Origin of the sequence: Variovorax sp. 278MFTsu5.1 (assembly GCF_048305045.1) — a bacterium.
Taxonomy (GTDB): domain Bacteria; phylum Pseudomonadota; class Gammaproteobacteria; order Burkholderiales; family Burkholderiaceae_C; genus Variovorax; species Variovorax guangxiensis.
Genome location: NZ_CP157622.1, coordinates 959,612 through 1,015,965, shown reverse-complemented (window position 1 = coordinate 1,015,965; position 56,354 = coordinate 959,612). Strand labels below are relative to the sequence as shown.

The window sequence follows — 56,354 nt, the reverse complement described above, 5'->3', positions numbered from 1 at the left end:
GGCGTCGTAGCGGCCGGCCTCGAAGTCCTCGTTGTTGAAGTACTTGACGGTCTCGTAGTTCAGGAGCGAATCGACCGCGCGGCTCTGCGCCACCGAGTCGAGCTCGTTCATGGTCTTGCGGAACTTCGTGCGCCACTCGGTCACGGTGACGGTGAAGACGATGTACAGCACCAGCGCCGCCACCGTGATCCACACGAAGAAGGCATCGAACTTCACGCCCAGGATGGTGAGCACCAGGACCAGCTCGATGATGGTGGGCACGATGCTGTAGAGCGACATCGAGATCAGCGAATGCACGCCGCGCGTGCCGCGCTCGATATCGCGCGTCATGCCGCCGGTCTGGCGCTCCAGATGGAAACGCAGGCTCAGCGAATGCAGGTGGCGGAACACCTCCAGCGCGATCTGCCGGGCCGTGCCCTCGGTGGCCTTGGCGAAGATCAGCTCGCGCAGTTCGCTGAACAGCGAGGTCGAGAAGCGCAGCAGCCCGTAGGCCAGCAGCAGCCCGATGGGCACGATGAGCAGCGCCTGGGCCAAGTCCGGAGCACCGGGCTTGGGCGTCATCGTGTCGACCAGGTTCTTCAGCAGCACCGGCACGCCGACGTTGGCCACCTTGGCGCCGACCATGAAGGCCAGCGCGGCGAGCACGCGCCACTTGTACTGCCAGAGATAGGGGAACAGCCGGCGCAGGGTCGCCCAGTCGGAGCGATCGCCTGCGGGTGCCGGCGCCTGGCCGCCGGCGGCGTGGGAGGAAGGAAGGGCTTCGCCGCTGCGGCGCATGGGGGACAATCGTGGTTGCTTGTTTGTTCCAGATTGTGCCCATGTCAGATACTTCCAGTGCCGCCTCCACGGCCGCCGCCACCCTCAAGAGCCTGCCCACGGACATGGAGCTGGTGCTCAAGGTCATTCCGATGCCGGCGGACTGCAACGCCAACGGCGACATCTTCGGCGGCTGGGTCATGGCCCAGTGCGACCTGGCCGGCTCCGTCATCCCCGCGCGCTACGCCAAGGGCCGGCAGGCCACGGTGGCGGTCAACGAGTTCATCTTCAAGCAGCCGGTGCGCCTGGGCGACATCCTGTCGTTCTATTCGAAGCTGGTGCGCATCGGCCGCACGTCGGTCACGGTCATGGTCGAAGTCTTCGCCGAGCGCTTCCGCGCCCAGGGCGAGTACATCAAGGTGACGCAGGCCACCTTCACCTACGTGGCCATCGACGACAACGGCCGTCCGAGGCCGATCGAGAAACCGGACGCCTGATTCGCGGCTGAAGGAGCCGGACAGCCGAACGCAAAGGGCGCGAAGGTTTCGCGAAGGACGCGAAAGAAAAACCAGATTTCTTTGGATTTCTTCTGCGATCTCTGCGGAACCTTCGCGCCCTCTGCGTTCGGCTGTCCGCTCCCCCGAAACCTCAAACCCCAGGGTCGCGCACTCGCTCGAAGCGTTCGAACTCGCGGTTGACCCACCGCCCGTCGCGCCGCTCCACACGGCGGATGTACACCGTCTGCACGATGTCGCGCGTGTGGGCGTCAATCTCGACCGGGCCGCGCGGGCTCTCCAGCTTCAGCCCGCGGAACGCATCCACCAGCCGCTCTCCGCCCGCGTTGCCGCGTGCGGCCGGCGAGGTCATCGCGGCGTCGATGGCCTCCAGCGCGTCGTGCGCCGCGACCGCGAAATAGCCGGGCCGCAGATGGCTGCCGTATTCGGTCTCGAAGACGCCGGTGAAGCGCCGGTTGGCCGGCGAGTCGTGGGCGAAGGAATAGTGGTGGCTGGTGACAAGGCCGTCGGCCAGCTCGCCGATGCCTTCCAGGTAGTGGTCGTCGGTGGCGTCGCCCGTGGCCAGCAGGCGGATGCCGGTGTCGGCCATGCCCCGGTCGCGCCAGAACTTGAGGAAGGTGGCCGGCATCTGCCCCGAAGGCAGGAAGAAGAACACCGCCTGCGGCTTCAGTTCGCGCAGCCGCAGCATGTAGGCCGAGTAGTCCAGCGTGGCCAGCGGCACCCGCAGCATCGCGCCGATGCGGCCGCCGCCCGCGGTGAAGCCCGAGACGAAGGCGCTCTCGGCATCGACGCCCGAGGCGTAGTCGGCCACCACGGTGCAGACGTCGCGCAGCCCCTGCTGCAGCGCCCATCGGGCCAAAGGCATCGTGACCTGCCCGATGGTGAATGACACGCGTACCGCATACGGGCAGCGCGCCGTGATGCCCGAGGACGCCGCGTTCATCACGATCAGCGGCAGCCTGGCCTGCGTGGCGACGTTGCCGACGGCATAGGCGTTGGAACTGAAGTCCAGGCCCGCGAGCAGTTCGACGCGCTCGCTTTCCACGAGGTCGAGCGCCTGGCGGCGGGCCTGGTCGGGCGCACTGCCCGGCACGTCGCGCCGCAGCAGTTCGACCGGCCTTCCGGCGATGTGCTGGTTGTGCGCCGCGAGCCACACGGACATGCCGGCATCGAACTGCCGGCCGCCGCCCGCGTAAGGGCCGGACCATGAACCGATGACGCCGATGCGCAGCGGCCGGATGCGCGCCAAGGCCAGCGAGGGGGCGGCCAGGGTGCCGGCCAGCAAACCTAAAGTACGCCTGCGCGAGATGCCGAATGCTACTTTTTCAGTAGCATCATTTGCCCGGTGGACGGGCGTCTTGAGCGTTCTTGTCTCCGAGGCTTGCACGCAGGACAGTGTAAGCGTGCAAGCCCCGGAAGGCGCTTCCGACCCTTGTCAGACCTTGGAGAAATCCGGCTTGCGTTTCTCCATGAAGGCGCTGAACGCCTCCCGCGCAGCCGGTTCGCGCAGCATGCGCCCGAAGCTCGCGCCCTCCTCGCCCATGCGCTCCAGCACGGCGGGCATCTGGCCCTTCTTCAGCAGGCGCTTGGTTTCCACCAGCGCGCTCAGCGGCTTGGCCGCCAGCTTGCGGGCCTGCGCCTGGGCGATGGCGTTCGCCTCGGTCGGCGGCACCACGCGGTTGACCAGGCCCACTTCGAGCGCAGCCTCGGCCATGAAGGGTTCGCCCAGCAGCAGCGCCTCGGCGGCGCGGTGGTAGCCCAGCATCTGCGGCACCAGCAGGCTCGAAGCCGCCTCGGGGCACAGGCCGAGGTTCACGAAGGGCATCGAGAAGGCGGCGTTGTCGCCCGCGTAGACGAGGTCGCAGTGGAACAGCATCGTGGTGCCGATGCCGACGGCCGGACCGCACACCGAAGCGACGAGCGGCTTGGGAAAGGTCGCGATGCCCCGAAGGAAGCGGAACACCGGCGATTCCTGCGTGGCCGGCGGTGCATTGAGGAAGTCGCCGATGTCGTTGCCCGCGCTGAAGATCGTCGGGTCGCCCTGGATCAGCACGCAGCGCACGGCCGCATCGGTTTCCGCCGTGGCCAGCGCGTCGGCCAGTTCGGCGTACATGCCGCTGGTGATCGAGTTCTTCTTGTCGACGCGGTTGAAGGTGATGGTCATCACACCGGCTTCGGTGTGGACGAGGATGTCGCTCATAAAAAGATCCTTGAATGAAACGGGTGGTGCCGCCCTCAGGCGGCGTCGAGTGCTTCGCGTACGAAATCCAGCCGGTCCTGGCCCCAGAACATTTCGTCGCCGACGAACATGGTGGGCGCGCCGAACACGCCTCGCTCCACGGCTTCCTGGGTGACGGCCTTGAGCCGGTCCTTGGTTTCCTGCGCACCGGCCAGCGCGAGCAGCGCGGGCGCGTCGAAGCCCGCATTCTGCAAGACGGCGCCGACGATCGCCGGGTCGTTCATGTTCCGGGGCTCCACCCACATCGCGTGGTAGACCGCGTCCACATACGCGCCGAAGCGCTCGGGCTCCTTCATCTGGATGCCGGTGGCGCCGCGCATCAGCAGCAGCGTGTTGATCGGGAAGTGCGGGTTGTGCGCGAAGGGCACGCCGTAGCGCCTTGCAAAGCGCTGGAGGTCCGTCGTCATGTACGGTCCCTTGGGCTTGATCTCGGCCGGCGAATGGTTGCCGGTGGCCTGGAACACGCCGCCGAGCAGCATGGGCTTCCACACCAGCTGCGCGCCGGTGTCGGCGCACACGTGTGGGAGCTGCGTCGCGGCCAGGTAGGCGGCAGGGCTGCCGAAGTCGAAATAGAAGTCGACGGATTTCGTCATTGCTCTTGTCTCCTTCCTGGAATACTTCAGAACTTCTCGGACCACGGGCGCAGGTCGAGCTCGTGCGTCCAGGCGTCGCGCGGCTGCGAATGCAGCATCCAGTAGCTGTCGGCGATGTGGTCGGGGTTCAGGATGCCGTCGCTTTCCTTCAGCGCGTAGCGCTCGGGGAAGTTGCTGCGGATGAATTCGGTGTCGATGGCCCCGTCGACCACCACGTGCGCGACGTGAATGCCCTGCGGTCCGAGCTCGCGCGCCATCGATTGGGCCAACGCGCGCAGCGCCATCTTGGCGCCGGAGAAGGCGCCGAAGTTGGCGCCGCCGCGCAGCGAGGCCGTGGCGCCGGTGAAGATGATCGTGCCGCGATGGCCGCTCCTGGGCATCTCGCGCGCCACCATGCGTTTGGCCACCTCGCGCCCGTTGAGGAAGCCCGAGAAGCAGGCCATCTCCCACACCTTGAAGTACTTGCGCGCTGTTTCGGTGAGGATGCTCTCGGGCACGTTGGCGCCGATGTTGAACACCATCACCTCGATGGGCCCGATGGTCGATTCGATCTGCTCGACGAGCGCGACCACTTCCTCTTCCTTGCGCGCGTCGCATGCGAAGGCGTGCGCGCGGCCGCCGTCGGCCTCGATCTGCGCGACCAGCGGCTGCAGCTTGTCGAGGCTGCGCCGCGTGACGCAGGTGGCGAAACCTTCGCGCGCGAAGCGGCGGGCGATGGCGCCGCCGGTGGCGTCGCCGGCGCCGACGATGAGTGCGGCTTTCTGCAGGGCGGCCATGTCGCTATTCCTTGTAGTAGACGATCTGGTTCGAGGTGGCGAGCAGCACGCCCTTCTCGCTCCACAGATGCGCCGTCTGGTCGAAGAAGCCGTTGAAGAACTGCTGGCCCGCGGCGCGGCCCAGCAGGTAGCCGGTGCCGACTTCCGCGAACTGCTGCGGCCCGGCATGGAAGTAGGTGGTGATCGACACCGTGCCCGCCGGCACGTGCTTCGCGCGGCGCAGCCACACGCGCGGATAGAACATGTCGCTCATCGCGGCCAGCGATGCGAAGTCCAGCGGCCTGGGCTCGGCGTCGCGCAGCCAGATGCGGGTTTCGCTGTGGCTCAGGCTCTCGTCCCACTTCGCGGGAATGCCGCCGCTGAAGGGGCGCATCTCGTACTGCTTGATCCACGCCACGCCCGAGGGGCCGATGCTCATGCGCTCGACCGTCTCGGGCCTGGGCGATTCGGGCATCGGCATGTCGCTCTCGCCCCATGTCTCGCGGCGCGCGGCGGTCACCACGGTGGCGGTGGTCGTCATGTTGGGCGCCCCGCTGGCGCCGGCCTGCGTGATCTGCACCGTCCAGTGCTGCGTGGAGCGGTTGGTGCGCACGGCCGTGGCCTGGATGTCGAAGGCGCCGGCTTCGAGCGCCGCCGCGTAGTTGACCGTGATCGCGATGGGCGTGCCCAGCACGTCGGGGTGCTGCATCACCGACTGCAGCGCGAGCGCCGCGGTGGTGCCGCCGAAGGGCCCGACCATGTTCCAGTAGTCGGGGCTGGTCATGCCGGTGAAGTGTCCCACGCGGATGTCGCTGTGGTGGATCTTCAGGGCCTTGTCGAAGGGGTGCGTGCTCGTCGTCATGGCGGCAGTGTGCCTCCGGTGGCCGGCGTCACGCAGTCGTGTGCGGGACGTTGGCGTGCTGCACCGCAGTACGGTCCGTCAATGCGGCGAGCCGGTTCAGCTTGTCCACCGTGCTCGGCCAGAGGCTCTGGCTGAACTGCTCGCGGAAGAAGCCGAAATGGCCGATGCGGCGCGCCTGCACGTCGGCCGGCGCGATGCGTTCGATGGCGCTCGGCGCCCCGGCATAGAGGCTCACGAGGCTGTTGGTGCCGGCGAGCGTCATGAGCTCGTCGTCGGTCATCGACAGCGCGAGCACCGGAAAGCGCACGCGGTTGTAGCTGCGCGCGGCGAGTTCGCCCTCGGCGCCGACGCTGTAGCGCGGGTTGAGGCACCAGCGCCGCCACTGCAGGATCACGCCGCGCGGCAGATCGCCCACCTTCCTGAGCTTGCGGCCCGGGAAGTAGCCGAACAGCCGCGTGACCAGCGGCACCAGCACGAACCAGAAGTAGAGGATGGTGCGCTTGAGCTTGGGCGCGTTCTCGCGCCAGTAGCCGCTGCCGGCCGCGATGCTCACGAGGCCGTCGACCTGCTCGGGCCGCTGCAGGAAGCCCGGCAGCTGCGCGCCGAGGCTGTGTCCCAGCAGGTAGAGCGGCGCACCGGGCGCCGCGGCCTTGGCGGCATCGATCACCGCTTCGTAGTCGCGCGCCCAGTCGAACAGGTCGGCATCGACCTCGCGCAGCGGAAGGTTGCCGCGCGAGTCGCCCGAGCCCCGGTAGTCGAAGGTCCAGACGCGCAGGCCCTGCTGCGAGAGCCATTGCGCGAAGGGTTCGTAGAAGGACTGGCGCACGCCCATCGCGCCGCCGATCACCACGCTCGCGCGCGGCGTGCCGGCGGGTTCGTAGCGGCGCACCGCCAGTTGCTGGGCGCCGCCGTCGACCGGAAGCTGCTGCGTAAGCATGAAGCTGTCTCCTTCGTTGTGCCGGCACTCGTCGCGGTGCCTTGCGCGTCGTCTATCAGACGCGTTCAAAGATCCCTGCGGCGCCCTGGCCCATGCCCACGCACATCGTGACCATGCCGTACTTCAGGTTCTCGCGGCGCAGCGCGTGCACCACGGTGGCCGAGCGGATGGCGCCGGTGGCGCCCAGCGGATGGCCCAGCGCGATCGCGCCGCCCATCGGGTTGACCTTCGACGCGTCGAGCCCCAGCGTGTTGATGACGGCCAGCGACTGCGCCGCGAAGGCTTCGTTGAGCTCGTACCAGTCGATGTCCTCGTGCTTCAGGCCGGCATAGCGCAGCGCGGCGGGAATGGCCTCGATCGGGCCGATGCCCATGATGTGCGGCGGCACGCCCTTGCTGGCGAAGCTCACGAAGCGCGCGAGCGGCGTCAGGCCGAACTGCTTCACCGCCTTCTCGCTGGCCAGGATGAGCGCACCGGCGCCGTCCGAGGTCTGCGAACTGTTGCCGGCCGTCACGGTGCCGCGCGCGGCGAACACGGTGCGCAGCTTGGCCAGGCCTTCGAGGCTGGTGTCGGGGCGCGCACCTTCGTCGAGATTGACCGTGCGGGTCCTGGCGATGGATTCGCCGGTCTCCAGGTTCGGCGTGCGATCGGTCACCTCGATGGGCGTGATCTCGTCGGCGAACTTGCCGGCCTGCTGCGCGGCCAGCGCCTTCTGGTGCGAGGCGAGAGCGAACTCGTCCTGCGCCTCGCGGCTCACCTTCCACTGCTGCGCAACCTTCTCGGCCGTGAGGCCCATGCCGTAGGCTATGCCCACGTCGCCTTCGCGTTCGAAGATGGCCGGCGACAGCGAGGGCGAGTTGCCCATCATCGGCACCATGCTCATGCTCTCGACGCCGGCCGCGATCATCACGTCGGCCTCGCCCACGCGGATGCGGTCGGCGGCCATCTGCACGGCCGACAGGCCCGAGGCGCAGAAGCGGTTGACGGTGATGCCGCCCACGCTGGTCGGCAAGCCGGCCAGCACCACGCCGATGCGCGCGACGTTCAGGCCCTGCTGCGATTCGGGAATCGCGCAGCCGCAGATGATGTCTTCGATGGCCTTCGGGTCGAGGCTCGGCACCGCCGCCAGCGCGGCGCGCAGCGTGGTGGCCAGCAGGTCGTCGGGACGGTAGTTGCGGAAGTAGCCCCGGTGCGATTTGCCGATGGGGGTGCGGGTGGCGGAGACGATGTAGGCGTCTTGTACTTGCTTGCTCATGAAATCTGTCCTTAGTTGCGCACTGGCTTGCCGGTGCTGAGCATCCCCATGATCCGCTCCTGCGTCTTGGGATGCACGATGAGCGAGCAGAACGCCTTGCGCTCCAGCGTCATCAGGTATTCCTCGGTCACGAGCGAGCCCGCATCCACGTCTCCACCGGTGACCACGTTGGCGATCAGGCTGGCGATGTGGAAGTCGTGCGCGCTGATGAAGCCGCCGTCGCGCATGTTCACGAGCTGGCCCTTGATGGTGGCGGCGCCGCTGCGGCCGGCCACGCGGAAAGTACGGCGCAGCGGCGGGCGGTAGCCGGCGTCGGCCATGGCCTTGGCCTGCTGCAGGGCCACATACAGCAGCTCGTCCTTGTTCGGCACGATCACGTCGCTGTCGAGCAGGTAGCCCAGCTTCTTCGAGTCGAGCGCGCCGGTGCCCACCTTCGCCATCGCGGCGGCGGTGAAGCCTTCGGTGAGGAAGGGCAGCAGGTCGGTGCCGGTGGAGGCCGAGGCGTTCTCGGCCGCGCGGCGAGCGATGTAGGTCAGGCCGCCCGCGCCGGGGATCAGGCCCACGCCCACTTCGACCAGGCCGATGTAGCTTTCCATCGCGGCAACGCGTTTGGCCGAGTGGATGGCCAGTTCGCAGCCGCCGCCCAGCGCCATGCCGCGCACGGCCGAGATCACCGGCACGTTGGCGTAGCGGATCTTGAGCATCACGTTCTGCAGCTCTTCTTCCGCGCCCTCGACCGCGCCGATGCCAGCGACCACGAAGGCCGGCAGCATCGCCTGCAGGTCGGCGCCGACCGAGAACACCTCGTCGGGCGACCAGATCACCAGGCCCTTGTACTCGGCCTCGGCCAGGTCGACCGCGGCGCCCAGCGCCTCGGCCACGTCGGGGCTGATGGCGTGCATCTTCGAATGGATGCTGGCGATGAGCACCTCGCCGTCGATCGTCCACACGCGCACGTCGCCTTCGTCGCTGATAGTGGTGCCGGCGGTGTTGGCGTCGGCTGCATTCGCGCCGAGCACGCTCTCGGAGAAGAGCTGACGGTCATGCACCGGCAGGCGGCGCTGCGGCACGAACTTGTTCTGCGACGCGCTCCAGGAGCCCTCGGGCGTGTGCACGCCGCCGGCCTCGGCCACCGGGCCTTCGAACACCCACTTGGGCAGCGGTGCGCTGCTCAGCGCCTTGCCGGCGTCGATGTCTTCCTGCACCCACTTGGCGACCTGCGCCCAGCCGGCCTCCTGCCAGAGCTCGAAGGGGCCCTGCTTCATGCCGAAGCCCCAGCGCATCGCGAAGTCGATGTCGCGCGCGCTCTCGGCGATGTCGCCCAGGTGCACGGCCGCGTAGTGGAAGCCGTCGCGCAGGATGGCCCAGAGGAACTGGCCCTGCGGTCCTTCGCTCTCGCGCAGCAGCTTCAGGCGCTCGCCTGCGGGCTTCTTGAGCATGCGGCCGTACACCTCGTCGGCCTTGGCACCGGCGGGCACGTACTCGCCGCTCTTCAGGTCGAAGCGCAGGATGTCGCGGCCGGCTTTCTTGAAGAAGCCGGCCTTGGTCTTCTGGCCAAGGTTGCCCAGCTCCAGCAGCTTGGCGAGCACGGGCGGCGTCGCGAAGTTGGCGTAGAACGGGTCGGTCTCGGCATTGAGGTTGTCCTGCAGCGTCTTCACGACGTGGGCCATGGTGTCCAGCCCCACCACGTCGGCGGTGCGGAAGGTGCCCGAGCTCGCGCGGCCCAGCTTCTTGCCGGTCAGGTCGTCCACCACGTCGGGCGTGAGGCCGAACTTCTCGACTTCCTTCAGCGTTGCCAGCATGCCGGCGATGCCGACGCGGTTGGCGATGAAGTTGGGCGTGTCGTGCGCGCGCACCACGCCCTTGCCCAGCGTGCTGGTGACGAAGGCTTCGAGGTCGTCGAGCACCTGCGGCTCGGTGGTGGGCGTGTTGATCAGCTCCACCAGGAACATGTAGCGCGGCGGGTTGAAGAAGTGGATGCCGCAGAAGCGCGGCTTCAGCGCCTCGGGCAGCGCCTCGCTGAGCCTGGTGATCGACAGGCCCGAGGTGTTGGAGGCCAGGATCGCGTGCCTGGCGACGTGCGGCGCGATCTTCTTGTACAGATCGAGCTTCCAGTCCATGCGCTCGGCGATGGCCTCGATGACGAGGTCGCACTCGGCGAGCTTGTCGAGGTTGTCGTCGTAGTTGGCCTGCTCGATCAGGCCGGCGTCGGCCACGTCGCCGAGCGGCGCGGGCTTGAGCTTCTTGAGGTTGTCGACGGCGCGCGTGACGATGCCGTTCTTCGGGCCTTCCTTGGCCGCCAGGTCGAACAGCACGACAGGCACGCGCACGTTGACGAGGTGGGCCGCGATCTGCGCGCCCATCACGCCGGCGCCGAGCACGGCGACCTTCTTCACTTGAAATCGGGACATGTTGATTGCTATGTGTTGTGGGAAACCGTGCGCCGCTTACTGCACGCGGTTCCAGGTTTGGGTGCGCCAGAAGGGGCCGAGATAGCCGCGCACTTCCAGCTTCTTGCCGCCGTCTACAGGCGTGAAGCTCGCGCGGTATTCCTTGCCGTTCTCGGGGTCGAGGATCTTTCCGCCTTCCCAGACGTCCTTGCCCTCGGCCTTCTTGCCGCCGCGGATGATCTCCAGGCCCGCGATGGGCTTGCCCTTGCGGTCGTCGCTGCATTCCTCGCAGACCGCGTCGGGCTTGGTGTCCTTCTTCAGCGACTTCTCGATGCGCCCGAGCAGGGCACCGTTGGCTTCTGCGATGCGGATCTCGGCCTTGACCTCGCCGGTCTTGTCGTCGACGTTGCGCCACAGGCCCACCGGCGTGACGCCCGCGCCTTGCGCCATGGCGGAGGCGGCGGTGACGGTGAACAGGACGGCTGCAAGCGTTGCTTTCATGAGCGGCTCCAGGTTGGGTGTCGGTTGAGGAAGGACTCTCGGCTTCAGGCCAGTGCGGCTTCGGTGTCCATCAGCACCTTGCTGCCGGCGCGCGCGGTGCGCATCAGCGTCGCGGTCTCGGGGAACAGCTTGGCGAAGTAGAAACGCGCGGTCTGCAGCTTGCCGACGTAGAAGGGGTCGGTGTTGCCGGCGGCGATCTCGCGCAGCGCGACCTGCGCCATGCGGGCGAACAGGTAGCCGAACACGAAGTGGCCGGCCACGCGCAGGTAGTCGACGGCGGCGGCGCCCACTTCGTCGGGGTTCTGGAAACCCTTGAAGCCGATCTCGGTCGTGAACTTGGTGAGCTGGTCGCCCAGGCCGGCGATCGGGTTGATGAACTCGGCCATCTTCTCGTTCACGCCCTCTTCCTCCACCAGCTTCGCGACGAGCTTGCCGAACTTCTTGAGCGACGCGCCGTTGTTGCCCAGCACCTTGCGGCCCAGCAGGTCCAGCGACTGGATGGTGTTGGTGCCTTCATAGATCATGTTGATGCGGTTGTCGCGCACGAACTGCTCCATGCCCCATTCCTTGATGAAGCCGTGGCCGCCGAACACCTGCATGCAGGCGTTGGTGGAGATGTGGCCGTTGTCGGTGATGAAGGCCTTGACGATGGGGGTCAGCAGCGCGACCAGTTCGCCGGAGTCCTTGCGCACCTTCTCGTCGGGGTGGTTGTGTTCCTTGTCGAGCAGCAGCGTGCAGAAGATCTGCAGCGCGCGGCCGCCTTCGGCATAGGCCTTGGCCGTGAGCAGCATCTTGCGCACGTCGGGGTGCACGATGATGGGGTCGGCTTCCTTGTCCTTGGCCTTCACGCCCGAGAGCGAACGCATCTGGATGCGGTCCTTGGCGTAGGCCAGCGCGTTCTGGTAGGCCACTTCCGTCAGGCCCAGCGACTGGTTGCCCACGCCCAGGCGGGCGGCGTTCATCATCACGAACATCGCGGCCAGGCCCTTGTTGGGCTCGCCAACCAGGGTGCCGGTGGCGCCCTCGATCACGATCTGCGCGGTGGCGTTGCCGTGGATGCCCATCTTGTGCTCCAGGCCGGCGCAGAAGATCGGGTTGCGCTCGCCCAGCGAGCCGTCGGCCTTGACCTTGAACTTCGGCACCACGAACAGGCTGATGCCCTTGCTGCCCTTGGGCGCGTCGGGAAGGCGTGCCAGCACCAGGTGGATGATGTTGCTGGTCATGTCGTGCTCGCCGGCCGAGATGAAGATCTTGTTGCCGGTGATGCGGTAGGTGCCGTCGGGCTGCGGCTCGGCCTTGGTGCGCAGCAGGCCCAGGTCGGTGCCGCAGTGCGGCTCGGTCAGGCACATGGTGCCGGTCCATTCGCCGCTGGTGAGCTTGGGCAGGTAGGTCTTCTTCTGCTCGTCGGTGCCGTGGGCGGCGAGCGCCTCGTAGGCGCCGTGCGAGAGGCCGGGGTACATGGTCCAGGCCTGGTTGGCGCTGTTGAGCATCTCGAACAGGCACTGGTTCACCACGAAGGGCAGGCCCTGGCCGCCGAAGGCCGGGTCGCACGACAGCGCGGGCCAGCCGCCTTCGACGTACTTGGCGTAGGCGTCCTTGAAGCCCTTGGGGGTCTTCACTTCATGCGTGGTCTTGTCGAGCGTGCAGCCTTCCTCGTCGCCGCTGATGTTGAGCGGGAAGGTCACTTCGGCGGCGAACTTGCCGGCCTCCTCGATCACCGCGTTGATGGTGTCGGCGTCGGTCTCGGCGTGGGCCGGAAGCGCCTTGAGCTCCTCGGCGACGTTGAGCACTTCGTGCAGCACGAACTGCATGTCGCGTACGGGGGGGTTGTAGGTAGGCATCCGGAACTCTCCTGGTCGAAGCTAGATAGAAAAAAGAAAAGGGAAAACGGAACGGGCCGCGCGCGGGTCAGCGCACGGTCTTGAGGCGGCGCGATGCGGCTGCGGGTGCGGCGGCCGCTTCGGGCTTGGGCGCGTCGGGCGTGGCGGCGCGCGCGAGGATGTTGTCGAAGCCGACGTTGGCGCGGCCGATGGAGCCGGGCACCTGCAGGAAGCGGGCTTCGTAGTGCAGCGCGAGGATCAGGCCGTGGATCTCGAACGCCAGCTGGCGCTCGTCGGCGTCGGCGCGCAGGTGGCCTTCGCTCTGCGACTGCACGATGGCGCGCAGCACGGCCGCCTGCCAGATGCTGACCGACTCGACCAGCGCATCGCGCACCGGGCCCGGGCGGTCGTCGAATTCGGAGGCGCCGCTGATATAGATGCAGCCCGAGTCGATCTCGGTCGAGGTGCGCTTCATCCAGTTGGCGAACATGGCGCGCAGGCGCGGCAGGCCGCGCGGCGCCTTCAGCGCGGGGAAGAACACTTCCTGCTCGAAGCGCGCGTGGTATTCGCGCACCACCGAGATCTGGAGCTCCTCGCGCGAGCCGAAGTGGGCGAAGACGCCCGACTTGCTCATCTTGGTGATTTCGGCCACGGCGCCGATCGACAGCCCTTCGAGGCCGATCTGCGCGGCCAGCGCCAGCGCCGCGTCGACGATGACGGCCTTGGTCTGCTGCCCTTTCTGGGCGGCGCGCGCGGGCTTGGCGGGAACGGCGGTTGCGGTCATCGTGGAATTTCCATGCAAAAACGAACGGTCGTTCTATTTTGCAGGCCTTTCCATCCGAGGCCGCGAATTGACCTTCAGTTGTTGAAGGTTAATCGAGGCGGATCGGACCGCCATCGGGTCCGTCCCGCATCTCTCTCATGCTTTCAGGCCGGCTCAGAACTCCTGCGACACCGGCCGCAGCACGACCTCGTTGATGTCCACGTCGGCCGGCTGCTCCACCGCGTAGACCACGGCACGCGCCACCGAATCGGCCGGGATCTGGTTGGCCTCGTAAAAGGCCTTCACGCCGGCGGCGCTCTCGGCGTCGGTGCTGCCGTGCTTGAGCTCCGACTCCACCGCGCCGGGCGACACGATGGTCACGCGCACGCCGCTGTTGCCCACTTCGACGCGCAGGCCCTCGGAAATGGCGCGCACCGCGTGCTTGGTGGCGCTGTAGACGGTGCCGATGGGCGTGAACACCTTCAGCCCGGCAATGGACGCCACGTTGACGATGTGCCCGCTGCCCTGCGCCTGCATGCGCGGCAGCACAGCGGCGATGCCGTAGAGCACGCCCTTGATGTTGACGTCGATGGTGCGGTCCCACTCGTCGACCTTGAGCTTGTGGATGGGCGACAGCGGCATCACGCCCGCGTTGTTGACCAGCACGTCGATGCGGCCAAAGGCGTCGACGGTGGCCTGGGCGAGCTTCTCGAGGTCGGCGCGCTTCGCCACGTCGGTGGCCACGGCGATGGCTTCGCCGCCGGCTTCGCGAATCTCGGCGACGAGCTTTTCGAGCCGGTCGGTGCGGCGCGCCGCCAGCACCACCTTGGCGCCGCGCGCGGCCAGGTGGCGCGCGGTCGACTCGCCGAGCCCGCTGCTCGCGCCGGTGACGATGGCGACCTTGCCCTTGATGTTGTCTTGAACGGATGTCATGGAGAAGTTCCTTTCGGGAGGTGTTGAAGAAGCGTTGAAGAAGTGCATGCAGTGTGGAAAATCCACGCATTCCAGTAAATGAAACTCTGGCGACTTCAGAATTCCCATTCGAGGAACACTCCATGTCCAATCGCCTCGAGGCGCTGCGCGTCTTCTTCACCGCTGCCGACGCCTCCAACTTCCGCGAGGCGGCCGTGCGCCTTTCGGTGTCGCCGCAGGTGGTGACGCGCGCGGTGCGCGAGCTCGAGGAGGAACTGGGCGAGCCGCTCTTCCACCGCAGCACGCGCGGCGTGCAGCTCACCGATTTCGGCCGGCAGCTCGCGCAGCGTGCGCGTGCCGCGGTGGGCGGCGTCGATGCGCTGTTCCACCGCACCGACCGGCGCGCGCTCTCGCAGCACGCGGGCACGGTGCGCGTGACGGCGCCGAACGTTTTCGGCCGCCGGCTGATCCCGCAAGCGCTCGCGCCGATGCTGGCCGCGCATCCCGGCCTGGTGCTCGATCTGCGGCTGTCGGAGAGCCATGCCGACGTGGTCGACGAGCAGATCGACGTCGGCGTGCGCGCGGGCCCCATCCGCGATGCGCGCTTCGTCGCCCGCACGGTCGGCAGGATGCGTCTCTACGTGGTGGCGGCGCCCGCGCTCATCGAGCGCACCGGCATTCCGCAGAGCCTCGATGCGCTGCCGGGCTTTCCACTCACTGCGCTGATGGACCGCAGCTCGGGCCGCCCATGGTCGTGGTTCTTCAGCAAGGGGCGGCAGGTGCCGATCGCCGCGCCCGCGTTCGTCACCGACGACGTCGATGCCGAATGCGCGGCAGTGCGCGCGGGCCTGGGCTTCGGCCAGCTCGTGGCCCCGCTGGCCGAGCCCCTGCTGCAATCGGGCGAACTCGTGGAGGTGCTGGAGGCCGAGGCACCCGAGCCCTGGCCGATCCACGTCTACCGCTCGCAGCGCGCACCGGTGCCGGCGCGCGTGCGGCTGGTGTACGACGAGCTGATCCGCGTGCTGCGCTGAGGCGGCTACCGGCTACTCGTACTTGCGGCCTTCGCGCATCAGCTCGGGCGTGCCGATCACTTCGTTGAGCGCGTCGAAGTCCAGCATCTGCGCCCGCCAGGGCTGCGTGGTGCGGTGCCGGTGCAGGCTCGCGTAGTAGCCCTGCAGCGTGTGCACCACCGCGCGCGCCGTGCCGCCGGGGAAGATGGCGATGCGAAAGCCGTGGCGCTGCAGCGCATCGGCGTCCTGGATGGGCGTCTTGCCGCCTTCGACCATGTTGGCCAGGAGCGGCACGCGATGCGCGAAGCGGCCGCAGGCGGCATCCATCTGCTCGGGCGAGCGCAGCGCCTCGATGAACAGGGCGTCCACGCCGCATTCGAGGTACGCCTCGGCGCGGTCGAGCGCAGCCTCCAGCCCCTCGACTGCCACCGCGTCGGTGCGCGCGAGGATCAGCGTGTCGCTGGAAGCGCGCGCGTCCAGCGCGGCCTTGAGCTTGCCGACCATCTCGCGCTCGGGCACCACGGCCTTGCCGTCGAGATGCCCGCAGCGCTTGGGAAAGGTCTGGTCCTCGATCTGCACCATCGCCGCGCCTGCGCGCTCGAAGCCGCGCACGGTGCGCTGCGTGTTCAGCGCGTTGCCGAAGCCGGTGTCGGCATCGACGATCACCGGCAGGTCCACCCGCTCGGTGATGTGTGCCAGCGTGTCGGCCACTTCGGTGAAGGTGGTCAGGCCGATGTCGGAGCGGCCCAGCCGGGTGTAGGCGATGGAGGCGCCCGACAGGTAGAGCGCCTCGAAGCCGGCCTGCTCGGCCACCAGCGCGCTCAGCGCGTCGTACACGCCGGGCGCCAGCACGATGTCGTTGCGCGCGAGCCGGGTCTTGAAGTCATGGGTCGTCATGCGGACGCCTCCTTGTGTCCAACGAGTGCGGCGGCGGTGCGCGCCGCGATGTAGCCGCCGGCGACGGCGCTCAGCAGGCCGTTGCCGGAGAGATAGCCCCACACCGCGTCCCCCGACACGCCGCCGGCCGCACCACCTGCGGCCAGCAGGTTGGGCAGCGGCGTGCCGTCCTGGCGCAGCACGCGCATGTCGGGCGCGGTGTCGAGGCCGCCCTGGGTGTGGAAGAGCGCGCCGGTCACCTTGACGGCGAAGTACGGCGCTTCGAGCCCGCGCGCGAACACGCGGCCATCGGGCGCGGCTGCGTCGCGCAACGCGTCAAGAGTGGCCTGCAGCACAGGGGCCTCGCAGCCGATGCATTCGGCCAGCGCGGCCACCGAGTCGCAGCGGCGCAGCGCGCCGGCGGCCTCGGCCTCGCAGAAATCGGGGAAGCCGCGCGCCAGCGCGAGCAGCGGCGTGTCGAACACGTTCCAGGCGATGCCGCCCGACTGCGCGAGCACGTGCACCACGGCCTCGGAGTAGCCCTGGGTCTCGTCGTGGAAGCGGCGGCCTTCGCAGTTGAGCTGCACGCCGCCTTCCATCATCACGGCCCAAGACATCAGCGCACCCTGCGGCGTGACCCACGAGCCGTGGCCCTGGTAGCCGCCCAGGTCGCGCAGCCGTGCGCCCAGCGCAGTTCCCCAGAGGATCGCGCTGCCGTCGTTGCCCACGTGCCCGCCGAAGGCGGCCCCGCCCATCTCGGGCAGCAGCGTGCGAACCATCTGCGGGTTGCCGCCGAAGCCGTTGCATGCCAGCAGCAGCGCGTCGCAGCCCAGCGTCTCGCGCCGGCCGTCGGGGCGCAGGTAGTCGATGCCGATCACGCGGTCTTGATCGTCGAGCACCAGCGTGTCGACCACGGCCTGCGTCAGCACGGGGATGCCCGCCGCCTCCACTGCCGCCAGCAGCGCCGCCATGAGCGCGGCGCCGGTCTTCTGCGGCAGCGAATGCATGCGGTGCACGCTGTGCCCGGGATAGAGAAAGCCGTCGAGCAGCATCCACTCGAGGCCGTGGCGCGCCTGAAGCGCATCGAGCGCGGGGCCGATGGCGCCGGCATACGCCTCGACCAGCGCAGGCGCAGCGCGGCCGTGCGCCTTGGCCTGGATGTCGGCCGCGAAGCGCCCGGCGCTGTCGCCGGCCACTCCGTGCTCGCGCTGCGTGCGCGTGCCAGGTGCGGGAATGAAGCCCGACGAGAGCGCGGTCGATCCGCTCGGCAGCGCATCGCGCTCCAGCACCACGCAGTCCACGCCCGCGTCGGCCAGCATCAGCGCTGCAGTGAGCCCGCAGGCTCCGCCGCCGACGATGGCCACCGGCACGTGCACATCTACTTGCACTTGTGCGGCACGCCGGAGCTTTCTTTCGGGACCGCTCATGCCAGCGACGCGATGAAAGCTGCGCAGTCCGTCACTTCGGCCACGTTGCGCATGTCGGCCAGCGAGGTGTCGTGGCGCTCCTGGCCGAAGGCCGCGCAGCCGTCGCCGAGCACCAGGGTGCGGTAGTCGCGCATGTGCGCATCGCGCACCGTGCTGGCCACGCCGCCGTTGGTGACGATGCCGCATACGGCCACGGTGTCGATGCCCGCACGGCGCAGCACCCAGTCGAGCTGCGTGTTGAAGAAGGCCGAGTAGGCGACCTTGCTGACGGTGACGTCGACCAGGCCCGCCAGTGCATCGACGTTGGCCTGGCCCCAGCTGCCGGGCGCGAAGTCGCCCCTGGCCAGGTACGGACGCAGCGCCTTCAGGTGCGGCGAGATCATCGGCTCGCCCTTCGCGTCGGGCCACAGGGTGAACTGGCTCGCCACGACCAGTCCGCCGCCCGCCTTCAGCGCGCGCGCGACGCCGGCCACGCGTTCCGGCAGCAGCAGCGCGGGCGGGTTGGCGTCGCCGCCGCGCGCGTAGGCACCCTTGGGGTCGAGGAAGTCGTTCTGCAGGTCGATGACGACCAGCGCCGTCTTCGCCGGAAGGATCTTCGCGCCGACGCTCATGACGGCCTCACCAGCAGGTTGCCGTATGCATCGACCTCGGCATGGAAGCCGGGCTCCAGCCACACGGTGGTGTCGGCCTGCTCGAGGATGGCCGGCCCGTCGATGCGTGCGGCCACCGGCAGTTCGAGCCGCGCGTAGCGCAGCGCGTCGTGCCACTGCCCCTGGTGGAAAACGCGCTGCGTGCCCACCGGCGCGGTGCTGCCCTCGCCTTCGGGCGCCAGCACCTTCAGGTCGAACTTGGGGCGCACGCCGATGCGCGCATAGCGCAGGTTCATCACGCGGATCGCGATGCCGTCGAGCACGCGGCCGAAGGCTGCGGTGTAGGCGGCCTCGAACGCCGAGCGGATCGACCCGGCCGTGAGCGGCGCCTGGCCGGCATCGGGCAGCACCACCGGCAGCGTGTGCGTCTGGCCGGCGTAGAGCATGTCGAGCGCGACCACCTCGCGCACCTCGTCGAAGCGCACGCCCGACGAATCGAGCCGCTGCTGGCAGCTGGCGGCCAGTTCGTCGATGCGCTGGCGAAGGTCGGCCACGTCCAGATCGGCCAGCGCCTTGTTGATGGTCTGCACCGCGTCGTGGCGCATGTCGGCGATCACGCAGCCCAGCGCCGAGGTCACGCCGGGGTAGCGCGGCACGATGCCGGTGGCCACGCCCACCTCGCGCATCATCGCGCACACGTGCAGGGCGCCGCCGCCGCCGAAGGGCATGTACGCGAAGCGGCGCGGATCGTGCCCGCGCTCGATCGACACCAGGCGGATCGCGCCGGCCATGCGCGCATTGGCCACGGTGAGGATGGCTTCGGCGGCCGCATGCACGTCGAGCCCCAGCGGACGCGCGACGTGTTCCTCGATGGCCTGGTGCGACTTCTGCGCGTCCAGCGCCGCCAGCAGGCCGCCGCCCAGCGGACGGTCCGCCGCGATGCGCCCGAGCAGCACGTTCGCATCGGTCACCGTGGGCCGCGTGTTGCCGCGCCCGTAGCAGGCGGGCCCCGGCACGCTGCCCGCCGACTCGGGGCCGACCTGCAGCATGCCGCTCGCGTCCACCGACGCGATGGAGCCGCCGCCGGCGCCGATGGTCTCGATCTGGATCATCGGCGAGCGGATCACCATGCCGAACTCGATGGCGGTCTGCGCGGCCAGCGCGGCCTCGCCGTTGGCCACCAGAGACACGTCGAAGGACGTGCCCCCCATGTCCCCGGTGATCGCATTCGGGAAACCGGCGGCGCGCGCGATGGCCGCGCAGGCGATGACGCCGGCCGCCGGCCCCGACAGCGCGGTGCGCACCGGCAGGTCGCTCGCGGTCTGGCGCGACATCACGCCGCCGTTGCTCTGCACCACCAGCAACTCGCCGCCGAAGCCCTGCGCGCGCAGGTCGCCTTCGAGGCGGCCGAGGTAGCTGCCCACCACCGGCTGCAGCGCGGCATTGAGCGTGGCGGTGGAGCAGCGCTCGAACTCGCGGATCTCGGGCAGCACCTCGCTGGCCGAGGTGACGTGCGGGTTGGGCCACAGCTCGCGCACGGCCGCCACTGCGAGGCGCTCGTTCTCGGCGTTGGCGTAGGTGTTGATGAAGAACACGCACACGGCCTCGCAGCCGGCTTCCAGCAGAGCGCGCGCCTCGGCGCGCACCTGCTGCAGGTCGACCGGGGTGTGCAGCGTGCCGTCGGCCAGCGTGCGCTCGTCCACCTCGCGGCGCAGGTCGCGCGGCACGACGGGCAGGAAGCTTCCACGCAGGCCCCAGGTTTGCGGGCGGTCGCGGCGGCGCATCTCGAGCACGTCGCGAAAGCCCCGCGTGGTGATGATGCCGGTGCGCGCCACCTTGCGCTCCAGCAGCGCGTTGGTTCCCACCGTGGTGCCGTGCACGATGGTGGCGATGGCGGCGGCCGAATCCGCCACGCGCGCGACGCCGTTCATGAAGCCGCGCGCTTCCTCGCCGCGCGTGGAAGGCACCTTGACGATGCGCGCGCTGCCGTTGGCTTCGTCCAGCACGAAGAGGTCAGTGAAGGTGCCGCCGACGTCGACGCCGACGACGAGGGAATTGCCAGGAGAGGTCATTCGGATGCTTTCTTCGTCTTGTCGCTGCTCACATAGCCCATGGCCGCGTCGGCCTCGCGCTGCGCAGGGGTCCGCTCGGCCGCGGGGCCCCAGCCGCCGCCGCCGGGGGTTTCGAGGCGCACGCGCTCGCCGCGCGCCAGCGCGATGCCGCGCATCTTCGACACCATGGGGGGCGTGTGCCATTGGCCGGCGTTCTCGTAGCGGAACACGTTGAGCGCGCCCGCCCCTCCGCCCGCGATGCCCTTGGGCGGCGAGGTGCCGCGCTCGCCGAAGACGAACACCTCGGCGTCCTTCTCGAGCAACTCGATCTCGTACACGGCGCCCAGTCCGCCGCGATGCCGGCCGTCGCCGCCGGAGTCGGGGCGAAGCGACCATTCGGTGAAGCGCACCGGGTACGCGGCCTCGAGGATCTCCAGCGGCGGGATCGTCGCGGTCGAGATGGGCGCGTTGCCGTGCGCGAGGCCGTCGCCGTCGGAGTGGCCGCCGTGCCCGCCGCCGAAGAAGCTGAACATCACCCAGCGCTGGCCTTCGCGGCCCTTGTCGCTGCGGTGGCCCGCGATCGACAGCGCGTTGATGGTGCCGTAGGCCTGGGCCACGGCGCGCGCGGGGTCGGCCTGCGCGGCGGCGCTGAAGATCACGTCGATCATGCGCAGGATGGTCTCGGTGTAGCCACCCACCGGGCGCGGGCGCTCGGCGCTGATCACCAGCCGCGCGGGAATGACGAAATCCACCGCGTCGAGCACGCCGGCATTGGCCGGCACGTCGGGAAACAGGTGCTTGAGCGCCACGTAGCACGCGGCCACCGCGGTGGCGCGCGAGATGTTCACCGGGCCCGCGCACTGCGCCGAGGTGCGGGAGAAGTCCAGCGTGAGCCGGTCGCCAGCCACCGTCATGTCGAGCGCGATGGTCAGCGGCTCGTTGACGATGCCGTCGTTGTCCAGCACGTCCTCGACGCTGTAGCGGCCGTCGGGCAGCGAGGCGATGTGCGAGCGCATCAGGCGCAGCGCGCGGCCGCGCAGCTCGCCCAGCGCGTCGAGCACCAGCTCGTCGCCGTACTCGTCGAGCAGGCCGTCCAGGCGCTTCGCGCCCAGCCCCAGCGCCGCGAGCTGGCCGTTCAGGTCGCCCCACAGGCTGTCGGGCAGGCGCGTGTTGGCCTGCAGGATGGCCAGCACGTCGGCGTCGAGCACGCCGTTGCGCACGATGCGCACCGGCGGTATCTGCACCGCCTCCTGCCAGCACTCGGTGGCCGCGGGGTTGTAGTTGCCCGGCACCGCGCCGCCCACATCGTGCCAGTGCGCGGCGGAGGCCATGTGGCAGTAGAGCCTGCCGTTGCGGAAGAAGGGCTTCACCAGCTTGAAGTCGTTGGCGTGCGTGCCGCCGTCGTAGGCGTCGTTGCTGATCCAGATGTCGCCGTCCTTCATGCCGCCGCGCGGCTCGGCCGCCTTGACCGTGGCGCGCACGGCGAAGGCCATGGCGCCCACGAAGACCGGCAGGCCCGACTTGCCCTGCACCAGCGTGTCGCCGGTGGCGGCGTCGTACAGGCCGTGGCAGGCGTCGTGCGCCTCGGCAATGATGGGATTGAACGCGCTGCGGTAGAGCGTGGCGTCCATCTCGTCGGCCACCTGTTCGAGGCGGCCGCGCAGCACGGCGAGCGTGACGGGGTCGATGGTTGTGGTGGAGGAAGTCTCAGGCATCGGTGGCTTTCTTCGAGGCGGGGCGGCCAGTACGCTGGCGCAGCTGGTTCAGCAGTCCGCCGGCGCGGACCATGTCCATGAGGAACCCGGGCACCGGTTCGCAGGCCAGCGGCCTGCCGTCCGGTCCGATGACTCCGGGCAGCGTGGCGTCGAGCGCGATCCGGTCGCCCTCGGCCAGGGTCTCGGCCTGCGCGCAGGTCAGCAGCAGCAAGCCCACGTTGAAGGCGTTGCGGAAGTACAGGCCGCTGTACGAAGGCGCGATCACCGCGCTCACGCCCAGGTGGACGAGCACCGCGGCGGCCTGCTCCCGCGAGGAGCCGATGCCGAAGTTGGGGCCGGCCACGATCACGTCGCCGCGCTGCACGCCGGCGGCGAAATCGGGGCGCACGGCTTCGAGGCAGTGCCTGGCGATGATGTCGATGCCGTGCTTCATGGCATGGCCCGGCGCGAGCAGGTCGGTGTCGATGTCGGCACCGAGGCGCCAGACGCGGTGGGTGGCGTGCGTAGCGTCCGTGGTGTTCGCGGCGTTCATGCCAGCACCTCCCGCGGATCGGTCACGCGGCCGCGCAGCGCCGCGGCCGCCACGGTGTAGGGCGAGCCCAGGTACACCTGCGCGGTGGGCGAGCCCATGCGGCCCTTGAAGTTGCGCGCCGTGGTCGAGATGACGGTGATGTCGTCGCCCATCGGATCGCCGTAGCCCGAGCAGGCTCCGCACGCGGTCGGAAAGAGTTCCGCGCCCGCCTCCATCAGCACCTGCAGCACGCCTTCATCGCGCGCGCGCTCCTGGTCCTGGATGCTCGCGGGCGCGACGATCAGCCGCACACCCGCTGCCACCTTGTGCCCGCGCAGCACCTGCGCCGCCGCCCGCAGGTCGTCGAGCTTGGCGCCGGTGCATGCGCCGATGTAGGCCACGTCGACCGGCGTGCCGGCGTAGTGGCTCACCCCGCGCGAGTTGGCTGGGCTGTGCGGCGCGGCCACGTGCGGTTCGAGCGCAGCCGCGTCGAAGCGGTAGCGCGTGAGTTCGGCGCCGTCGTCGGTGAACCACGCCGACATGTGGGCCGGCGGCGCGCCGGCCTCGGCGAGGAAGGCGGCGGTGGTGTCGTCCGGCGCGATCAGGCCGGCCTGCGCGCCGAGCTCCGCGCTCATGTTCGACAGCGTCATACGCTCCTGCATCGACAGCGCAGCCACCGCGGGCCCGGCGAACTCCACCGCCTGGTAGCGCCCGCCGTTCATGCCGAAGCGGCCGATCATGTGCAGCATCATGTCCTTGGCGGTGACGCCTGCGGGCAGCGCGCCGTCCCACCACATCTGGAGGGTCTCGGGCACGCGCAGCCAGATCTCGCCGGTGACCACCACGCCCAGCATCTCGGTGCTGCCCACGCCGAACATGTAGGCGCCGAAGGCACCGCCCGTGGGCGAGTGCGAGTCGCCACCCACGCACAGCATGCCGGGGCGGATGTGCCCGTGCTGCGGCACCACCACGTGGCAGATGCCCTGGCTGTCGTACACGTGCGGCAGCGCCTGCTCGCGCGCCCATTCGCGTGCGATGCGCACGATGCGGCGCGAGTCGTCGTCGCGCTCGGGCACGTAGTGGTCCATCACCAGCACGATGCGCGAGGGGTCCCAGATCTGCGCACCCAGCTCCTCGAGCATGGGCTTGAGCCGGCGCGGACCCGAGGAGTCGTGGAACATGGCCAGGTCGACGCCGCAGGTCACGATCTCGCCCACCGCCACGTGCTCGCGGCCGCTGGCGCGCGCGATGAGCTTCTGCGCGAGCGTCTGCGGCCGGGCTTGCCCGGCCCGGGTTGCGGCCACCTGTGCGCGGGTTGCTGCGGGCGTGCTCATTCGGGCTTGGCTCCGGAGAACTTCACCACCTTGGCCCAGCGCGGGATCTCGCTCTGCACGAAGGCCGTGAACTGCTCGGGCGAGTTGCCGACCGGTATGGCGCCCTCGGTGTCCAGGCGCTTGAGCATGTCGGGCTGCTGCAGCGCATGGCGAGCCGCATCGCTGAGCTTGCGCGCCACGTCCGCCGGCAGGCGCGCCGGTCCGAACAGGCCGAACCATGCGCTCGATTCGTAGCCCGGCAGGGCCTCGGCGATGGCCGGCACGTCGGGGAACGCGGGCAGTCGTTTGGCCGTGGTGACGCCCAGCGCCTTGAGCTTGCCGGCCTGGATGTGCGCCTTGACATTGCCCACGGCCGCGAACATCAGCTGCACCTGGCCGGCCAGCAGGTCCTGCACCGCGGGCGCGGTTCCCTTGTACGGGATGTTCACGATGTCCACGCCCGACTGCATCTTGAAGGCCTCGCCCGCCATGTGCAGCGACGAGCCCACCGCGCCGATCGCGAAGTTGAGCTGGCCCGGCCTGGCCTTGGCGAGCGCGACGAGTTCCTTCACGTCCTTCGCCGGCAGCGAAGGGTTGGCCACCAGGATCGACGGCGAGGTCGCGACGCAGGTGAGCGCGGTGAAGTCCTTCACCGGATCGAAGGGCAGCGACGGATACAGCGTGGCGTTGATGGCATGGCTGGTGAAGCTCATCAGCAGCGTGTTGCCATCGGGTGCGGCCTTGGCGACGGCGTCGGCGGCGATGTTGCCGCCGGCGCCGGGCTTGTTCTCGACGATCACGGTGCGGCCCAGCGCGGGGCCCATGCTGACGGCGAGCGAGCGGGCCAGCGTATCGGTCGAGCCGCCCGCCGGCGCGCCGACGAGGATGCGCACCGGCGCATTGCCGAGCTGCGCCCGGGCAGCGGCGGCGAAGGCCAGCGCGGCGGGTGCGATGAGGATGTCGCGGCGATGGATCATGGGGTTTCCTTGTTGTCTCGTTGTTCTTCGGCGCATCACAGGCCCAGGTAGGCGCGCCGCAGTTCGTCGCTTTGCAGCAGCTCGTCGGGCTTGCCCGAGAAGCGCACGCTGCCGTTCTCCAGCACGTAGGCGCGGTCTGCGATCTCCAGCGACTGGCCCACGTTCTGCTCGACCAGCAGCACTGCGAGGCCGCCGTCGCGCAACTCGCGGATCAGCGTGAACATCTCCTCCACCAGCAGCGGCGAGAGGCCGAGCGAAGGCTCGTCGAGGATCAGCAGCACCGGCTCGGCCATGAGCCCGCGCGCGATGGCCAGCATCTGCTGCTCGCCGCCGCTCATGGTGCCGGCGTGCTGGTCGATGCGCTCGCGCAGGCGCGGGAAGATGTGGAACATCTTCTCGAGGTTGGCCGCACGCCGCTCGCGGGCGCGGGTGAAGGAGCCGAGTTCGAGGTTCTCGAGCACGCTGAGGTTGGGGAACACCTTGCGTCCCTCGGGCACCTGGATGAGGCCGGCCTTCACCACCTCGCGGTAGTGCGCGCCCGTGAGGTCGCGCCCGTCGAAGCGCACGCTGCCGCTCCACGTGGGCACGAGGCCGCAGACCATCTTGTTGAGCGTGGACTTGCCCGCGCCGTTGCTGCCGAGCAGCGCGACCATCTCGCCGGCATTCACCTGCAGGTCGACGCCGCGCAGCACTTCGACGCGGCCGTAGCCGCCGCGCAATCCGCGGATTTCAAGCAGCGGGTTCATGCGGCAGCTCCCGCGGCCGCCTTGCGCAGGCGCGCCGCCGTGCCGTGGCCCAGGTAGGCCTCGACCACGCGCTCGTCGGAGGTCACCTGCGCCGGGTTGCCCTCGGCGATCAGCCGGCCCTGCGCCAGCACCCACACGTGCTCGGCCAGGTTCATCACGGCCTGCATGACGTGTTCGATCATCAGCACGGTCACGCCGCTGTCGGCGATGCCGCGAACCACCGGCATCATCTCGGCGATCTCCTGGGGGTTGAGGCCTGCGAGCACTTCGTCGAGCAGCAACAGGCGGGGCCGCGTGGCGAGCGCGCGGGCGAGTTCGAGCCGCTTGCGGCCGGCCACGGTGAGGTCGGAGGCCGGCTTGTCGAGCTGCGGCGCCAGGCCCACGCGCAGCGCCACCGCCTCGGCGCTGGCCAGCGCCTGGGCGCGGCTGCGCTCGTGCAGGTGCGCGCCCACGGCGATGTTCTCGCGCACGGTCTGCGCGGCGAAGGGCTTCACGATCTGGAAGGTGCGCGTCATGCCGAGCACGGCGTTGCGGTGCGGCTCGCGGCCGGTGATGTCGTGGCCCGCGAAGCGCACGGTGCCGGTATCGGGCTTGAGGAAGCCCGACATCAGCGCGAACAGCGTCGTCTTGCCCGCGCCGTTGGGGCCGATCAGCGCCGTGAGGCTGCCTTCCTTCACCGCCAGGCTCACGCCCTGCACGGCCTTCAGGCCGCCGAAGGAGCGCGAGATGTTGTCGAGTTTCAACAGGGGCTCATTCATCGCGGCCTCCCTTCGCCTTCCACAGCTGCCGCACCGACAGCCCCAGGCCCGCCACGCCGCGCGGCAGGAAGATCACGATGAGCACCAGCACCGTGCCGTAGATGACCATATTGATGCCCGGCAGCTCGCCGAACAGGTTGCGCGTGAAGTCCGACAGCAGGTGCAGCACCACCGCGCCCAGCACCGGCCCCCACAGCGTGCCCATGCCGCCCACGATGGCGGCGACCAGCGCCTCCACCGAGGTGACCGAGCCGTAGGCGATGCCCGCGTCGATGTACTGGAACACCTGCACGTAGAAGGCGCCGGCCGCGCCCATGAAGGCTGCCGACAGGCCGATGGCCGCGAGCTTGACGCGGAACGGGTTCACGCCCACGGCGCGTGCGGCGTCCTCGTTGTCGCGCACGGCCTGCAGGTAGGCGCCGAAGCGGCCGTTGCGCAGCCACCAGGTCACCAGCAGCGCCACGACCACCATCGCCAGCACCACCCACATGTAGCCGGCACGCGAGGCGAACTGCATGTTCGCCACCGATTCGCGCAGCGGCACCATCAGGCCCACGCCGCCGCCGGTGAACGAGACCGAGGTCGCGAGGATGCGGAACACCTCCGCGAAGGCCAGCGTGACGAGCGCGAAGTACGAGCCCTTCAGGCCGTAGCGGAAGGTCAGCGCGCCGACGAACAGGCCCACCAGCGCGCTGCCCGCGATGGCCAGCGGCAGCGCGACCCACGCGTTGATGCCGCCCTGCAGCTGCGCGATGGCCTGGATGTACGCGCCCGTACCGAAGAACAGCGCATGCCCGAACGAGAACTGCCCGCCGAAGCCGCCGAGAATGTTCCAGGCCTGCGCGATCAGCGTGGCGTACAGCGCCATCATCACGAAGTTGAGCATCACGCCAGACTGGGTGAAGAACGGCACGCAGCCGACGACGGCCGCGAAGAGCACGATGCCCGCAAGTTGCTTCACGCCCGCGCTCATGCCTTGGCTCCGAACATGCCCTGCGGGCGGAACAGCACGACGCCGATGAAGATCGCGAAGATCCCGATCTGCCCGAGCGATTCGCCCAGGTAGAGCCCGCCGAGCGACTCGACCACGCCGATCAGGAAGCCGCCGACGAGCGCGCCCACAAAGCTGCCCATGCCGCCCAGCACCACGATGGTGAAGGCCACGAGCACGAAGCCGCTGCCCACCTGCGGGTTGACGTAGTACGCAGGCAGCAGGAAGCAGGCCGCGGCACCCAGGCATGCGAGGCCGATGCCGAAGCTCATCGCGTAGACGTGGTCGACGTCGATCCCCATGAGCTTGGCGCCCTCCTCCTCCTTGGCCACCGCGCGGATGGCGCGGCCCAGATCGGTGCGGCCCATGATCCAGAACAGGATGCCCGACACCGCCAGAGCACCGGCGAAGGCGACCAGCTTGGGCACGGCGATCATCGCGGGCCCGATGGCCACGGTGCTCAGCGAGTAGGCGGTGTCGATGCTGCGCGTGTCCGACTTGAAGAACAGCAGCGCCAGGTTCTCCATCACGATGGCGATGCCGAGCGTGGCCAGCAGGATGTTCTCGTCCTTGCCATGGCCCGCACGGTTGATGACCACGCGCTGCAGCGCATAGCCGAGCGCGAACATGCCAGCAACGGCGATGGGCAGCGCCAGGTAGGGATCGATGCCCCAGCGCTCCTTGAGGAAGTACACCGCGTAGAGCGCCAGCATCAGGCTCGCGCCGTGGGCGAAGTTGATGATGTGCAGCACGCCGTAGATCAGCGTGAGCCCCACCGCGATCAGCGCGTACACGGCGCCGGTCGTGAGTCCGTTCAGGACCGACGGGAAGAGGATGGTGATGTCTGGCATTGGCTGTCGGGGGCTGGGCCGCTTTCCTGGCTGTGCGTCTTGCGTGGGCGTGCCGCTTCACCGGACTCCGTGCATGCCCGGAATCCGTCGAAGCGCTTCATGGGTGGTGCCTCTTCTCGGCCCGGCTTCAGGCCTTCAGCGGGAAGACCGGCTCGACCTCGCGGTAGTCGCGCGGGATGATGACCTTGATGTCGTTCTTCACCACCTGCGTCATGAGCGGCTGCGCGCCTTCGTTCTGGCCGTTGACGAACCGCGTGGGGCCGTACGGCATGATGTGGTTGGAGAAGGTGCTCTTCTCCAGCGCGTCGATGATGGCCGCGCGCTCGGCGGACTTCGCGCGCTCGATGGCATCGGCCAGCAGCCACATCGCGGTGTAGGTCATGAACACCTCGTAGCTGAAGAACTGGCCCTTGGCCTCCACGCGCTTGCGCAGCTCCTGCGAGCGCTTGTCCTTCGGATTGAACCAGTGGTTGCAGTCGATGATGCCGTTGGCAGCGTCCGGAAACTCCTTCACGAACTTGTAGCTCGACGCGGCGCCGCCCAGCACCGAGAAGATCGCCTTGGGCACCACCTTCTGCTGCTGCATGGTGCGCACCAGCAGCGCGTATTCGTTGTAGTAGTTGGCGGGAATCACGATGTCGGGGTTGACCGACTTCATGCGCAGCACGATGTTGTTGAAGTCGCGCGTGGGGTTGGCGTGCTTCACCACCTCCTTCACCTCGAAGCCGTAGCCCGGCAGCTCGCGCGAGAGCAGCTGCGCGGTGCCGGCGCCGAACAGCGACTCCTCGTGGATGATCATCACCGTCTTGGCGGGGCTGCCGGCGGCCTTGTTGAGCACCAGCAGGTTGGCCATGGCCACCTCGGTCGACTTCTTGTACCCGGGCCCGAAGCGGAAGGTGTTCTTCAGCCCGCGCTCGACGATCTGGTCGGCCACGCCCACGTCGACCACGTGCGGCAGGTTGTACTTGGCCGCGGCCTGCGTGGTGGCCAGGCAGATGGCGGAAGCGAAGGCGCCCACGATGGCCGACACGCCGGCCTCGTTCATCTTCTCGACCTCGGCGGCGCCGGCCTGCGGCTGCGACTGCGCGTCGCCCAGCAGGGCCTCGAGCTTCGCGCCGCCGAGCGACTTGATGCCGCCTCCGGCGTTGATGTCCTCGATGGCCATGAGCGCGCCCAGGCGGCACTGCTGGCCCGAATAGGCCAGCGCCCCGGTGACCGGGTGCAGCACGCCCACCTTGACGGTCTTGGGCTGTGCGCCAGCCACGAGCGGGAAGGCGACGGCGGTGGCCAGCGCGGCCGAGCGGGACACGAAACTGCGGCGGTTCTGCATGGGGCTTTCCTTTTTCTCTTCAGTTGAACTGGGCTGACACGTCCTTGCTGACCCACACCTTCGCGTCGATGCTGCCCACGCGGGAAAGCTGCATCTCGTAGGTGTAGCGGTCGGGGCGGTAGAAGCCGTGCAGCCACTGCACGGGCCGCTCGTCCTCGTCGTAGATCAGGCGGCGCACCGCGAGCAGGGCCGAGCCGACGGAGACGTCGAGGTGCTGGGCGAGCACGTTGTCGGCCAGCCGGGCGGAGATGGTCTGGTGGGCGCGCCCCACCTTCACGCCCGACTCCTCCAGCAGCACCAGGATGGGCTTCTTCGACAGCTCGCGCCGACCGAAGCGGCGCGCGATGGTGTCGGGCACGTAGGTCGTGATGTGCGAGAGCGGCCCCTCCTTGGTGGAGCGCACGCGCACCGCCTTCTGCACCGCATCGCCGAGCTGGAGCTGCAGCGCCTCGGCCACCTGGGTGGATGCCGTGATGGTGGCCACCTCGATCACCTTGACCGAGGTGTGCAGGCCCATGGTGACGAGGTTCTCGAGCAGGCCGCGCAGGTTGGCGCGCTCCATGCCTCTGGTGCCCGGGCCTTCACCGCCGGCCGGCGGCACCGCGCGCGTGCGGCGCCCGGGATTGCGTTCGATGAGCCCTTCGGAAGCCAGCTGCTCGAGTGCGCGGCGCACGGTGACGCGCGCCACGTTGAACTGCCCCATCAGCGCCAGTTCGCCGGGAAGGCCCTCCGCAAAGCGGCCTTCGTGCAACTGCTCGCGCAGCACCAGATAGATCTGGTGGTATTTCGGCAAGGGCATCTGCGACATGCCGTTGATGGTTTTGCAGTTTTAATGTTCTGTCAATAGGACATTTGAAGCCGCAAAAAAGGCGCCGGAGGCGCCTTCATCGAAACTGGCGGCAGGAGCTCAGAGCTTGAAGGGAATCACTTCCTGGCGCTGGTCGCCCAGGCCTTCGATGCCCAGCGTCATCACGTCGCCCTTCTTCAGGAAGAGCGGCGGCTTCATGCCCATGCCCACGCCGGGGGGCGTGCCGGTGGTGATGATGTCGCCCGGCATCAGCGTCATGAACTGGCTCACGTAGCTCACGATCTTGGCCACGGTGAAGATCATGGTCTTCGTGTTGCCGGTCTGCACGCGCTTGCCGTTCAGGTCGAGCCACATCGAGAGCTTCTGCGGGTTGGGCACGTCGTCGCGTGTCACCAGCCAGGGGCCGATGGGGCCGAAGGTGTCGCAGCCCTTGCCCTTGTCCCAGGTACCGCCGCGCTCGATCTGGTATTCGCGCTCGCTGATGTCGTTGATGGTGCAGTAGCCGGCCACGTAGTCGAGCGCGCTCTTCTGCGGCACGTAGCGCGCGCGGGTGCCGATGACCACGCCGAGCTCGACTTCCCAGTCGGTCTTGACCGAGCCCTTGGGCAGCATCACCGGGTCGTTCGGGCCCTGCACGCAGCTGTTGGCCTTGGTGAACACCACCGGCTCCTTGGGCACCGGCAGGCCGGATTCGGCCGCGTGGTCCGCGTAGTTCAGGCCGATGGCGATGAACTTGCCCACGTTCGCCACCGGGCAGCCGAAGCGCGGCTTGCCCTTGACCAGCGGCAGCTTGTCGACCTTCTGCTTGCGCAGCTTGGCGAGCGCGGCGTCGCCGAGCTGCTCGGGGCCGATGTCCTTGACGACGGCGCTGAGGTCGCGCAGCTGGCCGTTGTCATCGATGAGGCCGGGCTTTTCCTTGCCGGGGTTGCCGTAGCGGACGAGTTTCATGCTTTCCTTTCAGTGCATTGATTGATCAGTAGGTGGAGCGGCCACCGGAGAGGTCGAAGACCGCGCCGGTGGAGAACGAGCAATCTTCCGTGCAGAGCCAGCCGACCATCGCGGCCACCTCTTCCACGGTGCCGAAGCGGCCCATGGGAATCTTCGAGAGCATGAAGGCGATGTGCTCCGGCGTCATCTGGTCGAAGATGGCCGTCTTCACCGCCGCGGGCGTCACGCAATTCACGCGGATGCCGGTGTCGGCCAGTTCCTTGCCGAGCGACTTGGTCAGGCCGATGACGGCCGCCTTGCTCGCGCTGTAGGCGCTGGCGTTGGGGTTGCCTTCCTTGCCGGCCACCGAGGCGATGTTGACGATGCGGCCATAGCCCCGGTCGCCCTGCCTGCGCATCTGCGCCACCACCTCGCGGCAGCACAGGAACACGCCGTTGATGTTGACTTCCATCACCTGGCGCCAGTCGTCCACCGGGTACTCCCACAGCTTGGTGTTGGGGCCGGTGATGCCGGCGCTGTTGACCAGCGCGTCGATGCGCGGCGCGTGCGCCATCGTGTCGGCTACCGCCCTGGCGACCGAGGACTGCTGCGAAACGTCGACCTTCAGCGCGAAGGCCCTGCCGCCGAGCGATTCGGCGGCCTTTGCGGCGGCGGCTTCATCGCGGTCCCACAACGTGACGCTGCCGCCCGAGGCGACCAGCCGCTGCGCGATGCCGAAGCCCAGGCCCGTGGCGCCGCCGGTGACGACCGCGTGGCGGCCGTTGAAGTCGAGCTGGTTCAATGGGGTCGTCTCCTCGGCCATGTCCTCGGGTTTGGCCCGATGATGGTGCGGGCGATCTGGCGTATTCTGAATTGGCCTGACCACTTGGCCAATTCAGGACAACCCTTAACCGCTTTTTTCCTCCCCCTTCGCGTCCTCCCGCCCTCCTCCGTGCCGCTCCAGACCCTCGAACCCCAGCGCCTCTATCGCCAGATTGCCGAACAGTTGCGCGAGCTCATCGGCAAGGGCGAATTCGCGGTGGGCGCGCGCATTCCCGCCGAGCGCGACCTTGCCCGGCAGCTGGGCGTGAGCCGGCCGTCGGTGCGCGAGGCGCTGATCGCGCTGGAGGTGGAGGGCTGGGTCGAGGTGCGCACCGGCTCGGGCGTGTACGTGCTCGACCGCTCGAGCCGCACGCCTGCGCCGCCCAATGGCGCTGCGGGCATCGAATGGGGACCGCTCGAAATCATCCGCGCGCGCCGCATGGTGGAGGGCGAGACCGCCGCCACCGCGGCCCTGCAAGGCAAGCGCAAGGACGTGGACGCCATGCGCCGCGCGATCCGGATGATGCGCGAGCTGGCCGCGCGCAACGAGGTGCCGCACGAGGGCGACCGCGCCTTCCACCTGGCCATCGTCAACGCCTGCGACAACGTGGTGCTGACCGAGACGGTACAAGGCTTCTGGGAGTCGCGGCACGGGCCGATCTTCGCCCGGATGATCGATTACTTCGAGACCATGGAGTCGTGGCAGGTCGCCATCGGCGAGCACGAGCTGATCCTCGAGGCCATCGCCGCGCGCGACCCGGCCGCCGCTCGAAGCGCCATGCACGAACACATGGACAAGTTCCACCAGCGGTTCAGCGCGAGCTGGCGCCGCACCAAGGCTTCCTGAACCCCGAGGACCCGAGGAAGAACACCACGATGACTCCCTACATCCGACTCCATCCCGCCGACGACGTCGTCATCGCGCGCTCCCAGCTGCTCGGCGGCACCGCCGTCGAAGGCGTGGCCGTGCGCGGGCTGATTCCGCCGGGCCACAAGATCGCGATGCGCGACATCGCGCAGGGCGAGCCCGTGCGCCGCTACAACCAGATCATCGGCTTCGCGAGCCGCCCCATCGCCGCCGGCGAGCACGTGCACACGCAGAACCTCGACATGGGCCCCGACAAGGGCGACTTCGAACGCGACTACGCCTTCGGCGCCGACGTGAAGCCCGCCCCCACCAAGCGCGAAGCCACCTTCATGGGCATCAGGCGCGCCGACGGCCGCGTGGCCACGCGCAACTACATCGGCGTGCTGACCAGCGTGAACTGCTCGGCCACGGCCGCGCGCGCCATCGCCGACCACTTCTCTCGCAAGACCAATCCGCAGGCGCTGGCGGCCTTTCCGAACGTGGACGGCGTGATCGCGCTCACGCACGGCACCGGCTGCGGCATGGACACGCAGGGCATGGGCATGCAGATCCTGGAGCGCACGCTCACGGGCTATGCCACGCACCCGAACTTCGCGGGCGTGCTGGTGGTCGGCCTCGGCTGCGAGGCCAACCAGATCAACGCCTGGCTCGCGACCGGCCACCTGGCCGAGGGCGAGAACTTCCGCACCTTCAACATCCAGGACACGGGCGGCACGCGCAAGACGGTCGAGAAGGGCGTGGCGCTCATCAACGAAATGCTGCCGCGCGCCAACGCGGTGAAGCGCGAGCCCTGCAGCGCGGCGCACATCACGATCGGGCTGCAGTGCGGCGGCTCCGACGGCTACTCGGGCATCAGCGCCAACCCGGCGCTCGGCGCGGCGGTCGACCTGCTGGTGGCGCACGGCGGCACGGCCATCCTCAGCGAAACGCCCGAGGTGTACGGCGCCGAGCATCTGCTCACGCGCCGCGCGGTGAAGCGCGAAGTCGGCCAGAAGCTGGTGGACCGCATCAAGTGGTGGGAGCACTACACCGCCATCAACGAAGGCGAGATGAACAACAACCCCTCGCCGGGCAACAAGGCCGGCGGGCTCACCACCATCCTCGAGAAGTCGCTGGGCGCGGTCGCCAAGGGCGGCACCAGCAACCTCGAGGCGGTGTACGAATACGCCGAGCCCGTCACCGCACACGGCTTCGTCTACATGGACACGCCGGGCTACGACCCGGTGAGCGCCACCGGCCAGGTCGCCGGCGGCGCCAACCTGATCTGCTTCACCACCGGGCGCGGCTCGGCCTACGGCTGCGCGCCCTCGCCTTCGCTCAAGCTCGCGACCAACTCGGCGCTGTGGCAGCGCCAGGAGGAAGACATGGACATCAACTGCGGCGAGATCGTGGACGGCACCGCGTCGATTCAGGAGATGGGCCAGCGCATCTTCGAGCTGGTGCTGGCAACCGCATCGGGCGCGCACTCGAAGAGCGAGCAGCACGGCTACGGCCAGAACGAGTTCGTGCCGTGGCAGGTCGGCGCGGTGATGTGAATTGAACCCATCGACGAGGAACGGCATGGCGACTCTCCCCTTCGGCTTCCTGGAAGGCACCGGTTTCGAACAATTGGACCCGCGCTTCAAGGGCTGCATTCCGGGCCCGGAGCGCGTGCAGCGCCTGTGGACCGGCGCGCGCTGGTGCGAGGGCCCCGCGTGGTTCGCCGCGCACCGCACGCTGGTGTGGTCGGACATCCCGAACAACCGCATGCTGCGCTTCGACGAAGTCAACGGCACGGTGGGCACCTTTCGCGAGCCATCGGACAACACCAACGGCAACACGGTCGACCGCCAGGGCCGGCTGGTGAGCTGCGAGCACCTCACGCGGCGCGTGACGCGCACCGAGCACGACGGCACGGTCACCGTGCTGGCCTCGCACTGGAAGGGCAAGCGGCTCAATTCGCCCAACGACGTGGTGGTGCACTCGGACGGCGCCGTGTGGTTCACCGACCCGAGCTACGGCATCCTCTCCGACTACGAAGGCCTGAAGGCCGAAAGCGAGATCGGCGCCTGCCATGTCTACCGCATCGATCCGCGAAGCGGCGAAGTGGAACTCATGGCCGACGACTTCGTGAAGCCCAACGGGCTGGCGTTCTCGCCGGACGAATCGCTCCTGTACATCGCCGACACGGGAGCCAGCCATGCGGCGGACGGTCCCCGGCACATCCGAAAATTCAAGCTCGGAGCCGATGGCCGCACCTTGAGCGGCGGCGAGGTCTTCGCCGAGTGCACCAGCGGCATGTTCGACGGCTTCCGCCTCGACACCGAAGGCCGCATCTGGACCAGCGCGCTCGACGGCGTGCACGCCTACCACCCCGACGGCACGCTGCTGGGCAAGATCCTGCTGCCCGAGCGCGTGGCCAACGTCTGCTTCGGCGGCCCGAAGCGCAACCGCCTCTTCATCTGCGCGACCACGTCGCTCTACGCCATCACGCTGAACGCGAAAGGAGCCTGATCCATGTCCCATACGCTCAAGGCCGACCACCTGCAGGCCACCGTCGCCCGCATCCTCGAAGCCGCGGGCAGCTCGCCCGCCGAGGCCCGGCAGGTGGCGGCCAACCTGGTGCTTGCCAACCTGAGCGGGCACGATTCGCATGGCGTGGGCATGCTGCCTCGATATGTCGACGCAGTGGCCGAGGGCGGCCTGAAGCCGAACGCCGCGGTGCGCGTGAACCTCGACATCGGCACGCTGATGGGCCTGGACGGCCAGCACGGCTACGGCCAGATCGTCGGCGTGCAGGCGATGGAACTGGGCATCGCGCGGGCGAAGCAGCACGGCAGCTGCATCTTCACGCTGGCGCATGCGCACCATCTGGGGCGCATCGGTCACTTCGCGGAAATGGCGACGGCGCAGGGGCTGGTGTCGATGCACTTCGTCAACGTGCTCTCGCGGCCGGTGGTCGCGCCCTGGGGCGGCGGCGACGGGCGCTTCGGCACCAACCCGTGCTGCATCGGCATTCCGCTCGCAGGCGCGGAGCCCTTCGTGCTCGACTACGCGACCAGCCGCGTGGCGCAGGGCAAGATGCGCGTGGCGCACAACAAGGGCGAGCGTGTGCCCGACGGCTACCTGATCGACGAAAAAGGCGCGCCCACCAACGACCCCGGCGTGGTGGTGGTGCCGCAGGGCAACGGCCTCTTCGGCGCGCTCATGACCTTCGGCGAGCACAAGGGCTACGGCATGGCCGTGGCCTGCGAGCTGCTCGGCGGCGCGCTCACCGGCGGCGGCACCTGGCATCGGCAGGCGGACACGGCGCGCACCGTGCTCAACGGCATGCTCACGGTGCTGATTGACCCGGCGAAGCTGGGCACGCAGGAATCCTTCGACGAGGAAGCCCGCGAGTTCGTCGCCTGGCTGCGGCAGAGCCCGCCCGGGCAGGGCTTCGAAGAAGTGCAGATCGCGGGCGAGCCGGAGCGCAAGGCGCGCGTGGCGCGTCGCAAGGACGGGATCTGGGTGGACGATGCGACCTGGGGGGAGATCGTCGCGGCGGGCGCGAAGGTGGGCGTGCAGGTCTCGTAGCCCCTGGCCGGCCATCCAGCCTAAGGACGGGCGCTTCGCGCCTTCTGGCCGAGCACGAGCGCGATGCCGCCCAGGATTGCCACGGAGGCCGCCGCCAGCCGCGGCGTGATCGCCTCCGACAGGAACAGCACGCCGCCGAACGCCGCCAGCAGCGGCACCGACAGCTGCACGGTGGCCGCGCGCATGGCGCCGAGGCGGCTCAGGGCCGCGTACCAGACCACGTAGCCGAGCCCTGAGGTCAGCGCACCGGAGGCGACAGCGAGCACGAGCCCGGTCGCGTCCGCGCGGGCGCTGGCCGCGAACACGAGGCTCAGCGCCAGTGCGAGCGGCACCGCACGCGTGAAGTTGCGCGCGGTGGCAGCCAGCGGATCGGCCACCCCACGGCCGCGCAGCGAATACACGCCCCAGGCCACGCCAGCGACCGCCATCAGCGCGGCGCCCAGCAGCGGCGGCGCGGCAATGCCCGGCAGCACCAGGTAGACGAGCCCGCCCGCCGCCATCGCGAAGCCGAGCCATGCGAGCGCCCCGAAGCGCTCGGTGCCGGAGCGCAGGCCCACGCCGAACATCGTCAGCTGGACCGCGCCGAACAGGATCAGCGCACCCGTGCCCGCCGGCAGGCTGAGGTAGGCGAAGGAGAAGAAGGCAACGTAGCCGAACAGCATGACGGCCGCCAGCCAGTCCACGCGAGCCGGCGAGGCCTGCGGCTGCGCCCTGAAGCGCACGATGAGCCCCAGCATGAGCGCTCCCGCCACGAGCCTGACGCTGCCGAAGCTCGCGGGGTCGATGCCCTTGTGCTGCAACGCGAGCCGGCACAGCAGGGAGTTGGCCGCGAATGCGAGCATGGCCACCGTCGTGAGGAGGATGGTCCGCAGACCTTGGGGAGCACTCGCCGCGTCAGGCATGCTCGCACACCCGCCACAGGCGGGGCTCCATCGGACCGACCGTGCCATGGCTCATGCGCCCTCCGTCGAGGCAATCGGGGCAAACATCGGCTCGCCACCTGGGCTGGCGGCGAGTGGCTGGACGATGCTACTCCGCCCGAGAGCTCGAGGCGAGCCGGCCAGGGCCCCTGCAGGGTACCCCGTCAGACGATCAGCGCGATCGTCGCTTCCAGGTGCTCGGACGGCGCGCGGCGGAAGCCCGAGCGCGCGAAGCGCTGCAGCTGCCCCACCACGAAGGCCGTGAGCGCCGCGGCGCGCACCTGGGCGTCGACGCTGGGCGTGGCCGAGCCGTCGGCCGCGGCGGCGCCGCGCAGCACCTGGCGCAGCGTGGATTCGATCTTGTCGAAGAACTGGTTCATGCGCTGCTGCAGGCGCTCGTTCTCGTAGACCAGCGCGTCGCCCACCATGACGCGGGTCATGCCGGGGTTGCGTTCGGCGAACTGCACGAGCAGCGTGAGGATGCGGGCGGCCTGCTGGGCACCGGTGGCGCCCTCGCGCTCGAGGATCTGGTTGACGAGCGTGAAGACGCTCTGCTCGATGAAATCGATCAGGCCCTCGAACATCTGGGCCTTGCTCGCGAAATGGCGATAGAGCGCAGCTTCACTCACTTCGAGCCGTGCGGCCAGCGCGGCGGTGGTGACCCGCTCTGCGCCCGGCTGCTCCAGCATGGAGGCGAGCGCCTGCAGGATCTGCACGCGCCGCTCGCCCGGCTTGGGGCGCTTGCGCGCCGGGGGAGTGGTCGTTTCCGCAGGAGTCTCTACGCCGGAAGCACTGGTCGTCTCTTCGTTCTGCATGGGAGCGCGTGCAAAGATGTAATCAATTGATTCTCGCACAGCGCAGTGAGCACGCGCCCACGCCGGGCTCAACGGGCGCGGATCATCGTCCCGTAGGCCTGGTCGGTCAGGATCTCCAGCAGCATCGCGTGCGGCACGCGGCCGTCGATGATGTGCACCGCGTTCACGCCGCTCTTGGCCGCGTCGAGCGCGCCTTCGATCTTGGGCAGCATGCCACCGGAGATGGTGCCGTCGGCGAACAGGTCGTCGATCTCGCGCGCGCTCAGGTTGGTGAGCAGCTTGCCGTCCTTGTCGAGCACGCCGGGCGTGTTGGTCAGCAGCATGAGCTTCTCGGCCTTGAGCACGGTGGCGAGCTTGCCGGCGACGACGTCGGCGTTGATGTTGTAGCTCTCGTTCTCCTCGCCGAAGCCGATGGGGCTGACCACCGGGATGAAGGCGTCGTCCTGCAGCGCCTTGACCACGCTGGGGTCGATGGAGACGATGTCGCCGACCTGGCCCACGTCGTGGTGCAGGTTGGGATCGTTGCGGTCGGCCATCTTGAGCTTCTGCGCGCGGATCAGGCCGCCGTCGCGGCCGGTCAGGCCCACGGCCTTGCCGCCGGCCTGGTTGATCAGGCCGACGATGTCCTGCTGCACCTCGCCGGCCAGCACCCATTCGACGACTTCCATGGTCTCGGCGTCGGTCACGCGCATGCCCTGGATGAAGCTGCCCTTCTTGCCCAGGCGGTTCAGCGCCGCCTCGATCTGCGGGCCGCCGCCGTGCACCACCACCGGGTTCATGCCCACCAGCTTGAGCAGCACCACGTCTTCGGCGAAGTCGGCCTGCAGCGCCGGGTCGGTCATGGCGTTGCCGCCGTACTTGATGACGATGGTCTTGCCGTGGAACTTGCGGATGTACGGCAGCGCCTGGGCCAGGATCTCGGCCTTGTCGCGCGGGGGGATGTTGAGGACGGGGTCGGTCATGGGCGGTCAGGCTCCGAAGCGGTGGACGATCAGGTGAGGCTCAAATTCTCGCGCAATCCCGGTGACAGCCGACTGACTGACTTCGCGGGAAACACCGTGGAACCGGCTTTGCCGGGCCACCGGTGTTGCCCCATGCAAGGGGGGTGGCGCAGCGACACGAAGTGCGCGAAGCCTGGGGGTGTGCCTGTTCATGGCCGCAGCCAGCGGGGGACCTTGAAGCGCACGATCATCAGGTACGCCCCGACATAGGTCGTCACGAACAGCAGGCAGAAGAACATCAGCACGATCGTGTTGTTCCAGAACAGCACCGCCGGCACCACCGACAGGGCCGCGAACATCCACAGGTAGGGCGAGGTGCGGTTGTTGCGCGCCAGCAGCTGGCGGGCCTCGTCGTCCGCGAAGGCCACGCGCACGATGCGGCGGAAGATCAGCTGGTGGAAGTGCAGCGCGTCGGCCGTGCCCGGCGACTGCCCGCGCGCCAGCTTGCGGTAGATGGAGAACAGCGTCTCCCACACCGGGTAGATCAGCAACAGCATCGGGAACCACGGCGACACCACGCGATGGCGCTGCACCAGCGTCACGCAGGCCACGGCGATCACCATGCCCCAGACGTAGGCACCGCCGTCGCCGGCGAATATCTTGCCGCGCGGGTAGTTCCACACCAGGAAGCCGAAGGTGGCGCCGACCAGGCAGACCACCATGGCCGCCAGCTGCCGGTCGCCGACCTGCAGCGCCACGTGCGAGATTGCCAGACAGACCAGCACGGCGACCGTGCCCGCGAGCCCGTTGTAGCCGTCGATGATGTTGAAGGCATGCGGCAGGCCGCCGATCGCCAGGGCCGCGAAGAGCACGGTGGCATAGGGAACCATCGCCAGCCAGCCGTCGACCGTCTCGAAGCCGGTGCGCGCCACGCCCAGCCCCAGAAGCCAGCACACCAGCAGCGCAGAGCCGATGGTCAACCCCAGCCGGTAGCGCACCTTCACGCGCTGGGTGACGTCCTCGACGATGCCGCCGAGCACCGCGGGCAGGATGCACACCAGCGTGAGCATCGAGGTCGTGACCGGCCAGGAGACGTTGAACGGGTCGGTGCCGGTGATGCCGGCGGCCAGCCAGGCCACGCCCATGCCCATCAGGATGCCCGCGCCGCCCAGGCGCGGCACGTGGCCCTTGTGGAAGCGCTGGGGCATGTCGGCGCCGTAGATGCGGGCATGCCGCCGCGCACGTCGCATGAACACCTGGACCGAGAAGGCGGCGACGAAGAAACTGATGACGATCAGAGCAATCATGTGTGGGGTTTGGGGAACCCTAGAATTCCCGGGCGAAATTAGACCATGCCCACGCCCCCCTCCTCCCGCCCTCCCATCACCATTTCGATCGTGAGCCACGGTCAGCTCGCGCTGGTGCTGCCGCTGCTGGAGCAGTTGGACAGGCACAGCCGCGCCGTCATCGACAAGGTTTTGCTTACATTGAACATCCCCGAAGCCGACCTGCTTGCGGGCCGAACCTGGGGCTTCGCGGTGGAGCGGATCGAGAACGCGAGCCCCAAGGGCTTCGGCGCCAATCACAACCAGGCCTTCGAACGCTGCGGCACCGAGTGGTTCCTGGTGCTCAACCCCGACATCCGCTTCGACAACGACGTGCTGTCGCCACTGCTCGCGCAGGCCGCGACGGACGCCGGCCTGCTGACGCCGCGCATCCTGGAGCCCGGCAAGACGGAGCCTGAACCGCACCGGGCACTGCTGACGCCGCTGGAAATCGTCGGAAGAAAGAAGCCCGGCTACGTGCGACCGACGGTGCCGGCATGGATTCCAGGCCTGTTCATGCTCTTTCGCAGCAAGGCCTACCGGCAGGTCGGCGGCTTCGACGAGAAGTTCTTCATGTACGGCGAGGACTTCGACATCTGCGCCCGCACCCGCCTGGCGGGCTGGAAGCTGCAGGTGGGCGAGAACCTGCTCGCCCGGCACGACGCGCAGCGCGAGAGCCACCGCAGCAGGAAGTACCTGTACTGGCACGTGACCAGCCTGCTGAAGGTGTGGCTGTCGGCCTCGTTCTGGCGATACCTGCGACTGCAGGGCCGCTAGCCGGCCCTTCAGCCGGGACGGTCAGCCGCGCTCGAAAACGTCCTGCACGATGGCCTGCTTGCCACGGCCGAAGCGTTCATAGCGGCCGCGCGCGGCCTCCAGGAGGATCGGGAGCACGCGCAGCGGACGCGCCGCCGGCAACTCGGCCCTGAACCGCTGGTGCGCAACCTTGGCGCGCTGCGCATCCAGGCAGCCCGGCCGTACCCGGTCGCCGAGCTGCTGCAGCCGCTGCAACAGCGCCTCGGCCCGCCGCAGCCGCGCCACATGCTTGTCGCCCCGCTCCACGAAAGCCTTCGCCACCTTCTCGGACAGCGTCAGCCGACGCGCGCCGATCTGGTTGTTGCCGTGCTGGCGGTAGTCGATGGTCGGCTCGGGCAGCACGTCCATGCGGCCCGTGGCAGCGGCAATAGCGGCGAGCCACTCGTCGTGCACCCACTCGGGCGAGAACGGCAGCGCCGCATCGAGCAGGCTCCTGCGGAACACCGTCGTCGCACCGGTCACCAGATTGCGGCGCAGCAGCACGCCAAAGGCCTCGCCGCCCGCAATGGCCTGCAACTCGGCCGGCTGCACCTCGAGCGCATGGAAGAGCGTGGAGCCCAGCGACTTCAGATCGCCGTCGACCAGGCGTGCGTCGGTATGCAGCAGCAGCAGATCGGGCCGCGCCTCGAACTGCGCCACCATGCGCGCCAGCCGCCCGGGGTGCCAGACGTCGTCCTGGTCGCACAGCGCGATGAGGTCGTGGCTGCAGGCGCGCACCGCCTGCTCGAAATTGCGCGTGACGCCCAGCGGCGGGGAGTTGCTGAGCGCGCGCAGCGCGATGCGGTCGGCAACGCCGCACTGGGCGAGGGTGTCGCGCACCACCGCCAGCGTGTCGTCGGTGGAGCCGTCGTCGGACACGACGATCTCTTGCGGCAGCGGCTCCTGCGCGCAGATGCTGCTCAGCTGCTCGGGGAGATAGCGTGCGCCGTTGCGGGTGCAGAGGGCGACGGAGACTTGGAGGGGCATCAGACCGGAGCCAGCCGAGGGGGCCAGGCGTAGCTGAAGTCCTCGCGCTCGAGCATGAGGTTGGGGCTGTAGGCCGGGTCGTTCTCCAGCACAGCCCCCCATCGGCGCTTCATGTAGTCCACGTCCTCCAGATAGGGGGCACTGGCTGGTTCGCCAGCCTTTCTTGCACGCGCGGCTGCGTCCCTGTGGTCGAGCAGCTCTGCATAAGGCGTCCAAAGGGTGCGCAGGCCGGCCTCTGCCAGGCGCAGGCAGAAATCAACATCGGCAAACGCCTCTTTCAGATGGTTTCCATCGAGGCCGCCCACCGCAAGATAACGATCCTTGCGGATAACCAGGCAGGCCGAGCTGACAGCCGAGAGCGACTGAATCAGCGCGGCGCGGCCTCCATAGCCTTCACGCCCCGCGGGCATTCCGCGATGCGAGCACCCGGCTATGCCGTCCACCCCCAGGCCCAGGATGATGCCGGCGTGAGTCAGGATCCGGCGGCGGTCCATGAGGCGCGCACCGACCGCTCCGACGCCGGGCTGCAACGCCAGGCTGGCCATTTCGACCAGCCACTCGGGCGACAGGACTTCGAGGCGGTCATCGATCAGTGCGACCACCTCTCCCATTGCACCCTCGACCGCCGCATTGCACAACGCGGCCGCGCCTTGCCGCCGAGCATGCCTGAGCACGCGCACGTTCTTCATCTTTGCCAGCGTATCGAGGCAGGCCTGGGCTGCAGTATCGTCCGAGGCGTTGTCTGCCACGACGATCTCGTAGTGGGGGTAGGAGGTCTTCGCGAGGATCGAGTCCACGCATCTGCGCAAGGACGCCGCGGCATTTCGCGTGGGGATGACCAGCGACACCAACGGCGGCGCATCCGGCAACGCATAGTGCACCCGGTAGCCGAAGCCGATGTGCTCCGCCCGCGCGCGGGTCTGCGTACGCTCGAAATGCTCGTTGAGCGCGCGCTCGCCGGCCACCACGGCATAGGGCTTGGCGTCCATCGACTTCGCGGTGCTCTCTGCATGCACGCGCCAGTGGTAGAGCACCCTCGGGATGTGGCGCACCTGCCTGGGCTCGATGCGTTCCATGCATCGAATGACAAGGTCCCAGTCCTGCGAGCCTTCCAGCCCCAGCCGGAAGCCGCCCACGGCGCGAACGAGATCCGTCGAAAGCACGCCCAGGTGGCTGAACATGTTCTGCGAGCGGAAAAGATCGGGGTTCCAGTCGCACTTGAAGTACGGGCCCGAGCGGGTCAGGGACTCGTCGATCTTGTCCTCGTCGGAGTAGATCAACTGCACATCGGGATGCCTGGCGATGCAGTCGGCCACCCAGAACAGGGCATCCGCCGGCAGCAGGTCGTCATGGTCCATCAGGGCGATCCACGTGCCCGAGACCAGTTCGAGCGCGCTGTTCGAAGAGGCGGAGATATGCCCGTTCTTGGGCCGGAACACGACCTTGATGCGTGGGTCGCTGTCCGCGTAGGACTTCAGGATGGCCCGCACCTCCTGCGAGGGCGATGCATCGTCTGCGATGCACAGCTCCCAGTTCGGATAGATCTGCGCCCGCACCGACTCGATCGCCTCTCGCAACCACGCCGGGTTGGGGTTGTACGAGGGCATGAGCACGGAAATCAACGGCTTGTCGGCCATGGAGGCCACACGCTCGGCCAGCCGGGCACTCTCCGCCGCGGTCAGCGTGTCATGCTCACGAACCCAGCGCGGATAGTCGTTGAAGCCCGTGACGCGCCGCCCGAGCTCCCACTTGATGCCCCGCCAGCCCGCCTTCCGGAACATCCGCCAAGCACGCTGGAGCCGCCCGCCCACACCGGGGGTTCTCCAGAGCACGGTAAGGAAGAAGTCGAAGAGCCGAGATACAGATTTCATAGACGACTTGCCGGCAGGGCGGCAAGGAGGGAACCTTTTTGCGGGATGGGAGCCGTACAGCCGGCTCGAAGGAGGAGCAAGGCCCGGAGTGCGCCAGCGGGCGATTATCTTCGCTTCCCTTCTGCCACCCCGTGGCGGCGTCTCCGCGTCGTCAGAGACATAGCCCGTTCACCTCGCCCGGTAAAATCTCACGGATCACACAAAGGACAAGAAATGAGGCCGCCCCGGGCGCCCCTGCAAGACACTCGTGCTTGGCCGGTGGCAGCCCGGAACCGTTCGGACGAAGACGCCACTGAGCGCACTTCCGCCGCAGTCTCGCATCGATTCACATGAGCCAAGTTCACTCCAACCTTCACCGCAGCGCGTGGGCCGACTGGTGGGAAGGCACACGCCGCACGGACATCTGGTGGACCCTCGCCTGGTTCGACATCGTTTTGCGCTACAGGCGCTCCATGCTCGGCCCGATCTGGCTCACGCTGAGCATGGGCGTCATGATCGGCGGCATGGGGCCGCTGTACGCATCGCTCTTCGGCACGCAGCTGGACAGGTTCTTTCCCCACCTCGCGCTCGGCGTGATCTTCTGGGGCCTGTTCTCCACCATAGTCACCGATGCCTGCAATGCCTTCGTGGGGTCGTCCAACTACCTGAAGCAAGGCTACTTTCCGATCAGCCTGTTCGTGTGGCGGGCTCTGGCGCGCAACCTGATCCAGTTCGCCCACCAGATCGTGCTCTACATACCCGTGGCACTCTGGGCCGGCATCTCGCTTTCGTGGTCGGTTCTTCTGGTCATTCCCGCTTTCCTCATCCTGGTGGTCAACGCGCACGCACTCGGGCTGTTGCTGGGACTCATCTGCACCCGCTACCGCGATGTGACCCAGATCGTCACCAGCGTCATGCAGATGCTGATGTTCCTGACTCCCGTGTTCTGGCTGCCCGAGAACCTTCCTGGTCGCGCCAAATACGTCCTGTGGAATCCTTTCGCACAGATGCTCGACCTGTTGCGCACTCCACTGATGGGTGGCGAAGCCCATCTCCACAGCTGGATCGGCATCGGCTTCTGGACCGTGCTGTGCCTCTCCGTTGCGAGCATGCTGTTCGTCAAATACCGCCGCCGCGTCGTCTACTGGCTCTGATCCATGGCATTCATTTCACTCAAGAACGTTTCGGTCAGCTTTCCGATCTACGGCGCGGGCTCGGCGTCCCTCAAGAAGACGATCGCGGCTTCGGTCACCGGCGGACGCTTCGGCAAGGAAACAGGGGTCACTGTGGTGCAGGCGCTCAGCGGCCTGAACATCGAATTGAAAAGCGGCGACCGGCTCGGCCTGATCGGCCACAACGGTGCAGGCAAGTCCACGCTGCTGCGTACGCTGGCGGGCGTCTATGAACCGTCTTCGGGCGAGCTGACCCGCCAGGGCACGGTGGCCAGCCTGATCGACCCCGCCCTCGGCATCGAAATGGACGCGACCGGCGTCGAGAACATCATGCTTCGCGGTCTCGTGATGGGTATGAGCAAGAAAGAGATCGATCGGCTCACGCCCGACATCTGCGAGTTCAGTGGCCTGGGCGAATACGTCAACATGCCCGTTCGCACCTACTCGACCGGCATGATGATGCGCTTGGCATTCTCGATCTCGACCAGCGTCGAAGCCGACATCCTGCTGATGGACGAATGGCTCTCCGTCGGCGACGCGGCCTTCACGGAAAAGGCCGAGCAGCGCATGCGGGACGTGGTATCGAAGTCCGGCATTCTGGTGCTGGCATCTCACTCGCCCGAGCTGATTGCCAAGGAATGCAATCGGGTGATTCACCTTGAGCACGGACGGATCGTCGAGCGCTGACGGACCAGGCTCAGGCCAGCTGCAACGCGTTGAGGATGGTTTCGCGCTGGTGCTGCCAGCCGAATTTGCGCAGCGCATCCTCACGCGCCCGCGTGGCCATCGATGCGTAGACCTCGGTACTCTGGTCGATCGCTCGAAGAATCGATTCAGTCCATTCATGGGCCTTCGACAGGTAGCCAGTTTCTCCATCGCTGATGGCGCGGCGGTAGGTGAAGCTGGGTGACGCGATGCTCAAAGTTCCAACGCTTGCTGCCTCGAAGTATTTCAACTCCGACTTGCAGTCTGTGAAGGCGTTGGATTGCAGCGGCATGAGGTTGAACTCCACTGTGCCCAGCAAGCGCTGCAGATTCACGTAATCATGGAACGGTTGGCGGGTGACGCGGTGACCGAACTCGCGCATTGCGGGTCCGTGGTCTATGTAGCCGACAACCATCACTTCGACATTCGGCCTCTCAGCGAGCACGTCGGCGAGAGCAGGCTCGACGATTGCATAGTCGAGTCGATGAGACGGCGAGCCACTGAAATATCCTAGGGTGACCTTTCCATCTCCCGAAAAGCCCACACGCTCCTTGGCCGCAAAAACCCTCTCTGCGAGATCGAGCTGCTCCTTGTTCATGAAGTTCGGAACGACCGCCACTTGCAGGCCGGAGCAATTCTCGATCTTCTGTGCAAGAAACGCGTTGGTCGTGATGGCCCCATCGCACAGCCTGAGCGTCTGATTCATGCGGGCGATCATCGCGAACCAGTCGTCCCAGACCCCCTTTTGCGTAACGTCCAGACCTAAGGTGGCCACGACCAGGTGCGCATAGTCTAGGTCGACCACCAAGTCATCGACGTCAAACAGCACACGTTTGCCGCGCGCCCGGAACTTGGTGATCAAGCCATTCACCTCATGGCAATAACGTGATCGACAGATCACCAGCAGGTCGGCTGCGTCAGCGATCTCGTCGAAGCGATCGCGGTCTGCCAGAAAGAAATAGCTGGCGGATACTTGGCTGCCAACGGGCTCGTTGAGCACCTGTGCCATGTTGTATGCGCGGTAGCGGAAGGTGCTGTTGTTGGGCTCTTCGTAAAAATAGGCCACACGAACTCTGGCACGCTGAAGCGTCGCCAGCCGACCGGGGAGAGACTGGAGCCACGGGTCGATGTAAGAAATAGCGGAAATGTTCAGTGCGAACATTTAGGGTTCCGTCACAAGTGCCTGGAGGGTTCCCTCCAACGATCGGGCCCAATCTCTGCTCAAACCATTGGCAGCGAAATTACGCCTACGTGCTTCTTTGTCCTGCGCAAGCACTACACCCGCACCAAGCGCATCGACAAGCGCCTCCGTTTCGAGTTCGGAACAAATAATGTTTTGCGAATAGTTGGACAAATCCTGTTTGTTCGCGAACTTATTGGTCACTACCACTGAGCCGCTCGCCGCGAGGTCGAACGGGGGATAACTGGGATGAGGCGTGCACATCAGGCACAGCCCCAGATCGATCGTTCCAGCAAGATCGGCATACGCTTTCCAATCCAGACCTTCGCACTGTGTGGGCAAGTAGCCGTCGCCGAACGTCACCTTGGGAATATCTTTGCCGACCAAGAATATTTCCCAGCAATCAAGGTCCAGGATGCCTCTGTTTATTGCCCGATCGATGACTTCCAGGCCAATATGAAAGAGATTGCGTGGATTGTTCGGCCGCGCATAGAAGAACAAGCGCTTCTTGCCACCAGGCTCTCGTTGGCGCTCATGGAACAACGACTTTGGAAACGCGGGCTCGAACCAGAGCCCATTGCGTTTCAGCTGCTCCATGCCGTTGGCGACCAGGTGATCGAACAGAAGTTGAGTGTTGACCACGAACCGAATGTCTTGGCAGCGCAGGATCCATTCGCATTGAACCCGCTCTTCTCCGAACGGGTAGAACATCCGTTCGTCCTCTTGAAGGAGATAGATGATCGACGTGTGCGGGACACTAGGCAGCACGGCGGCCGTAGTCCACCACGATGTAGTGACGAATGTCTCGTCCGCACCGATGTCAAGACCTATGGCACGAGCAGTGGTTGATCCAGACTCGGAAACGCTGCTGGAAACTGGGGCAAAGGCAAACTGGATCTCATGGAGCAGTTGGATTCCGTAGGCGCTCAGGATCTGCGAAGCGTTCTTCGGCGATGGCGCCTCCGTCCGCGTCACGATCCGTAAGGTTGCGTTTCTTCGATTTGCCAACTGGGCAGCGAATAGCAAAGCAGTGCCAACACCGCCAAAGAGGCTCCCACTACCGATGCTGTCGGTAACGAGGCTGATGCGCGGTCGCGACGGCTTTGGAATCAGATAGGTTGGGAGCGGCTGAAGATTGGGAAACCGCAAACGAGCAATTTCGTCGACGGTTCCCGGTGGTCCAGACACCCCCGCGATCACTGATCCCGCAGGGATTCTGTTGAGCACTGGTCGTCCTGCAACCGCAGCTCCAAGCTTTGCGCGAAAGAGTCGCACCGTTGCCATGACTCCGTTCTCTTTGAAGAACGCCAGAAGCCGTCGCAGGCGCACCCTCATTTGTCTTCTTCCTCAAATACTGAGGTGGATCGCTCGACACGTGACTCGAGAAAAATATTCATCGTGGATTCCGCTGTAGTTGTAGATTATCCGCGACGACACGGGGAAGCCTTGTGATGAGTTCCACGATCCACTGGTTACGGACGTGATTAGGTCACCGAGCCCTGTGGATGCCAGGCGCCGGTGTGTCGTTCCGCGAATTTGCCCACGTAGTCCGGATACCTTTTACCCAAGCGGGTTGTGATAATCAAAGGCATATGCATAACTCAACTCTTCCCCCACCTTTTGATCCGATCTTTTATCGTGGCAACGCCCCAGAACTCGCTCACCTTACTGATCAAGAAGCGCTTCATCACTTTCAAGACGAAGGCATAGCGAAGGGCTACCCTGGAAGCCCAGGGTCTGAGCGAGGGCATCTGCTGTCCTTCGCGCGTAACGAAGCATCGATTCTCGAGATCGGCCCTTTTCACGCTCCCTCTGTCGTCGGAGAAAACGTGCGATACATGGACGTTTTGACCACAGAAGAGTTAATCGAGGCCGTGAAGGAAGCCGGACACCACACATCGAACGTCCCGCAAATCCACTACGTTGCCCCGAGCGGGGGGTTCGACATGGTGGATCGACAGTTTTCTGCAGTATTCAGTGGACACTGCATCGAGCATCAACCAAACCTGATTCGCCACTTTCAGGGCGTCTCCAGCGTGATGAAGGATGGTGGACGCTACTACATCGCGTGCCCTGACAAGCGCTACTGCTTCGATCACTATATCCCAGCAACAGGAATCAGCGACATACTCGTCGCCTATCACGCGCAACATAGGTTTCACCATCCAAGAAGCTTTATCGCGCAAAGGCTGCACGGTGCCCACAACGACGCAGACCGCCATTGGGCAACCGATCACGGGCCACAGCGATATCAGGCCCTCAAGAGCGCAAAGAACGACCTTTTTGAAAAACTACCGAGTGACGATGCCTATCACGATGTCCACGCATGGCAGTTCACTCCCACGTCATTCTTTCGAATCATGACCTTTCTATACGAAGTCGGACTGACAGATTTTGCAGTCGAGCGCGTCTATCACACGCGATTTGGCACTCAGGAATTCACGGCCGTGCTTCGCAAGGGATGGGAATCAAATACTCAAGAGAAAACTTTCATCGAGCAAACTAGCCCACAAGAACGAATTATTGCTCTGCAAAAGGCCAAAGCAGATTCCGCTGAAGAGATCGAGAACTTGAAAAAGGCCCAAACTATGGCCCGGGCTGAGATGGAGCAACTTGCGGACGATAAATCGAAGGCCTATCGCGAAATTGAAGACCTGCATTTCCGCCTGAACAGCCTTCTTGCTTCGCACTCTTGGACAGTTACTCGACCCTTACGACGACTTGCAGACCTTCTTCGTGGCTCAAGCGCACGAACTCGCGTCTAGACTAGACATCATGATCGCGCGTATTGGCAGAAGAAAGGCCTGTCGCCGGTACCGTGGACTGCACACCTGAGTGTGCCGAAACACCTGCGACGGTCGCAATCTATGGTAACAAACCATGAACGAGCAATTCAGCCATACCGACTCCCCCACAATCTCCACATGGTCGATGCAAGCAGCTCATGCGGCTACTGCCCGCGGTGTTAGCTCATCGCCGCTGAAAGACAACGAGGAAGCAATCGCCTTCCTTTTCTTGGTAGCTGTGCGCCGGGCGATAGTAAACGCTGGAATTGCCATTACCGCGAGCGAAGTCTAGCGGCAGAAACGCCTCGGAATCCAGCACATCGAAGCCATATTTCGATGCCCGCTCTTGCCACCAAGGCAGCGGCTCTAAGGTTTGATGCAAGGGGGTACCATCTTCCGTGAAGCCACCATCCACCTGAGAGATTGAACAGGCGAAGATGCTTCCCGGATGCGTATGACGCTCAAGATTCGCAAACATGCCCTCTACTCCTTCGGCCGTTAGATGCTCGAGCACCTCCCAGGCCGAAACCACATCGAACTTAAATGCTCCGGCATCGCCGCGGCCAAGCTCAAAAGGGCGAGTCACATCGCACGTGAAGAGAGAATCGCGAAGAAGTCGCCATTCGGCACGTTGTTGCAGCCTAGAGATGTCGCTTCCCTCAAGGCCAACGCCAATATGGCCCCGGAGGACTGCATCGAGCACCATCCCCCCTGCTGAGCAACCGATGTCCAAGAACGATAACTGCTTGCCAGAACCAAAGAAATCCTCGCACGCGCGGATAAAACGCGGATGCCGTGTGTGATCGAGAACGGTTCCGACAGGATGAATGTGATCCGGGCTATCGTAGGCTACGGGATAGTCCGTAACGCACTTAAAACCCTTCATGCTCTCGAGATCGATGCTCGACATCAGCGCAATCAAGATATCCCGTTGCACCCAATCCAGATGGCCGTGCAACTCCGCGACGGAGGTCTGGATATCACTCAGGCGCATCGTCGAACTCTGAGAGAGCGTCGCCGTTTGAGCTTGGAGTGCAGAAAGTTGCGCAGCAGTGTCGCGCACCCCTCGAGCCAAGCCTGATACCTGCGCGCGAAGATCGACAACGAAGGTGGGTACGCCATCAACCAAGCTCCTCAGGGTACCGACATCATCATCAATCTTGACGGCCTTCTCCGCGAGATGGCCGACCCTATGCTCCACGCCCTCTAGCTTGTGCTCGATGCCTGCCAGCTTGTCGACCACCCTCAACTTGAATGGCTGGTAGAGCGGTCGCAGTATCCGCTTGATCACAGAACGAATTGACAGTGGCGGTGCAGACGGCGATCTCTCTTGCGAGTGAAATTGCACCGCGCTCTTCACAATCGCTTCCGACTGCTTCTGGACGGCGCCCTCTCCGCGCTCGTCCGCCGGCGCTCGCACCTCCGCCGGAAGGGCAATCCAGTCGAGCGGATACCCTCGTTCCTCCAGCAGCGCCCGTGTCGACGCCAGGTCTTCATTAGCAAAGTCACGGACTCCAAATACCTTTCGCTTCAGAAATGGCGAGCCTTTCTGAAGAAGCGTGTTCTGATAAGTTGAAATATCTTCTCCGAACGGGACGTCGAGAGTAGACCTGTCAACTAGTGGTGCAAAGGAGAATCCATTTTCGGCCAGCAACCTGCTGAGGCCTATCTCATATTTTTCACATATCTTTTTCTTTGATTCTTCAATCGCAATGGATTCGATAAAGTCTCGAAAAACCACACTCTCGATAACACGTTTATTGAGCGTCAAGAAGTAACTCTGCAGATGCCGAGCACCCCCATAATTCTCTGTAATTCCCCACGCATCTAGGCCTACAGAATCCATGCGATCAAATATTTCCGCCAAATCCCGAACCGGACCATAATTACTGTCATTCGCCAAAATTACAGCATCATATTTCTCTATCTCCTGCCAGCCAAGCCGAAAAATCAACTTCTGCCATGACCCGAAGTCATATTTTTGATGCGTCTGCGCCCATCGCCCGTGAGTGATGGCGTCCAGCTTTGCGAGCTCATTCTCTTCAACTTGATTTGCGGCCTGATAATAGACATCAGAAAATCTAGCGAGCTCACGAAGGTAGTGAACCACATAATCATCAATCTGATTAGAAGGACTGTACCCCGCAAAAAGACACAAACGCTTCATTCAACATCCTTTTTATCTTCTTTCCAAACTGGAAAAACACCAAACACTCGGTATGTATGATGTCGATGATCTGTAGTTTTGCTCATCAGGGGCAATTTTCCAAATACATAAAGCGTGGTGCAAATGCTTTCACCAGGGACCGTTTGCAAATTGAGCAACGGCCAGCGACCGTTGAGAAAATACCCTCGCAACTCACCGATGCGGCGCCGCTGAAAGGTATCACCAAATGTGCCTCGCAGCGCGGCTCGCGGATCCGAATTTTTTACTTCACCTGAATCGACATCTGCGGCATTTTCGGATGCGTTATTTGCATCCGATGCAGCGCCCGTGCCGTATTTTTTGTGGAGCTGTTCGGCACTCATTGTGCCATTCCAGTTGCTACTCCCCTGATCAAGGCTGCGATAATAAATTTCTTCACTCGTGAGTTTAGAAAGATCTCGATACCACGGCAAATGCCTCGCCTCATAGGGGTAACCCATTCGAAAGGCCGAAAAGAAATCGGATGTACGCCATTCTTTTCGAGGTCGATACACTGCAAATGTCGTATCCACCGGTGCGTCATAGATTGTCAAAGAGCCGTGAGCCTTTGACTTCTCATAAAATCGCCCCTCCCATTCAAGAACATTTTCCTTCAACTCATAATGATCAGGCAAATCATCAAGCTTGAGAGAGAATCCGATTTTATTTTTCTCTGGATAACTCAGCAAGACGTCAAAGAATGCGTATAGAAAATCAAACGGACATTCCTCGACGGGCAAAACGTCTGGATCTGTCAATATGAAGTAACTAGAATCGACAAGCTTCTTGAATTTCAAGGAGTCAAACAACACTGTGTGCTTGTAATTTACCCCCATGTAATGCACCTTGTGCGGAGAGGCGCGCAGATACTCAACAAGCTGCGGATACGATGAGGCATTGTCGATTACATGGATATTTTTAAATCCCGCCCTTTCAAAATACGCAATACTCCTCTGCAAATAAGTCAAATGATTGAATGAGATGATGAAAACTGGAATCTCTGCGATGACGTCTTTGCACAAACGAATGAAGTCATCTTTGGCTAACGGCTTGATCCGATGAAACACAGAGGCCAGTTCAAGGGGCGAGCAAAGATCAGGGTATTTGATGGACGCCATCAACTTCGCCAGCATATCGAGCCTGGCGACCTCATTGGCGGACTTGCCCCCCAACATTGCCGTGACCTGTTCAATATCGGCAGGAGACAGGTCTCCCACCAGATAGCCGATCATTCGAAGTTTGACACCGATATCCAGTCGGTGCATTTCGTCCATATGAGCAATTGACACACTTTCAGTGTGCCGACGATAGCGAAGCAAGATTTCTTGGACGTTTCCAAGCTTCATGACGCGAATGGCACGCGTCCATAAATCATAGTCCTCGCTAAATCGCATTGACTCGTCATAGAAAAGATTGTTTTCAATGAAAAGTTGGCGCCTCAGCATTGCTGTGGGATGACCGATATAGCACCCCATAAGCATATCGGTGTAGCGGACATTCTCCATGTGATGGTGAATGGCGTCACCATCCATGAACTGCTGGAACTTGGTACCACAAACGCCCACATCGAGATGCTCGTCGAGGAACGCCACCTGCTTACCAAGCCTTGTCGCTTCCGCAATGTCATCCGCATCCATTCGCGCGATGAACTCGCCTCGAGCTTGGCGATAAGCGAAATTTAGCGCCGCCGCAAGCCCCTTGCCCGGCCCCTTTAACACTGCAATACGGGGATCCGCATAGCTGCGGATGATGTCTAAAGTACCATCTGTCGAGTTGTCATCAACAATCAACACTTCAAAATTCGTAAAGGTCTGCGCCAGAATACTCTCCAGCGCCTCTCTCAGATATTTCTCGGAATTTCGCGTTGGAATGACGACTGATACGCGGGGCGGATGCATGGGCAATTTTATTTTCTAATTCAAGGTAATGGTTTCACGCAGGTGGATGCAAGCGAGAAGCAGGTAGTACTTGGACTATAGGTCGGTCGGGTTATAGAAGATTACCCGGCTTCCCAAAGGCTCAAATCCAAAATGTATTCGACGCAAACCAAGTGCAGCCTCAATAGCATCATGACGTTCGGGGGACGCATAAAACATCAAAAAACCACCTGCGCCAGCGCCCAGCAGTTTACCGCCGAGCGCGCCATTCGCTTTGGCCTTCGCATACCAGTCGTCAATGGCGGCACTGGTAATACCTGAAGCTAATTGCTTTTTTAGCCGCCAGTTCTCATCGAGAATTTCGCCCATCGAGTCCAAATGGCCACCCTGCAGCTCATTGCGTAGCTCATAAACCAATTCGACCATGCGATTCAGCATTTTCTGCTTGCCTGCACTGTCGGCCACATTGGACGATTGTTCTCTCAAAATGCCAGAAGCACTGCGCGCAATGCCGGTGTAAAAAACAAGAATACTGCTTTCGATAGCGTCTCGGATCTTTCGCTGCAACACGAGCGGCGTCACCAAAACGCTGTCGTCTGGATTAAATTCGATGAGACTCAGTCCACCATACGCCGACGCATACTGATCCTGTTTTCCTATCGGCTCACCGCATCGGTCTATTTCAATCTCACAACTCAATCGCCCCAAGTGCTCCGCCGAGACGTGCCGACCTAAATAGGCTGAAAGGACGTTTATCAAACCGACAGTAAAGGCGCTGGACGACCCTAAGCCGGTACCGTGCGATGGAATATCGGCGGTACTGGTGACTTCAATCCCTCCTTGAATCCCCAGCATTTGAAGCGTCGCACGAACTAGGCGGTGTTCGATCTTCTCGACATGGTCGACTTCTTCAGTCTTGGAATACGCAAGCCTGATTCCTCCATCAAATTTCTTGTTGACGCTTACATAGACATATTTGTCCACGGCGGTCGAAAGCACCGCCCCGCCGTGCTGCCGGTAAAAGCTGGGCAGATCGCTTCCGCCTCCAACAAAGCTCATCCGCAATGGTGTCCGGCTAATGATCATGGGGTGTCAGTTTGAAAATGGAATCGAAATCAAGAATGCCGTCAGCCGTAGTCCGTGCAGCGGTCACCAATGGCGCCTCGTCTTGCTGTCGCTGCTCGTAGGTTTGCGCCGCTCCTTGTTCATCAGCTAGACGACGTCCGATAAGGTCGGCCTCGATGCGAACGCGTCGTGGTGCCTCGGCCGCTTCTATATGGAGGCGCCAGATCCGCCGCTCGCCACGCCAATTAGCGAGCAGCGCGGGAACCCCCTCCAGAATCAGAACAGCTTTTTGCGCCAGCACCGTGCGCTCGGGCATGCCCCGAGCTCGAAGCGTTCGATCGTAGGACGGCATGTCAGCATCAAGTGCACCGCCGGAGAGCCAGTCCTTGAGATCTCTTTGCGCATCTTCCAGGGCATAGCGCCCCAGCACGCCTGCCGTTCGTTCGGCAGCAGGCCGCAACCAGCGATCGAGCGATAGCACTTGAGCATCCAGTTTGCGAGCCACTAGCTCGGACTTCAGCACACTAGCAATGGTCGATTTCCCAGTACGCGCCAAGCCGCCGACCAGCACTAGATCGCCAGGCTGAACTTTCAGTAGCCACTCATTGACGGCAGCAACAAGCAGCGAATATGTATGAACGATGAAATGTGCGGCTGCGCCGATGTGTGCAAAACGAAAGTCCGGCACGGCTGCGAATTTGTTATCGCGTCCTGCTTCTCCGGTTTCCACCAGAACCGAACGCAGCCCGGCTCGCCGGGCCGCCAGCATGTCGGCGGAGCTGTCACCGATCATCCAGGAGTCGGCGGCTTGGATGTTCATGGCGGTCATCGCCTCGTGCATCATGCCGGGCTGAGGCTTGCGACAATTGCAAGCTATTTTTAGCGTCGGCACTTCGCCGGCAAAACCAGCATCGGGGTGGTGCGGACAGAAGTAGATCGCATCGACATAGGCGCCGGCATCGCCCAGCCGGCTTTCCAGCCGATTGTGTATACGCTGCAAATCGCCGAAGCTGGCTTCCCCGCGCGCGAGCACCGGCTGATTCGTCACCACGACAACACGATACTCCGCATTGTTGAGCGCACGCACAGCTTCGGCGGCATGAGGCAGAAGCGCGAAATCCTCAGGCCGACGGACATAGTCACGAAGCACATTGAGTGTCCCGTCCCGGTCCAAAAACACCGCTTTCTGCTGATGCTGCCGGCTAGCCCGTTTGACAACGCCTGAACGGAGGTGCTTTTCCACCTTGTCAAGGCGCTTGGGCGTGCCCAGGTCCTTGATGTACTCGAAGCTGACATAGCCCGAGACGTGCGCTCCGGCGCGCACCAT

General features: G+C 65.8%; 51 protein-coding genes (2 of these 51 running past the window's edge). 10 read left to right on the top strand and 41 right to left on the bottom strand.

The window, feature by feature from the left end; translation table 11 throughout:
• On the bottom strand, nucleotides 1-777 hold the 5' end (the start) of the coding sequence (locus ABL844_RS04365) for an ABCB family ABC transporter ATP-binding protein/permease (protein WP_418125832.1). The gene continues 1,068 nt to the left of window position 1, outside the view; the window shows 777 of its 1,845 coding nt (coding positions 1-777); the start codon lies at nucleotides 775-777; the stop codon falls past the left edge of the window.
• A gap of 41 nt (nucleotides 778-818) precedes the next feature.
• Between ABL844_RS04365 and ABL844_RS04360 the strand changes: the two genes are divergently transcribed.
• On the top strand, nucleotides 819-1,253 hold the full coding sequence (locus ABL844_RS04360; RefSeq protein ID WP_126021529.1) for an acyl-CoA thioesterase: 435 nt from the start codon (nucleotides 819-821) through the stop codon (nucleotides 1,251-1,253).
• 151 nt (nucleotides 1,254-1,404) lie between these two features.
• On the opposite strand, the gene ABL844_RS04355 is transcribed toward ABL844_RS04360, so the two are convergent.
• From ABL844_RS04355 to ABL844_RS04300, 12 genes are all read right to left on the bottom strand, one after another.
• Complete coding sequence (locus ABL844_RS04355) at nucleotides 1,405-2,511, bottom strand: ABC transporter substrate-binding protein (RefSeq protein ID WP_418131875.1); 1,107 nt, start codon at nucleotides 2,509-2,511, stop codon at nucleotides 1,405-1,407.
• 195 nt (nucleotides 2,512-2,706) lie between these two features.
• Nucleotides 2,707-3,471, bottom strand: coding sequence for an enoyl-CoA hydratase (locus tag ABL844_RS04350; RefSeq protein WP_418119097.1), 765 nt, complete (start codon nucleotides 3,469-3,471; stop codon nucleotides 2,707-2,709).
• A 35-nt stretch (nucleotides 3,472-3,506) separates the two neighbouring features.
• A complete protein-coding gene (locus ABL844_RS04345) occupies nucleotides 3,507-4,103 on the bottom strand; it encodes a 2-hydroxychromene-2-carboxylate isomerase (protein ID WP_418130578.1) in 597 nt (198 codons plus the stop codon).
• Nucleotides 4,104-4,129: 26 nt separating this feature from the next.
• Nucleotides 4,130-4,879: an SDR family oxidoreductase gene (locus ABL844_RS04340; protein ID WP_369659684.1), complete on the bottom strand. Its 750-nt coding sequence runs from the start codon at nucleotides 4,877-4,879 to the stop codon at nucleotides 4,130-4,132.
• Nucleotides 4,880-4,883: 4 nt separating this feature from the next.
• Nucleotides 4,884-5,720 carry an acyl-CoA thioesterase gene (locus ABL844_RS04335; RefSeq protein ID WP_418130577.1) on the bottom strand — a complete coding sequence of 279 codons (837 nt, stop codon included), beginning with the start codon at nucleotides 5,718-5,720 and terminating at the stop codon, nucleotides 4,884-4,886.
• Between the two features lie 28 nt (nucleotides 5,721-5,748).
• Nucleotides 5,749-6,657: an alpha/beta fold hydrolase gene (locus tag ABL844_RS04330; protein ID WP_418130576.1), complete on the bottom strand. Its 909-nt coding sequence runs from the start codon at nucleotides 6,655-6,657 to the stop codon at nucleotides 5,749-5,751.
• A 55-nt stretch (nucleotides 6,658-6,712) separates the two neighbouring features.
• Nucleotides 6,713-7,912 (bottom strand): acetyl-CoA C-acyltransferase, encoded by a 1,200-nt coding sequence (locus ABL844_RS04325; protein WP_418130575.1) that lies wholly within the window; start codon nucleotides 7,910-7,912, stop codon nucleotides 6,713-6,715.
• A gap of 11 nt (nucleotides 7,913-7,923) precedes the next feature.
• Nucleotides 7,924-10,323 (bottom strand): 3-hydroxyacyl-CoA dehydrogenase/enoyl-CoA hydratase family protein, encoded by a 2,400-nt coding sequence (locus ABL844_RS04320; RefSeq protein ID WP_418130574.1) that lies wholly within the window; start codon nucleotides 10,321-10,323, stop codon nucleotides 7,924-7,926.
• Nucleotides 10,324-10,359: 36 nt separating this feature from the next.
• Entirely contained in the window at nucleotides 10,360-10,803 is a 444-nt protein-coding gene (locus tag ABL844_RS04315) for a DUF2147 domain-containing protein (protein ID WP_126021538.1), read from the bottom strand.
• Nucleotides 10,804-10,847: 44 nt separating this feature from the next.
• Complete coding sequence (locus tag ABL844_RS04310) at nucleotides 10,848-12,644, bottom strand: acyl-CoA dehydrogenase C-terminal domain-containing protein (protein WP_184634518.1); 1,797 nt, start codon at nucleotides 12,642-12,644, stop codon at nucleotides 10,848-10,850.
• 67 nt (nucleotides 12,645-12,711) lie between these two features.
• Nucleotides 12,712-13,407: a TetR/AcrR family transcriptional regulator gene (locus tag ABL844_RS04305; protein WP_184634516.1), complete on the bottom strand. Its 696-nt coding sequence runs from the start codon at nucleotides 13,405-13,407 to the stop codon at nucleotides 12,712-12,714.
• 153 nt (nucleotides 13,408-13,560) lie between these two features.
• Nucleotides 13,561-14,319 carry an SDR family oxidoreductase gene (locus ABL844_RS04300; RefSeq protein WP_418119089.1) on the bottom strand — a complete coding sequence of 253 codons (759 nt, stop codon included), beginning with the start codon at nucleotides 14,317-14,319 and terminating at the stop codon, nucleotides 13,561-13,563.
• Between the two features lie 122 nt (nucleotides 14,320-14,441).
• On the opposite strand from ABL844_RS04300, the gene ABL844_RS04295 reads away from it, so the two are divergent.
• Complete coding sequence (locus ABL844_RS04295) at nucleotides 14,442-15,329, top strand: LysR family transcriptional regulator (RefSeq protein ID WP_418130573.1); 888 nt, start codon at nucleotides 14,442-14,444, stop codon at nucleotides 15,327-15,329.
• A gap of 12 nt (nucleotides 15,330-15,341) precedes the next feature.
• Here the strand turns inward: ABL844_RS04295 and ABL844_RS04290 are convergent, their stop codons facing one another.
• From ABL844_RS04290 to ABL844_RS04215, 16 genes are all read right to left on the bottom strand, one after another.
• A complete protein-coding gene (locus ABL844_RS04290) occupies nucleotides 15,342-16,205 on the bottom strand; it encodes an isocitrate lyase/PEP mutase family protein (RefSeq protein ID WP_418130572.1) in 864 nt (287 codons plus the stop codon).
• Entirely contained in the window at nucleotides 16,202-17,611 is a 1,410-nt protein-coding gene (locus tag ABL844_RS04285; RefSeq protein ID WP_418130571.1) for an FAD-dependent oxidoreductase, read from the bottom strand. The genes ABL844_RS04290 and ABL844_RS04285 overlap by 4 nt, the downstream gene beginning before the upstream one ends.
• Nucleotides 17,608-18,222: a cysteine hydrolase family protein gene (locus tag ABL844_RS04280; RefSeq protein WP_418130570.1), complete on the bottom strand. Its 615-nt coding sequence runs from the start codon at nucleotides 18,220-18,222 to the stop codon at nucleotides 17,608-17,610. The genes ABL844_RS04285 and ABL844_RS04280 overlap by 4 nt, the downstream gene beginning before the upstream one ends.
• The gene (locus ABL844_RS04275) at nucleotides 18,219-20,273 is read right to left on the bottom strand and encodes a hydantoinase/oxoprolinase family protein (protein WP_418130569.1); all 2,055 of its coding nucleotides are present in this window, start codon (nucleotides 20,271-20,273) and stop codon (nucleotides 18,219-18,221) included. Before ABL844_RS04275 ends, ABL844_RS04280 begins: the two co-directional genes overlap by 4 nt.
• Nucleotides 20,270-21,967, bottom strand: coding sequence for a hydantoinase B/oxoprolinase family protein (locus ABL844_RS04270; RefSeq protein WP_418130568.1), 1,698 nt, complete (start codon nucleotides 21,965-21,967; stop codon nucleotides 20,270-20,272). Before ABL844_RS04270 ends, ABL844_RS04275 begins: the two co-directional genes overlap by 4 nt.
• Complete coding sequence (locus ABL844_RS04265; RefSeq protein ID WP_418130567.1) at nucleotides 21,960-22,499, bottom strand: 3-isopropylmalate dehydratase; 540 nt, start codon at nucleotides 22,497-22,499, stop codon at nucleotides 21,960-21,962. Before ABL844_RS04265 ends, ABL844_RS04270 begins: the two co-directional genes overlap by 8 nt.
• On the bottom strand, nucleotides 22,496-23,812 hold the full coding sequence (locus tag ABL844_RS04260) for a 3-isopropylmalate dehydratase large subunit (protein ID WP_418130566.1): 1,317 nt from the start codon (nucleotides 23,810-23,812) through the stop codon (nucleotides 22,496-22,498). The genes ABL844_RS04265 and ABL844_RS04260 overlap by 4 nt, the downstream gene beginning before the upstream one ends.
• Entirely contained in the window at nucleotides 23,809-24,765 is a 957-nt protein-coding gene (locus ABL844_RS04255; RefSeq protein WP_369662486.1) for a tripartite tricarboxylate transporter substrate binding protein, read from the bottom strand. The genes ABL844_RS04260 and ABL844_RS04255 overlap by 4 nt, the downstream gene beginning before the upstream one ends.
• Before the next feature lie 38 nt (nucleotides 24,766-24,803).
• On the bottom strand, nucleotides 24,804-25,514 hold the full coding sequence (locus ABL844_RS04250) for an ABC transporter ATP-binding protein (RefSeq protein WP_418130565.1): 711 nt from the start codon (nucleotides 25,512-25,514) through the stop codon (nucleotides 24,804-24,806).
• On the bottom strand, nucleotides 25,511-26,272 hold the full coding sequence (locus ABL844_RS04245) for an ABC transporter ATP-binding protein (RefSeq protein ID WP_369659700.1): 762 nt from the start codon (nucleotides 26,270-26,272) through the stop codon (nucleotides 25,511-25,513). Before ABL844_RS04245 ends, ABL844_RS04250 begins: the two co-directional genes overlap by 4 nt.
• On the bottom strand, nucleotides 26,265-27,245 hold the full coding sequence (locus ABL844_RS04240) for a branched-chain amino acid ABC transporter permease (RefSeq protein ID WP_418124312.1): 981 nt from the start codon (nucleotides 27,243-27,245) through the stop codon (nucleotides 26,265-26,267). Before ABL844_RS04240 ends, ABL844_RS04245 begins: the two co-directional genes overlap by 8 nt.
• Nucleotides 27,242-28,114 carry a branched-chain amino acid ABC transporter permease gene (locus ABL844_RS04235; protein ID WP_369659702.1) on the bottom strand — a complete coding sequence of 291 codons (873 nt, stop codon included), beginning with the start codon at nucleotides 28,112-28,114 and terminating at the stop codon, nucleotides 27,242-27,244. The genes ABL844_RS04240 and ABL844_RS04235 overlap by 4 nt, the downstream gene beginning before the upstream one ends.
• 127 nt (nucleotides 28,115-28,241) lie before the next feature.
• Entirely contained in the window at nucleotides 28,242-29,444 is a 1,203-nt protein-coding gene (locus tag ABL844_RS04230) for an ABC transporter substrate-binding protein (RefSeq protein WP_369659703.1), read from the bottom strand.
• Nucleotides 29,445-29,463: 19 nt separating this feature from the next.
• Nucleotides 29,464-30,243, bottom strand: a complete 780-nt coding sequence (locus tag ABL844_RS04225) for a GntR family transcriptional regulator (RefSeq protein WP_418125830.1) — start codon at nucleotides 30,241-30,243, stop codon at nucleotides 29,464-29,466.
• A gap of 108 nt (nucleotides 30,244-30,351) precedes the next feature.
• On the bottom strand, nucleotides 30,352-31,200 hold the full coding sequence (locus tag ABL844_RS04220; protein ID WP_126021554.1) for a fumarylacetoacetate hydrolase family protein: 849 nt from the start codon (nucleotides 31,198-31,200) through the stop codon (nucleotides 30,352-30,354).
• Between the two features lie 25 nt (nucleotides 31,201-31,225).
• Nucleotides 31,226-31,981, bottom strand: coding sequence for an SDR family NAD(P)-dependent oxidoreductase (locus ABL844_RS04215; RefSeq protein WP_184634506.1), 756 nt, complete (start codon nucleotides 31,979-31,981; stop codon nucleotides 31,226-31,228).
• A 150-nt stretch (nucleotides 31,982-32,131) separates the two neighbouring features.
• Between ABL844_RS04215 and ABL844_RS04210 the strand changes: the two genes are divergently transcribed.
• The 4 genes from ABL844_RS04210 to ABL844_RS04195 are packed head-to-tail and all read left to right on the top strand — an operon-like array spanning nucleotide 32,132 to nucleotide 36,424.
• Nucleotides 32,132-32,848: a FadR/GntR family transcriptional regulator gene (locus ABL844_RS04210; protein ID WP_418119085.1), complete on the top strand. Its 717-nt coding sequence runs from the start codon at nucleotides 32,132-32,134 to the stop codon at nucleotides 32,846-32,848.
• Between the two features lie 29 nt (nucleotides 32,849-32,877).
• Entirely contained in the window at nucleotides 32,878-34,404 is a 1,527-nt protein-coding gene (locus ABL844_RS04205) for a UxaA family hydrolase (protein WP_369659708.1), read from the top strand.
• Between the two features lie 25 nt (nucleotides 34,405-34,429).
• Nucleotides 34,430-35,362: an SMP-30/gluconolactonase/LRE family protein gene (locus tag ABL844_RS04200; RefSeq protein ID WP_418130564.1), complete on the top strand. Its 933-nt coding sequence runs from the start codon at nucleotides 34,430-34,432 to the stop codon at nucleotides 35,360-35,362.
• 3 nt (nucleotides 35,363-35,365) lie between these two features.
• A complete protein-coding gene (locus tag ABL844_RS04195) occupies nucleotides 35,366-36,424 on the top strand; it encodes a malate/lactate/ureidoglycolate dehydrogenase (protein WP_418130563.1) in 1,059 nt (352 codons plus the stop codon).
• A gap of 20 nt (nucleotides 36,425-36,444) precedes the next feature.
• Here the strand turns inward: ABL844_RS04195 and ABL844_RS04190 are convergent, their stop codons facing one another.
• From ABL844_RS04190 to ABL844_RS04175, 4 genes are all read right to left on the bottom strand, one after another.
• Nucleotides 36,445-37,326 carry a DMT family transporter gene (locus ABL844_RS04190; RefSeq protein WP_418130562.1) on the bottom strand — a complete coding sequence of 294 codons (882 nt, stop codon included), beginning with the start codon at nucleotides 37,324-37,326 and terminating at the stop codon, nucleotides 36,445-36,447.
• 182 nt (nucleotides 37,327-37,508) lie between these two features.
• On the bottom strand, nucleotides 37,509-38,159 hold the full coding sequence (slmA, locus tag ABL844_RS04185; RefSeq protein WP_126021561.1) for a nucleoid occlusion factor SlmA: 651 nt from the start codon (nucleotides 38,157-38,159) through the stop codon (nucleotides 37,509-37,511).
• Nucleotides 38,160-38,227: 68 nt separating this feature from the next.
• The gene (argB, locus tag ABL844_RS04180; protein ID WP_093207312.1) at nucleotides 38,228-39,121 is read right to left on the bottom strand and encodes an acetylglutamate kinase; all 894 of its coding nucleotides are present in this window, start codon (nucleotides 39,119-39,121) and stop codon (nucleotides 38,228-38,230) included.
• Nucleotides 39,122-39,309: 188 nt separating this feature from the next.
• Nucleotides 39,310-40,407 (bottom strand): glycosyltransferase family 4 protein, encoded by a 1,098-nt coding sequence (locus tag ABL844_RS04175; RefSeq protein ID WP_126021562.1) that lies wholly within the window; start codon nucleotides 40,405-40,407, stop codon nucleotides 39,310-39,312.
• A gap of 45 nt (nucleotides 40,408-40,452) precedes the next feature.
• Here ABL844_RS04175 and ABL844_RS04170 point away from each other — a divergent pair, with 45 nt between their 5' ends.
• The gene (locus ABL844_RS04170) at nucleotides 40,453-41,202 is read left to right on the top strand and encodes a glycosyltransferase family 2 protein (protein ID WP_418124294.1); all 750 of its coding nucleotides are present in this window, start codon (nucleotides 40,453-40,455) and stop codon (nucleotides 41,200-41,202) included.
• A gap of 21 nt (nucleotides 41,203-41,223) precedes the next feature.
• Here ABL844_RS04170 and ABL844_RS04165 read toward each other — a convergent pair whose 3' ends face one another.
• Nucleotides 41,224-42,207 carry a glycosyltransferase family 2 protein gene (locus ABL844_RS04165; RefSeq protein ID WP_418130561.1) on the bottom strand — a complete coding sequence of 328 codons (984 nt, stop codon included), beginning with the start codon at nucleotides 42,205-42,207 and terminating at the stop codon, nucleotides 41,224-41,226.
• Nucleotides 42,207-44,078, bottom strand: a complete 1,872-nt coding sequence (locus ABL844_RS04160; protein ID WP_418130560.1) for a glycosyltransferase family 2 protein — start codon at nucleotides 44,076-44,078, stop codon at nucleotides 42,207-42,209. Before ABL844_RS04160 ends, ABL844_RS04165 begins: the two co-directional genes overlap by 1 nt.
• Nucleotides 44,079-44,407: 329 nt before the next feature.
• On the opposite strand from ABL844_RS04160, the gene ABL844_RS04155 reads away from it, so the two are divergent.
• Nucleotides 44,408-45,211 carry an ABC transporter permease gene (locus ABL844_RS04155; RefSeq protein ID WP_418130559.1) on the top strand — a complete coding sequence of 268 codons (804 nt, stop codon included), beginning with the start codon at nucleotides 44,408-44,410 and terminating at the stop codon, nucleotides 45,209-45,211.
• Between the two features lie 3 nt (nucleotides 45,212-45,214).
• Nucleotides 45,215-45,916 carry an ABC transporter ATP-binding protein gene (locus tag ABL844_RS04150; RefSeq protein ID WP_184634486.1) on the top strand — a complete coding sequence of 234 codons (702 nt, stop codon included), beginning with the start codon at nucleotides 45,215-45,217 and terminating at the stop codon, nucleotides 45,914-45,916.
• Nucleotides 45,917-45,926: 10 nt separating this feature from the next.
• Here ABL844_RS04150 and ABL844_RS04145 read toward each other — a convergent pair whose 3' ends face one another.
• Nucleotides 45,927-47,096, bottom strand: a complete 1,170-nt coding sequence (locus ABL844_RS04145; protein WP_418130558.1) for a glycosyltransferase — start codon at nucleotides 47,094-47,096, stop codon at nucleotides 45,927-45,929.
• Complete coding sequence (locus ABL844_RS04140) at nucleotides 47,097-48,449, bottom strand: hypothetical protein (RefSeq protein WP_418130557.1); 1,353 nt, start codon at nucleotides 48,447-48,449, stop codon at nucleotides 47,097-47,099.
• Between the two features lie 185 nt (nucleotides 48,450-48,634).
• On the opposite strand from ABL844_RS04140, the gene ABL844_RS04135 reads away from it, so the two are divergent.
• A complete protein-coding gene (locus ABL844_RS04135) occupies nucleotides 48,635-49,879 on the top strand; it encodes a hypothetical protein (protein ID WP_418130556.1) in 1,245 nt (414 codons plus the stop codon).
• A gap of 205 nt (nucleotides 49,880-50,084) precedes the next feature.
• Here the strand turns inward: ABL844_RS04135 and ABL844_RS04130 are convergent, their stop codons facing one another.
• The 4 genes from ABL844_RS04130 to ABL844_RS04115 form a co-directional block, all read right to left on the bottom strand.
• Nucleotides 50,085-52,067: a rhamnan synthesis F family protein gene (locus tag ABL844_RS04130; RefSeq protein ID WP_418130555.1), complete on the bottom strand. Its 1,983-nt coding sequence runs from the start codon at nucleotides 52,065-52,067 to the stop codon at nucleotides 50,085-50,087.
• Nucleotides 52,064-53,983 (bottom strand): glycosyltransferase family 2 protein, encoded by a 1,920-nt coding sequence (locus tag ABL844_RS04125; RefSeq protein ID WP_418130554.1) that lies wholly within the window; start codon nucleotides 53,981-53,983, stop codon nucleotides 52,064-52,066. The genes ABL844_RS04130 and ABL844_RS04125 overlap by 4 nt, the downstream gene beginning before the upstream one ends.
• Before the next feature lie 75 nt (nucleotides 53,984-54,058).
• The gene (locus ABL844_RS04120; RefSeq protein ID WP_418130553.1) at nucleotides 54,059-55,048 is read right to left on the bottom strand and encodes a GHMP kinase; all 990 of its coding nucleotides are present in this window, start codon (nucleotides 55,046-55,048) and stop codon (nucleotides 54,059-54,061) included.
• Nucleotides 55,038-56,354, bottom strand: partial view of an HAD-IIIA family hydrolase gene (locus ABL844_RS04115; protein WP_418130552.1) — the 3' portion only. It continues 600 nt past the right edge of the window; only the last 1,317 of its 1,917 coding nucleotides appear in the window; the start codon falls outside the window, past its right edge; the stop codon is at nucleotides 55,038-55,040. The genes ABL844_RS04120 and ABL844_RS04115 overlap by 11 nt, the downstream gene beginning before the upstream one ends.

Bases quoted from the DNA above. Each gene is read 5' to 3' on its own strand.
- ABL844_RS04360 (WP_126021529.1), top strand. From the start codon at position 819: ATGTCAGATACTTCCAGTGCCGCCTCCACGGCCGCCGCCACCCTCAAG.
- ABL844_RS04350 (WP_418119097.1), bottom strand. From the start codon at position 3,471: ATGAGCGACATCCTCGTCCACACCGAAGCCGGTGTGATGACCATCACC.
- ABL844_RS04345 (WP_418130578.1), bottom strand. From the start codon at position 4,103: ATGACGAAATCCGTCGACTTCTATTTCGACTTCGGCAGCCCTGCCGCC.
- ABL844_RS04340 (WP_369659684.1), bottom strand. From the start codon at position 4,879: ATGGCCGCCCTGCAGAAAGCCGCACTCATCGTCGGCGCCGGCGACGCC.
- ABL844_RS04335 (WP_418130577.1), bottom strand. From the start codon at position 5,720: ATGACGACGAGCACGCACCCCTTCGACAAGGCCCTGAAGATCCACCAC.
- ABL844_RS04330 (WP_418130576.1), bottom strand. From the start codon at position 6,657: ATGCTTACGCAGCAGCTTCCGGTCGACGGCGGCGCCCAGCAACTGGCG.
- ABL844_RS04325 (WP_418130575.1), bottom strand. From the start codon at position 7,912: ATGAGCAAGCAAGTACAAGACGCCTACATCGTCTCCGCCACCCGCACC.
- ABL844_RS04320 (WP_418130574.1), bottom strand. From the start codon at position 10,323: ATGTCCCGATTTCAAGTGAAGAAGGTCGCCGTGCTCGGCGCCGGCGTG.
- ABL844_RS04315 (WP_126021538.1), bottom strand. From the start codon at position 10,803: ATGAAAGCAACGCTTGCAGCCGTCCTGTTCACCGTCACCGCCGCCTCC.
- ABL844_RS04310 (WP_184634518.1), bottom strand. From the start codon at position 12,644: ATGCCTACCTACAACCCCCCCGTACGCGACATGCAGTTCGTGCTGCAC.
- ABL844_RS04305 (WP_184634516.1), bottom strand. From the start codon at position 13,407: ATGACCGCAACCGCCGTTCCCGCCAAGCCCGCGCGCGCCGCCCAGAAA.
- ABL844_RS04300 (WP_418119089.1), bottom strand. From the start codon at position 14,319: ATGACATCCGTTCAAGACAACATCAAGGGCAAGGTCGCCATCGTCACC.
- ABL844_RS04295 (WP_418130573.1), top strand. From the start codon at position 14,442: ATGTCCAATCGCCTCGAGGCGCTGCGCGTCTTCTTCACCGCTGCCGAC.
- ABL844_RS04290 (WP_418130572.1), bottom strand. From the start codon at position 16,205: ATGACGACCCATGACTTCAAGACCCGGCTCGCGCGCAACGACATCGTG.
- ABL844_RS04285 (WP_418130571.1), bottom strand. From the start codon at position 17,611: ATGAGCGGTCCCGAAAGAAAGCTCCGGCGTGCCGCACAAGTGCAAGTA.
- ABL844_RS04280 (WP_418130570.1), bottom strand. From the start codon at position 18,222: ATGAGCGTCGGCGCGAAGATCCTTCCGGCGAAGACGGCGCTGGTCGTC.
- ABL844_RS04275 (WP_418130569.1), bottom strand. From the start codon at position 20,273: ATGACCTCTCCTGGCAATTCCCTCGTCGTCGGCGTCGACGTCGGCGGC.
- ABL844_RS04270 (WP_418130568.1), bottom strand. From the start codon at position 21,967: ATGCCTGAGACTTCCTCCACCACAACCATCGACCCCGTCACGCTCGCC.
- ABL844_RS04265 (WP_418130567.1), bottom strand. From the start codon at position 22,499: ATGAACGCCGCGAACACCACGGACGCTACGCACGCCACCCACCGCGTC.
- ABL844_RS04260 (WP_418130566.1), bottom strand. From the start codon at position 23,812: ATGAGCACGCCCGCAGCAACCCGCGCACAGGTGGCCGCAACCCGGGCC.
- ABL844_RS04250 (WP_418130565.1), bottom strand. From the start codon at position 25,514: ATGAACCCGCTGCTTGAAATCCGCGGATTGCGCGGCGGCTACGGCCGC.
- ABL844_RS04245 (WP_369659700.1), bottom strand. From the start codon at position 26,272: ATGAATGAGCCCCTGTTGAAACTCGACAACATCTCGCGCTCCTTCGGC.
- ABL844_RS04240 (WP_418124312.1), bottom strand. From the start codon at position 27,245: ATGAGCGCGGGCGTGAAGCAACTTGCGGGCATCGTGCTCTTCGCGGCC.
- ABL844_RS04235 (WP_369659702.1), bottom strand. From the start codon at position 28,114: ATGCCAGACATCACCATCCTCTTCCCGTCGGTCCTGAACGGACTCACG.
- ABL844_RS04230 (WP_369659703.1), bottom strand. From the start codon at position 29,444: ATGCAGAACCGCCGCAGTTTCGTGTCCCGCTCGGCCGCGCTGGCCACC.
- ABL844_RS04225 (WP_418125830.1), bottom strand. From the start codon at position 30,243: ATGCCCTTGCCGAAATACCACCAGATCTATCTGGTGCTGCGCGAGCAG.
- ABL844_RS04220 (WP_126021554.1), bottom strand. From the start codon at position 31,200: ATGAAACTCGTCCGCTACGGCAACCCCGGCAAGGAAAAGCCCGGCCTC.
- ABL844_RS04205 (WP_369659708.1), top strand. From the start codon at position 32,878: ATGACTCCCTACATCCGACTCCATCCCGCCGACGACGTCGTCATCGCG.
- ABL844_RS04200 (WP_418130564.1), top strand. From the start codon at position 34,430: ATGGCGACTCTCCCCTTCGGCTTCCTGGAAGGCACCGGTTTCGAACAA.
- ABL844_RS04195 (WP_418130563.1), top strand. From the start codon at position 35,366: ATGTCCCATACGCTCAAGGCCGACCACCTGCAGGCCACCGTCGCCCGC.
- ABL844_RS04190 (WP_418130562.1), bottom strand. From the start codon at position 37,326: ATGCCTGACGCGGCGAGTGCTCCCCAAGGTCTGCGGACCATCCTCCTC.
- slmA (WP_126021561.1), bottom strand. From the start codon at position 38,159: ATGCAGAACGAAGAGACGACCAGTGCTTCCGGCGTAGAGACTCCTGCG.
- argB (WP_093207312.1), bottom strand. From the start codon at position 39,121: ATGACCGACCCCGTCCTCAACATCCCCCCGCGCGACAAGGCCGAGATC.
- ABL844_RS04175 (WP_126021562.1), bottom strand. From the start codon at position 40,407: ATGATTGCTCTGATCGTCATCAGTTTCTTCGTCGCCGCCTTCTCGGTC.
- ABL844_RS04170 (WP_418124294.1), top strand. From the start codon at position 40,453: ATGCCCACGCCCCCCTCCTCCCGCCCTCCCATCACCATTTCGATCGTG.
- ABL844_RS04165 (WP_418130561.1), bottom strand. From the start codon at position 42,207: ATGCCCCTCCAAGTCTCCGTCGCCCTCTGCACCCGCAACGGCGCACGC.
- ABL844_RS04160 (WP_418130560.1), bottom strand. From the start codon at position 44,078: ATGAAATCTGTATCTCGGCTCTTCGACTTCTTCCTTACCGTGCTCTGG.
- ABL844_RS04155 (WP_418130559.1), top strand. From the start codon at position 44,408: ATGAGCCAAGTTCACTCCAACCTTCACCGCAGCGCGTGGGCCGACTGG.
- ABL844_RS04150 (WP_184634486.1), top strand. From the start codon at position 45,215: ATGGCATTCATTTCACTCAAGAACGTTTCGGTCAGCTTTCCGATCTAC.
- ABL844_RS04145 (WP_418130558.1), bottom strand. From the start codon at position 47,096: ATGTTCGCACTGAACATTTCCGCTATTTCTTACATCGACCCGTGGCTC.
- ABL844_RS04140 (WP_418130557.1), bottom strand. From the start codon at position 48,449: ATGAGGGTGCGCCTGCGACGGCTTCTGGCGTTCTTCAAAGAGAACGGA.
- ABL844_RS04130 (WP_418130555.1), bottom strand. From the start codon at position 52,067: ATGAAGCGTTTGTGTCTTTTTGCGGGGTACAGTCCTTCTAATCAGATT.
- ABL844_RS04125 (WP_418130554.1), bottom strand. From the start codon at position 53,983: ATGCATCCGCCCCGCGTATCAGTCGTCATTCCAACGCGAAATTCCGAG.
- ABL844_RS04120 (WP_418130553.1), bottom strand. From the start codon at position 55,048: ATGATCATTAGCCGGACACCATTGCGGATGAGCTTTGTTGGAGGCGGA.